Raw genomic sequence first — 57671 nt, 5'->3', positions numbered from 1 at the left:
TTAAGACCGTTTATAGGGTCATGACCTACTGCTAATATTACGGGTTCAATGAAGCTTAAGCCAGGTATTATTTCTAACTCTATAGACCCTCTTTTTTCAAGCTCCATAAGCATTGTAACTGTATTCTCAGCTACTAATGGATGACCAGGTACACAATAGGTAATACTTTTATATTCTTGGGACCTTTTTACTAAATCTTGAACTATAAACTCGTATACTTTTTCAAAGCTCTGTTGTTCTTCATATGCATAGTCATATGATATATATTCTATTCTTTTTTCATTTAGGTATTCAACTGTAGGATGCTTCTCTGTTCTTAAAAAAACCATATTTCCATTACTCATTTTTTCTATAGCGCCTAAAGTAAGTGAGCCTATATCTCCTGGTCCTAGTCCCACTACCACAATTTTACCCATAGTTTCCCTCCATATTTACTCTTATCATTGACAAATCCGGTTTTCTTTATACATGTGTATTTCTAGCTTTTTAAAAGTCCTTTAGATTTTAATTTTCTTGCAAGCTTTTCTCCCTTAGGTAGAAGTTCAAAATCTTCTGATGTTAAAGCACCACTTAGAAGTAAAGCAATAATATAGGCAATTCCACCAGTTCCTATGGAAAGCACAGTTGAAATCTTACTTCCTAATATTCCAAAAGTATATCTATAAGTAACCCAAACTACAGCTGTCATTAAAAGAGCTGATATTATAGGTTTTAAAGCTATATCCATAAATTTGAATTTAACTTTTGTGTATTTTTTAACTTCAATAAAATTAAGTATTGCAGCAACTAGATAAGTCATTACTGTACTAAAAGCTGCCCCTTTTACATTAATAGAAGGTATGCCTGTTAAAATGTAAGTTAAAATAACTTTTACTACTGCACCTATAGCTAAATTTCTAACAGGTATCATAATCTTTCCCAGCCCTTGAAGTATAGCCGTAAGAGATTGAATCAACGTTAAAAATATAAGACTTAATGATAAAATCTGAAGTATGGCTCCAGTACTTTGTTTTTCTGCTAAACTATAATTAAAATATAAAAGATCTATGATTGGTGTAGATAATATAAATAATCCTAATGCGGAAGGCAATCCAATAAGAAGAGTTACCCTAATACCAGATTTAGTTGTAGCCCTAATATCCTCATAATCTTTTCTAGCAAATGCACTTGATACTGCTGGGACTAAGCTCATGGCTATAGCCATGGATAGTACTTGTGGAAAATTAATTAAGGTTTGTGCGTTCCCTGTGAGCTGTCCATATAATCCATTTGCCTCTATTTCAGTAAAACCTATTTCCTGAAGCCTTCTCATAATAAGAGCAGCATCAATAGTATTTATTATTGGTAATATAGATGCTCCGATAGTAATAGGTATAGCTATAACTAAAATATCTTTTACTATTTTGCTTATACTTTCTGGTTCAGTAGCAGTACTACTCCTAATCTCCTCCGTTATTTTACCTTTTTCTTTTATATATATAATAACTATGAGAATTGTCCCTACAATAGCGCCTGCAGATGCACCAAATGAGGCTCCTCCTGCTGCTTCTGGAAGCCCAATGCCTACTAATTGATATGCTAAAAACAAACCTATGGAAACACGAAATAGCTGCTCAATTAATTGAGATATTGCAGTAGGTACCATAGTTTGTCTTCCTTGAAAATATCCTCTAAAAGCAGACATAATAGGAACAAAAAATAATGCAGGTGTCATAGCTATAAGAGAATAGTAAGCCTTACTGTTTCCCACTGCATCTACGATGGGACCAGCTGTAAAGAATACAAACAAGGATGTGATTATCCCTGCGGCTAAAAATCCAGCAAAGGATACTCTAAATACTCTATGAGCTCCCCTATAATCATATAATGCCCTTTTTTCAGCGACTATTTTAGCAATAGCAGTAGGAAAACCTGATGTTGATATTGCAACAAGTAATGTATAAAGTGGGTATGCTGTTTGATAGTATCCCATTCCTTCTGGTCCTATCATGTTTGAAAGAGGAATTCGATAAAATGCACCTAATATTTTTACTATTAAGCCTGCTAATCCTAGTATTGCAGCTCCCTTTAAAAAATTGTCTCTAGCCATAATGTCCTCCAATCTCGAAATTCTACAATTTAATACAGCTCACTAGGATTTTAATAAAATACTAAGCGAACATTTGCAGGATTCGACTATAATTCTTAGCGGAATGAGCTATAAATTAGTGTGTATTTTATTAAAATCCTAAACCATACAGTCTTAATTTGCAAATACTATTATATCAGAACTAGGCCAGATAATGAACAGAAATATTTAAGCCTACCAGTACTGGTAGGCTATGTAGAAATACTATTGTTCCATTTGTTTTGATAAGAATGCAGCTGCAGTTTCGGCAAGTTTAATTTCAATATCTCCCATTTTTACATTTGATTCTTTAGACGTTAATACTACTGCACCAATTGGATCCCCTTGAGTTACAATAGGTGCAATAATTTGGCTTTGATATTTCTCTGGATTTAACTCATCGGAAGCCAATCTTATTGGTTTACTTGTTCCTGTAGCTACGTAAACTTCTCTGCTTTCCATTATTTTTTCTAGTTCTGGGCTTACTCTTTTATCTAAATATTCTTTTTTAGAACCTCCTGAAATAGCAACTATAGTATCCCTATCGCATATAACTGAAGTGTGCCCAATACTTTCATATAATGACTCTGCATATTCAGTAGCAAATTCATTTAGCTCTCCAATAGGTGAGTATTTTTTTAATATTACTTCCCCTTCTCTGTCAGTAAATATTTCTAAAGGATCTCCTTCTCTTATCCTAAGTGTTCGTCTGATTTCCTTAGGTATTACTACTCTTCCTAAATCATCTATTCTTCTTACGATTCCAGTAGCTTTCACTTATTTCCCTCCTCAATAATAAATGTAAATATATAGCTTTCTGTTAACTTATTATTTTACTATTAAGATTATTTTATGCATATGTGGAAATTTTATAGCAAAGGTAAAAAAAAAGACTGCTTAAGCAGTCTTACTCTCCATCTTTATTCTCTGTTTTATCTTCTGTATTATCTTGTTCTTTATCCTTTTTTGTTTCAGTATTCACAAGAATTTCTATAGTTGCACTATCTTTTAAATCTTTAATTTTTTCATCAAACTTAGCAGATTCTTTGTTTTGCAAGTCAATTAATACATTATCTTTAAGTTGTTCAAATGTATCTTTTCTATCAGTTAGTTTTATTATGTGGTATCCAAAGTCAGTTTTTACTACATCACTTATTTCGCCTGGTTTAAGGTTGAAAGCAGCTTCAGAAAATTCTGGAACCATTTGTGCTTTTGTGAAATACCCTAAATCGCCTTTTCTTTCTTCTGCATTAGGTTCAGTAGATAGCTTAGTTAAGTCATCAAAACTTTTTCCCTCATTAAGTTGTTTTAATATATCCTTAGCTTCTTCTTCTGTTTTTACTAGTATATGACTAGCTCTTATAGAAATATATTGATCTTTATTCTCTTCAAATTGTTTTTTCACATCATCTTCAGAAATAATTGAGTTAAAGAAATTGTTTCTATACTTATCTATAATCATTTCTGTTCTCATTCTTTTTTTCATAAAATCTACTGTCATATTATTTTGTTCTAAAAACTCTTTTAACTCTTTTTCTCCACCTGCTGAAGCAGTAAATTGGTCTATGGCCTCTTTTACTTCTTCATCCTTTACTTCTATTTTTTCTTTTTCTGCATCTTGCAATACCAATTCCTCAGATATAAGATTATCTAATACAATTTGTCTTAACTCCTCTTCAAAGGTATTTCCATTTCCCATATCCTTTGACATAATATCTGATCCTAATTGGTTTTCATACATTTTTTTATTTATACCAAAGTTCATGTCATAATCAGATTTTGATATAGCTTTACCATTGACCATTGCAGCTGCATCTTTCTTTGATACCCCACACCCATTTAGTATCATTAATAATGTTAGTGCTATTACTGTAATAAAGATAAATTTTTTATTTATTTTAAATTGCAATTCTGACCCTCCTCACTTTAAGTCTACACATGTACTATTATATATTATTTGTGTCTATATTAAAACCACTAATTTTTTCAATTACTTTTTCTAGCTCATGCAATATGTTTTCCTGAGATTTGCCCATAAGTTTATATTTAAAATTCGGAGTTTTGGATAAATCAAAGGTCATTCTTCTTCCATAAGACAATACTAATGCATTTATTAAATCAGGAGTAATATATTCTGGTGATTTAAACTCTAGCTTAATAAGCTGATCATTCTGAGAAACAGATACAATTTTCGCCTTACTACAAAGCGATTTGATATATGATATTTTTAATAAATTAGTTACTTCATTTGGTATCTCACCAAACCTATCCATTATTTCTTCTAAAACATCGGAATAATCTTGTTTGCTCATAATAGATGAAATTCTCTTATATATTTCTACCTTTTGTTCCTCATTTTCGATATATTTCTTAGGTATATATCCGTCTACGTTAAGTTCTATAGTAGTGTCTACCGTTTCTTCTCGCTTCTCTCCTCTTAATTTCTTTATTGTTTCATCAAGGAATTTCACATATAAGTCATAGCCTATTGCTGCCATCTGACCATGTTGTTCTGAGCCTAACAAATTTCCAGCTCCTCTAATCTCTAGATCTCTCATGGCTATTTTAAATCCTGAGCCAAATTCAGTAAATTCTTTTATTGCCTTTAATCTCTTTTCTGCAACCTCTGTTAATACTTTGTTTTTTTCATAGGTAAAGTAAGCTGAAGCTACTCTATTTGAACGTCCAACTCTACCTCTTAATTGATATAATTGTGATAATCCCATTTTATCAGCATCATTGATGATTATCGTATTTACATTAGGAATATCAAGACCTGTTTCAATAATAGTTGTACATACTAAAATATCTGTATCTCTATTAAGGAAATCCATCATCACTCTTTCAAGTTCTCTCTCGCTCATCTGCCCATGTCCTATAGCTACCCTGCCATCAGGTACTAGTTTCTTAACTCTTGAAGCAAATTGCTGAATATTCTGGACTTTATTATAAAGATAATAAACCTGTCCTTCTCTACTAAGTTCTCTAGCAATAGCATCTTTAACTATCTGATCATTGTATTCTACAACATATGTCTGTACAGGATACCTTTCTTCTGGTGGCTCTTCAATAACACTCATATCTCTAATACCTATTAGTGACATATGGAGCGTTCTCGGAATAGGAGTTGCTGTTAAAGTGAGTACATCAACGGTCTCCTTGATTATTTTAATTGCTTCTTTATGCTTAACTCCAAACCTTTGCTCTTCGTCTATGATTAATAAACCTAAATCTTTAAATTTTACATCCTTTGATAAAAGTCTATGAGTCCCGACCACAATGTCAAGATTTCCGCTCTTTAAGTCATTTATTATTTTCTTTTGTTGTGTTGGCGTCCTAAATCTGCTTAGCATTTCAGCCTTTATAGGAAACTGATTGAATCTCTCAACTATTGTGTTATAATGCTGCTGGGCCAAAATAGTTGTAGGTACTAATAAAGCTACTTGCTTGCCATCCATTATGGCTTTAAATGCAGCCCTTAATGCTACTTCTGTCTTTCCATAACCTACATCACCACATAATAGTCTATCCATAGGTCTATCTTTTTCCATATCTCTTTTGATTTCCTCTATGCATCTAAGTTGATCCTCCGTTTCTTCATATGGAAAAGCATCTTCAAACTGTTTTTGCCATGGGGTATCTGGTGAAAATTGATATCCTTTAACAGTCTGTCTAGCAGCATAAAGTTTTATTAAATCTGACGCCATATCTTCTATGGCCTTTTTAACTCTAGTTTTAGTTTTTGCCCATTCACTGCTGCCAAGTTTGTTTATCTTAGGCTCTACAGTATCTGAACCAATATATTTTTGGATTAAATTCATTTGGTCTATTGGCACATAGAGCTTATCTTCACCTGAATACTTAACAGCTAGATAATCCTTCCGTACTCCCTGTACTGTTAATTGTTCTACTCCAATATATTTTCCGATACCATGAGTTTCATGTACTACATAATCACCTATATTTAAGTCTGTAAATGATGCTATCTTAGTAGTATCTTTTCTTGTTTTCGCTGGCCTTGTTTTTTTATATGTTCCAAATACTTCTTTATCACTTATAATTGCAAATTTTAGGTTTGAATACTCAAAACCTCTACTTATGCTTCCAGAAGTTATAAATACCTGTCCAGATTTTATTTCTCTTTGTGAGTCCTCTACATAGCTACATTCAATTTCTCTTTCTAGAAGATTTTTGGTTAATCTAACTCCTCTTTCCTTAGTACCACTAAGTATTATAGTCTTATAGCCTCTATATTTAAAATGCTTAAGTTCATCTGCTAGAATCTCAATTTTGTTATGGAATGACTGCATACTTTTAATACTAAAATTTATGATTGCCTTAGGTTTGAACCTAGGATTGTTCTTTAAAAGATTTGTAGTAGTGATGCATATCATATCTATAATATTTTCTATAATATAGTCATAATTTTGATAAATATCTTGATGTCTTGATAAAATCTCTCCTCTTTCAAATAAGTCAGTAAATCTATTTATAAAATCCTGTCTATGACCTTTGACACTTTCTTCTATTCTCTGAGGTTCATCTACTATGACTATAGCGTCACTTTTAAAATATTCAATTATACTAGAAAGCTCCTGTTGTAGATAAGGAATTAATAAGTCAATATTTCCTATACTCAATCCATTTGATAATCTGTCAATATAATATCTAAATTTTTCTGTTAATTTATCTGTTATTTCTGCTTCCCCTTTTTTCTGGAGCTTTTTAGTACATATACTTAAATCATTTTCAATACCATTAATGATATTGTCAACTTCTCCATCCAAAAGCAGTATTTCCTTAATAGGCGGAATATGAATTCGAAGTAAATTCTCAATTGATCTTTGAGTTTTTAAATCAAAAAGCCTTATGGAATCTATTTCATCATCAAATAATTCGATTCTAAAAGGATTATTTGAATTAACTGGGAAAAGGTCAATAATACCTCCTCTAATGCTAAACTGACCTATTCCTTCCACCATATCTACTCTTTCATATCCTTGTGTAACAAAAGTTTTAGATAACTTGTTTAAATCAATTGTATGGCCTAATTCAATGTCCATTGTATATTTCTTAGTAATAGCCTTAGTCATTATTTTATTCATAATAGAATGAATTGAAGATACAACTACTATATTTTCACCTTGAGCAAGTCTGTCCATAACCCTTACTCTATGATTTGATACTTCATGACTATGCGCATCAATATCATAGAGAACCACTTCCTTAGTAGGAAATAATTCGCTACTTTCTCTACTAAAAAAGCTTAAATCCTCCATTATTTTTTTAGCTCTTAAATCATCATAGGTTATTATCAGAATTTGTCTACCTAAATGCTGATTCAGCCCATATGATACATGAGCTATATTCTCCTCTGACAAGCCATGCAAAGCAATTGGGGAAGATTTTTTATTTATTTCATTTACTAATTGGTCATATGAAGACAGGTTTTTTAAACTGTCTATAAACATATTAAACTCCATAAAACCAGCTCCTTAGATAAACACCTATAGCCCAGGTTTTAATTACCTGGGCTCTCAATATTTATATTAAATTCATTCATTGCAGAATTTATACCATCTGTAATAATCTTTTCAACTGCTGCTGCAGCTTGTTCAATAGTCTTATCTATATATATCCTATCTTCCTTAGAAAATCCGCTAAGTACAAAATCAGCCAGGTCTTGATGTTCAATAGGTTTTCCTACACCAATCTTAACCCTTGGAAAGTTATCACTCTGAAGTAAGTATATGATAGATTTCATTCCATTATGAGTGCCTGCGCTTCCCTTTGTCCTAATTCTTAGAGAACCAAACTTTATATCAACATCATCTACTATAACAATTATATTTTCTAATGGCATCTTATAAAAGTTATATATATCTAAAACACTCTCTCCACTTTTATTCATATAGGTCTGTGGCTTGACAAGCAGTACCTTTTGTCCACCAATTTGTGCCTCTCCGTATACTGCCTTAAACTTAATCTTATTAATTTTTACATTATTCTTCTGAGCAATACAGTCTATTGTATCAAACCCTACATTATGTCTTGTTCCTTTGTATTTGTTGCCAGGGTTGCCCAGCCCTATTACTGCATACAAACAACCAACTCCTTTATGAGCTTAATCAAATATTCTGCTCACTGACTCATTCTTATATATTCTTCTTATTGCCTCAGCTATAATAGGTGCAACTGATACGACGTCTATTTTATCAATTTTCTTTTCTTCTGTTAATGGAATTGTATCTGTAACTACAAGCTTCTCTATAACGGAATTTTGTATTCTTTCAATAGCAGGACCTGACAATACAGCATGTGTACAGCAAGCAAAAACTCGCTTAGCTCCAAAGTCTTTTAAAACACTTGCAGCTTTAGTCATAGAACCAGCTGTGTCAATAATATCATCTACTATAACAGCATCTTTTCCTTCAATATCTCCTATTACATTCATTACTTCTGAAACATTAGCTTTTGGTCTTCTTTTTTCAATAATAGCAATAGGTAAGTCTAAAATACTAGCAAAATTTCTTGCTCTTTGAACACCACCAACATCAGGTGATACTATTACAGTATCACGAGCTAAATTTTTCTTGAAATATTGTGCTAATATTGGTCCTCCAAGTAGATGATCCACAGGTATATCAAAATATCCTTGTATCTGTGCAGCATGTAGGTCCATAGTTATTATTCTATCTGGTCCTGATACTTCAAGAATATCAGCAACAAGTTTCGCTGTTATTGGATCTCTTGCCTTTGCTTTTCTGTCCTGCCTTGCATATCCATAGTATGGAACTACAGCATTTATTCTGCCTGCAGATGCCCTTTTGAGTGCATCTACCATAATTAAAAGCTCCATTAAGCTTTCATTTACAGGTGGACACGTAGGTTGAATGACGAATACATCATAGCCTCTTACAGTTTCATTTATATTTACAGAGATCTCACCATCACTAAATTTGCCAACCTCACTATCTCCTAAAGTTTCTCCAAGCTCAGCGCATATTTTTTCTGCTAACTCTTTATTTGCATTACCTGCAAAAATTTTTAAATCTCTTCCACTAATGTTCATTTGCATTCCTCCTTAATTTTTAAGTTTTTATTTTCTTAACCCTTTATTTTTTTAAGCCTTTCTTCGCAACCCATCCTTCTTTATTTACTTGTTTAGCTCTTGCTATCGAAAGACTATCTTTTGGTACTTTATCAGTAATAGTAGAGCCAGCTGCAATATATGCTCCCTCTTCTACTTCTACAGGTGATATAAGATTAACATTACAGCCAATAAATGCATTATCCTGTACTGTTGTCTTATGCTTTTTCTTTCCATCATAATTTACAAATACTACTCCGCACCCAATATTAACACCTTTTCCTACATATGCATCCCCAATGTATGAAAGATGAGATGCTTTTGAATTATCATCTATTTTTGAGTTCTTAACCTCTACAAAATCGCCTACTTTTACATTTTTTCCAATTTCACTATTTGGTCTAAGGTATGCATAAGGTCCAATATGTGCATTATCATCTACTTTGCTTTCTAGAATTGTTGATATTTGAATATCTACTTTGTTACCTATGATACTGTCTACAATTCTACTATTTTGTCCTATGATACAGTCCTCTCCAATACTTGTCTTACCTTCTAAAATAGCACCGGGATATATTATTGTATCTCTTCCAATGGTTACATCATCATCAATATAAGTATTGTCAGGATTTAGCATAGTAATTCCATTATCCATATGTCTATTATTAATTCTTTTTCTCATTATTCTTTCTGCTTCAGAAAGCTGAAATCTTGAATTAATTCCTAGGATTTCTTCACTATCTTGGATTTTATATCCCCCAACTTTCAAACCTAAATCATTAAGTATTTTTATAGCATCAGTAATATAATATTCGTTTTGTGCATTATTATTGTTTAGTCTATCTAACGCCAATTTTAAGCTTTTACCATTAAAGCAATAAATACCTGAATTAATTTCCTTAATATCTCTTTCTTGTTCATTTGCATCTTTATGCTCCACTATAGCAAGTACATTTCCGTTTTGATCTCTTATTATTCTCCCATAACCAGTTGGGTCATCGAAATCAGCACTTAATACAGTAGCTTCATAATTTCCCTTCTTGTGGAACTCTATAATATTCTTTATTGTATTACTAGTAATTAGTGGAGTATCCCCATATAAGATTATAACATGACTATGGTCTTCTATATAATCTTTTGCCTGAATAACAGCAAAGCCCGTTCCATATGGCACTCCCTCTCCCATAGGCTGCTCCACAAAAAATACATCTTCTTTAATAGTGTCCATTACAGTATTTCCACCCTTGCCTATTACAACTATGTTTTTATCTATTCCAGAAGCTTTCGCAGTGTTTATTACATGGCTTAATAATGGCTTTCCACATATCTTGTGCATTACTTTAGGAAGCTTCGATTTCATTCTTGTTCCTTCTCCTGCGGCGAGTATAATAGAAAAAATCATTTTTCACACTCCTTACATTTCATATATAACACTAGTATTATTAGATAATACTTAGCTATTTTACGCCTTTTGTATATGCTAACCGATTTTGTTAATTATCCACCAATATTAATATACTCTTTTACGTTTAAAAATACAAGATAATATATGAAATATGTATACTGTATTATTATCTAACTTAAATAGCAATCCAGATTCCTCGCTAATGTTAAGTATAACAGAAAGGTTATCATACATTGACAAAAAAGTAAAAAGGGTCTTTAGACCCTTTAGTTTACTCATTCATTGCTTTTTCAAATTCAGCAAAAACCGCTTCTTGTATTGCATTTCTTGTCTCAGAATTAATTGGATGAGCTATATCTCTGAACTCTCCATCAGCCATTTTTCTACTAGGCATAGCAATAAACAGTCCATTCTGTCCTTCAATAATTTTAATGTCGTGTACTACAAATTCATCATCGAATGTAACTGATACTATAGCTTTCATCTTTCCTTCGTTGTTAACTTTTCTGACTCTTACGTCTGTTACTTTCATGAATTCACCACCTTCCCACGGGGTCTGCAATCTAACTTTGTAATTAATTCTTATATTCTCTATGTTTTTGGTAAATCCTTCTTTTTAAATAAAAAATATTGAAACTTTGTATCTTTATACCTTGTTTTTATTATTTAACTATTTATTTATTTTTTTCTTTCCTATTAATATGTTATATTTAATATTAATAAGAAGAAATTGTTTTTATCGATAGTTTTCAAGATATACCCTTTTTTCCACATTATACCTATTTAACATGAATATTATACCACTTTATTAATAGCTTTATTCACATAATCACTAAATATTTAATATTATAAATATATTCCTTTTTTTAAAGTACTTGATATGGTATAATCATCACTGTATCAAGTGGAATAACCATAGAATATGATAATAATAGTATAATTGTTGGCAATAATATGAATAATCATGTTATTCCTTGTCAGGAGGTAATATAATGTTTTCGTTCAATATACATACCCATAGCTTTTCTCATGTTCATTTTATCGGCATTGGTGGCATAAGCATGAGTGGATTAGCTGAAATACTTTTGGAAAATGGATATAGAGTTTCAGGTTCAGATATGAAACCTTCTACTATTTTAAAAAAGCTAGAAGGTAAAGGTGCTGTAGTAAATATTGGCCATAATAAAGATAATATAGGTGATGCAGATTTAATTGTTTATACTGATGCAATAAGCAAGGATAATCCTGAATTATTAGAGGCTTTTGAAAAAAATATAGTTACTGTGGATAGAGGGACTTTTTTAGGCCAATTAATGAAATTATATAAAAACTCGATTGCTGTGTCTGGTACTCATGGCAAGACTACAACTACTGGTATGATGTCTGTAATATTTAATGACTCCTCTTTAGATCCTACAATTCTATTAGGTGGAGAATTAGACCAAATTGGAGGAAATGTAAGAATAGGTAATGGTGAAGTACTTCTTACTGAAGCATGTGAGTATAAAGGTAATATATTAAAATTTTATGCCACAATAGGCGTTATATTAAACATAGATGAAGATCATCTGGATTATTATCAAGATCTAAATCATATAATAAACACTTTTTCAGACTTTGTTAAGTTATTACCCGAAAAAGGTTATCTCATAGTAAATAATGATGACAAAAATGTTATAGAAGCTATAAAAAATTCTAAATGTAATGTGATATCGTTTGGAATTAATAATGATGCTGACTATAAAGCTACTGACATTGTCTTCAATGAAAAAGGATTTCCTTCCTTTAAGCTAATAGTAAATAATAAAGAATCTTATAATATTTCATTAAGTGCAATGGGAATTCATAATGTATATAATGCATTAGCTGCAATAGCTACGTCTCACATTTCTGGAGTTCCAATGGAATCAATAATTAGTTCTATAGTCAAATATACAGGAACTCATAGAAGACTTGAATATAAAGGAAATTTAGAAGGAGCTATAATTATAGATGATTATGCACATCATCCAACTGAAGTTAAGGCTTCACTTTCTGCTTTAAGGAATTCTTCTTCTGGCAGAATATTGTGTACATTCCAACCCCATACTTATACAAGAACTAAAGCACTTTTAAAAGAATTTGCCAGCTCATTCTCAGATGCTGACAAGGTTTTAATCGCAGATATATACGCAGCTAGAGAAAAAGATACTGGGATAATTCACTCAAAGGACTTGGCTAATGAATTAGTTAAAAATGGAGTAGATGCTGAGTACTTAGGGACCTTTGAGGAAATAAGCAATTATATCAAAGATAATGCTTCAGAAGGCGATATAATAGTTACAATGGGAGCAGGAGATATATATATGGTTGGTGAAATGCTACTAAATAAAAAATAAAAATACTTTAAGGATATTAAAAGCCTGCAACTTGCAGGCTTTTTAAATGTCCTAATTACAGAAAATGATGTTGAATAAAAAAATCACGTCTAGTCATTTGTTTTATTTTCTACTGTAGTCTCCTCTTGTACATTATAAATCTCCATCATTAACTCTCTAATTTTTTCAGAATCATGAATAAAATAAGATGATTTAACTTTATTATATGTTCTATCTTCTGGTAATCCGGGCAACGTAGTCATTGATATGTCATCCATATCAAATCCAATCACACCTGCAGTATATCCTAATGCTTCTGATAATTTAATGTCTGTCTTTATATAATCAAAGCCTGTCCTTACTACGTTTACAAGCTTAAGGCTTAAAGATTTCTTTATGGCAGATTTCATAAACTGCTGTTGAGCTTTTATCCTTCCTAAATCTCCATCAGGATAGCCTACTGTCCTGTCATTGTTATGTCTAAATCTTAAAAACTTTACAGACTGCTCTCCATTTAATACTCGTTGTCCTTTTGGTATGTCTATACGTAAAGGTGGCTTATCTGTTGGGTCATAATAATCCATATGAAAAGGTACGTTTACTTCTACTCCACCAATTGATTCTACAATCTTCTCTACGCCCTTGTAATCTATAGTAATATAATGATGTACAGGTACTTGTCCCAATATTTCTTCTACTGCTTTTTTACTTCCTTCTGCCTTACTTCTCCCGTATACTGCATTTATTTTTCTAAGGTCAGCATTATCATAGCCCTTAGTGTAATAATAAGTATCTCTAGGAATAGAAATCATATCAACTTTCTTTGCTTTAGAATCATAGCTAGCAAAAATCATTGTATCAGATCTAGGGCCTTCCATACCCATAAGCAAAAAGTTCACTCTATTGCTAGAAGCTATTGCTTTTTGAAGAGGGTCTTTAGGTTCTTCATCTTTACCCTTATTTTCTTCATCTTCACCTTTATTGTCTTCGCCTAAATCACCAGGTTCTTCTTCTGAAGGCACATATATTTTAGAATATGTGTATACTCCTGCGCCTATTGCTAATAAAAAGCATATTAAAGCAATGGAAAAAACCTTAAAAAAATATTTCAATACTCACACACCTACCTTCAACTTTATGAAAAAACTAGATATAAAATGAAATCTATACTGTTTTTTTGAAAAACATAATAATTAACAATGGTTTACCAAAATTATAACATATTACGAAATATTAAAAAGTTAAGATTGTATTACAAAAACAAAAAAGCATAGTATAAATTCGAAAACTTATCTTAGTAGATAAAATATAATACATTAGACTTTTAAATAGTATCTTTTGTTCCAAAAAAATAAATATTCCTATAAAAATATCCACAGGTTTGAATGTTTTCCCTGTGGATATCCACAAAATTTACTATTTTACTATTGTTGTACACAATTATTTATTATAATCATAGAAGCCTTTTCCGTTCTTTCTACCTAAAAATCCTCCTCTGACCATTTTTCTTAGTAGAGGATGAGGTCTATACTTTGAATCTCCAAACTCATTGTACAGTACCTCCATAATAGCTAAGCAAACATCATTTCCTATTAAATCAGCCAAAGCTAAAGGACCTATTGGATGATTTGCACCTAGTTTCATTGCTTCGTCAATATCTTCTGCTTTTGCCACACCATCTGCCAATATACCTATTGCCTCATTTACCATAGGTATTAATATTCTATTGACTACAAACCCAGGAGCTTCTTCTACTTCTACTGGAGTCTTGCCTAGAGCTTTTGCTAATTCAACTATCTTTATCTTTGTTTCTTCTGATGTTGCAATACCCTTAATTACCTCAACTAGCTTCATTACTGGTACAGGATTGAAAAAGTGCATTCCTATAACTCTATCAGGTCTTTTGGTAGCACTACTTATTTCAGTAATTGACAAGGATGAAGTATTAGTTGATAGTATTGCTTCAGTTTTGCATATTCCGTCTAGTTCTCTAAAAATTTGTTTCTTAATATCCATGTTTTCAACAGCTGCTTCTACTACTAACTCTGCATCCTTAGCTAACTTAATATCTGTTGTAGTTGTTATTCTTGCTAATATTTTATCTTTTTCATCTTCAGTAAGCTTTCCTTTTTGCACATTTCTATCAAGATTTTTCTTTATAATGCTTAAGCCTCTTTCTAAGTAAGTTTCCTCAATATCTCTCATAATTACTTCGTATCCTACCCCCGCAAAAGCTTGAACTATTCCAGAGCCCATTGTACCTGCACCTAATACAAAAATCTTCACAGTAACCCCTCCCTATGATTATAATTCTATTATTTCTCTCTTTCCTATAATATTATTTTCTGTTCAGTGGTTAAAACTTTCAGTTAGATTTTTACATAAGCTTAAATTGTGGGCTTCTCTTTTCTACAAATGCATTCATACCTTCTTTCTGATCTTCTGTGGCAAAGCAAAGCCCGAATAAATCTCTCTCTATAGCCATTCCGGTTTCAATATCTGTCTCCAATCCTCTATTTATAGCTGCCTTTGAATACCTTACAGCAATTTGACCCTTAGATGCTATTTTTTTCGCCATTTCAATAGCTATGTCTAAAAGTTCTTCTTGGGATACTACTTTGTTTACTAATCCAATTTTCTCTGCTTCCTGAGCATTTATAATATCAGCAGTAAATATTAATTCTTTTGCTTTTGCCATGCCTACTAGTCTAGATAATCTTTGTGTGCCTGCAAACCCAGGTGTAATTCCAAGACCTACTTCAGGTTGCCCAAATTTAGCTTTTTCGCCTGCAATTCTAATATCGCAGCTCATAGCTAGCTCACAGCCACCACCTAGTGCAAAACCATTTACTGCAGCTATAACAGGCTTTTCCATAAGCTCAAGTTTTCTGAATACTTCAATCCCAAGCTTAGCAAAGGTTCTTGCCTCTTCTGCATTCTTGTCCTTCATCTCTACTATGTCTGCCCCTGCAACAAAGGATTTACCCTCTCCTGTTATTATCAATACATATATGTCCTGATCATTTTCAACTACTTCGATTGCGTCTCTTAATTCTTTTAGTACCTCAGTTGTTAGAGCATTTAATGCATTAGGTCTATTGATGCTTAACAAGCAAATATTCCCTTCTTTTCTTAGTAGAAGATTGCTGAAATTCATAATACAGCCTCCTTATAAGTTTTAAAGTTAATTTTACTAACAATAATGCCTTCAGTACTATGATTTTTATCTATTATTTAATATATTTTAATGAATGTCGTTTTTTAAATATCAACATAAACTTACAATACTTAACTCTCATTTTCTATAATTGATCTATCTTCTATCCTTTAGTAAATCTCTGATTTCAGTGAGTAAGACTTCTTCCTTAGTTGGTTCAGCAGGCTTTGGTTTTTCTTCTTCTTTTTTCTTAAATGAGTTTATAGCTTTAATAAAAAGAAATATTGAGAATGATATAATCAAAAAATCTAATACTGATTGAATAAATTGTCCATAGTTTAAGAAAACTGCTTCAGTTCCTTCTGTTGCTTCTTTTAGAGGCAGTTTTAAATCAGCAAAGTTCACACCTCCTACTATAAGTCCAAGCAATGGCATAACTACATCGTTTACAAGTGAGCCTACAATTTTCCCAAAGGCACCTCCTATAATAACTCCTACTGCTAAATCAACTACATTTCCTCGCATTGCAAATTTCTTAAATTCTTTAAGCATAATTTTACCTCCTATTTTTATTGATTAATTTGCTACTTCTATATTTTCTGCATATGCAGTTATTAAGAAGTTTAGTTCTACAGCTTGGACTTAACAATCCATCAGATTGATTTCTCAATTATATAGCCATTATTTTTACCTAATTATAACACTTTTTCTTTCAAAAAGAAAAGAGAGTTATTAACTCTCTTTCTCACCGTTAATTAATATTTTGACCTTATTTATTATTATTTTTTTTCTAGATCTTCTTACTGCTTCATTTACTGCCATAACAATTCCATTACAGCAGGGTACCTCCATGTGAGCTACTGTAATACCTGTTACATCATTGTTTTCAATAATATTTGTTAGTTTTTCAACATAGTAATTAATATCATCAAGCTTTGGACATCCTACTACTACCGATTTGTTCTTAAGTAAATCTAAATGATAATTTGGATAAGCAAAAGGAACACAGTCAGCAGTTACTAATAACTCTTTTCCATCAAAATATGAAGCTCTTTCTGGTACAAGCATTAACTGTACAGGCCATTGTGACAATTGTGGTTTTATCTTTATCTCAATATCACCTATAGATGCAGAGTTTGAAACTCCCTTATCCTCACCTCTTTGAATAGCCATAGCTCTAGTACCTGGACATCCACCTCCATTACTATGAGGCTGATGAGTTTGCCCTTTGTTTAAGGCTTGTAAATGTTTTTCTACTATTTCTTCATCAAACTCATCAGCCTCTCTTTCAATGATTTCTATAGCATCTTGTGGACAATGTCCTAAACAATTTCCTAAGCCATCACATAGATTATCTGCTAATAGTCTTGCCTTTCCGTCAATTATTTTTATGGCTCCTTCTGCACATCCTGGCACACATAAGCCGCATCCATTACATTTCTCTTCATCTATTTTAACTATTTTTCTAATTGCCATTTTTATACCCCTTTCATCATTTAATATTCTAATTATATCTAAACATCTTTAATAATACATGAAAAGGCGCACAAAAATCTGTGATGTTTGTCACCATTAGCAAATTTAAGTATCAAAAATAGGATTGTAATATATAAGTTCACATTTGAAATCAGTTTCTTTCCCAGTAATATAAGAAATATTAGGGAAAGCTTTTTTTAGGCTTTTTATATGGCTTTTACCCTCCAAATAATCAATAGTAGCTCTTATCATTTCTAAGCTTTCTTTTACTGCAGCGTCATATATATCATAAAAGCTTTCAAAATAGCCTTCATCTTTATTACATGGATGATTCCAAGGACTGCGTTTAGTGTTCATATAGTCATATTTTTTGTCAATTTTCCTTGGATATATAAGAGTGTTATATTCTATATCATCTTTTATTATTCTATCAATAGTTTTCATTAAATTCTTCTTTATACCTGATGGATCATATGCCAGCTTAAGAACAGTTTTCATGTCTTTATATGAATCATTTATGAAATTTATTATTATCTTAGGACCATATGTTCTATTTAATGAGTAAACATAATAGTCTACAATGCTCTTAGGAAGTGATGTTCCTACATCAATTTCTTCATATACAGGATGTCTATGTATTTCTAGTACTCTTCTTTCTTTTGTCAATATAGTATCTATAATTAACTCAAATCTTTTATGATAACCACCATATTTACGTGTTTCAGGTTTATTTTTTTCATGTTTTCCTGAATAATAATATATATATGGATGGGCTTTTCTATCTAATCCAAAATGACATATGAGTCCACTTATATAAGTAAATAATAAATCAAAGTCATCTTTAGTTGTAATTTTTTCTCTAATATAATTTATACTTTCTATTAAAAAATCTCCTGTTTTTTCCCTATGCATCATTCTACCAACCTTAGGTCCTCTTTTTATTTTTTTATAAGGCATGAAATCATTATAAAAGAACATATCTGGTCCTTGACAGCCTAAATTAAAGAGCTTCTCTTTTTTTAATATAGTTTCCCTCCAGCTTTTATCCAAGTCCTGTATTGTATCATGCCCACATAATATATGTGTAAATACATCTGGCATATATAATCACTCCTAGTGAAATCCTTCTATATTTTCTAGTATATTTTAAACTTATTATATTGTTATTATTAGAAAAATAACAAAAGCCTCAATTGAAGCCTTTTAAGCAAGGAACTTTATACTTGCCTACGAGTTAAAAAAGCAGGTTCTACCTGCTTAAATCAATGCCTTCTACTGTAATCTCTTTATTTGGTAAATCAGAAGCGTAATCAGACATCTTTATTATAATTCTATCCCCAGCTTTTACTTCTTTAAATAAAAATATTTTAATATTATCCTCATCATAAAATCTATAATCCTCAGGAGCCTCCGGCTCTCTAGTCCTTACAAAAATTTCAGGCCTAGGACTTCAACAACTACCCACTATTTCTGTATATATAGTAATAGTATTTTTACCTAAAGTCCTAAGATATTGCTTTACATTATTATCTATGATAATTTCCATAATATAACCTCCCAAATAAATAAATGTTATCTTCAGCTAACGCTTTCTAGCCTAAATGGATTAGATAAAGTCTTATTTGCTTCCAGTATTTTCATCAATTAATATACCCAAACATTTTATGAAATATCTTAATATGTTAAAGATTCATTAATAAACAATTTCATTATTGACTCAAAAAGGTTATTATATTATTATACTAGTAACTACTAGGAGGAATAAATTTGAAGAATATAAAAGGTATTTTGGCTATTTTTCTAATTTGTGTACTATTAGGTATTATACTTTCTATGCAATTTAAGACTACTCAGAATATTACAGGAGGTACCAATCCTGCTACTGAAGCAAAAGCTCTACTAGCAGAACTTAATAAATTAGAAAGTGAAAAGGCACAAGTTAAAAAAGAATTGTCTGAAATCGAAAATAAAATTAAAAAGCTTGAAGAAGATGAAGCTAAAAAGAATTATTACCTACAAACCCTTTATGATGAACTGGAAAAGTATAAAATATTTTTAGGTTATGAAGATATAGAAGGTCCAGGTATTCAAATAGAAATTAACGAACCAGAAATGGAAGCTATTTTTGACGATGGTTCTAGCATTGTAGCAGAAAACTATGATACTCTTATGCAGATTATTACTGCTTTAAACGCTGCTAATGCCGAAGCTATGTCTATAAACGATATAAGATACACTTCTTATTCAACCTTTGAGAAAGAAAATAACTCAATATTATTTGATGACCATGTAATCAGTGCTCCAATCATAATAAAGGCTATAGGGGACCCTAAAGAATTAGAGTCAAATTTAACTTTCAGAGGAGGAATATTAGATTACATGCAAAGGGGATTGCAGCTTAAAATAAATGTTTCTAAAAAAGATAAATTAGTAATCCCTAGTCTTCACAAGAAAACTGAATTAAAGTATATAAGACCTGTTGACAAATTAAATAATTGAAAGAAGAATATTCTTCTTTCAATTATTTAATTTTCTGTTTTCCAACTCTTTTTTTAGTTCTTCATATCCAGGTTTACCTAATAGTGCAAACATATTTTTCTTATATGCCTCAACTCCAGGTTGATTAAAGGGGTTTACTCCCAATAAGTACCCACTTATGGCACATGCTTTTTGAAAAAAATATATTAACTTTCCATAGTAGTATTCATTTATTTCTGGTAAATTTATTATTAGATTAGGAACTCCTCCATCTGTATGAGCTAAAACCGTTCCTTTAAATGCATTTTCATTTACATAGTGCATAGTTTTTCCCGCTAGATAATTAAGTCCATCAATGTCTGGACTCTCTCTTTCTATTTCTATTATTTTTGCTGTATTCCCAATATTAATAGTTGTTTCAAATAGAATTCTTCTACCCTCTTGTATGTACTGTCCTAAAGAGTGAAGATCTGTTGAAAACTCAACTGAAGCAGGAAATATCCCCTTTCCGTCCTTACCTTCACTTTCTCCATAAAGCTGCTTCCACCATTCTGCTGTATAATGCATAGAAGGCTCATAATTGGCCAATATCTCTATTGTTTTCCCATTTCTATAAAGTATATTTCTAAGGGCTGCATATAAATAACAGTGATTTTTTTCTATGTCTTTAAGACTATATTCTTCCCTAGCAGCACTTGCTCCCTCCATTATTGAATCAACATCTATACCTGAAACCGCAATTGGCAACATTCCCACTGGGGTGAAAATGGAAAACCTACCGCCAACATTATCAGGTATAATAAAGGTTTCATAGCCTTCATCGACTGCAAGCTTTCTCAGTGCCCCTTTTTCTTTATCAGTTGTCACATATATTCTTTTTGCTGCCTCTCCTTTCCCATATTTATTCTCCATGTACTTTTTCAATACTCTAAAGGCAATAGCAGGTTCTGTAGTAGTACCCGATTTTGATATGACATTAATACTTATGTGCTTCTCCTCGACAATATCTAATAAATCTGCTAAGTATTTACTACTGATGTTATTTCCAACAAAGTATATCTCCGGTGTCTTTCTCTTAATATGTGGAATCAAATTATAAAAAGAATGATTTAAAGCCTCAATTGCAGCTCTTGCTCCTAAATATGAACCTCCTATACCAATTATTAATAAGACTTGAGAATTGTTTTTTATTTTGAAAGCAGCCTTCTTTATCCTTTCAAACTCTTCTCTATCATATTCTACAGGGTAATCAACCCAGCCTAAAAACTCTTTCCCAAGACCTGATTTATTATGTATAGCATCATGCGCAATAAATACTTTTTCTTTAATATTCTCGATTTCTGTTTTTGATACCATTGAATTTGAATAGTCTAAAAAGATATTTTTCATCTTAATCCCCCTTTGGAAATTTAAAATTAAGGTGTAAATCATAGAAAAAAGCTGGTCGCCCAGCTTTCTATTTCATTAATTCAACAGTCAATAATGCGAAATCATCATCTATATCTTTGTACTTAAATTCATTGAGACTTTTTTCTATGGCATTTAAAAGATTATCTTTATTTTTATTTGATATGTCTATCAATCTATCAAAACCAAATAATTCTCCTTTTTCATTCCTAGTCTCGATTACTCCGTCTGTATAAAACAATAATTTATCTCCTTTTTGAAGCTTAACACATTTCTCCTCATATTTAATATTGTCAAACAAACAAGTAATAGGATAGCCTTTAGCCTCTAGGAAATCTACTCCATTATCATTAATATGTAAAGGAATACAATTATGTCCTCCATTAACATATTTAAAGCTATTATCTCTTTTATCTAAAATACCATAAAATATAGAAAAATATTTATCTGAGTCAAGATTTAAATCTAGAAATCTCTTGTGTAGCTCGCTAATTGCTTCACTTGGATCTAAATAATCATATTTTATTGATTTCATTGTCTGTCTAATAAACATTGTCATTATTGATGCAGTAATCCCATGCCCTACTACATCACTAATGTAAACACCAGTGAGATTTTCATTTATCCTGTTTATGTCAAAAATATCTCCACTTAACATTTCAGAAGGAAAATATAAATAATCTATTTTTAGCGAACCTAAAATACCCTTTTTAGGCAGTATTTTTTTCTGAATAGTTCTAGCAAAAGATAAATCGTTGCTCATCTTTTCATTCTTTTTAATTATCTCTTTCTCAAGCTTCCTTTCTCTTGTAACATCTCTAAACACCTCTACAGCAGCATAAATGTTACCATCTAAATCCTTAACTGGTGAACTCTTAACAGAAAATATCCTATCACCTATTATTTCCTCTTTCTCAACTATTTCTCCAGTATTTATTGTAGTTTCAGTAATACATCTTGCGCAAGCACAACCTTTTCCAAGAACAGAGTAGCATTTTTTTCCAACGATATCCTTACCTAATGATTCTTCCATTGATTTATTGGCATAAATAATAATTCCATTTCTATCAATAACACGTACCCAATCCACCATACCATCTAATGCTTCATAAGAAAGTCTCTCATCACTTTTAATTTTTTGGCTAATAAATATTCTCTTAGGTTCTTGTATCACATTCGTTCCCCCCTTTATTTACAATAAAATGCAAATAAATAAGACCTTTAACATACTAAAATATCTAAATAATTCATATCTTATACTATATTAAATAATCTATGCTAAAATTCACATGTTGCATGTAATTAAAATAATTATTTATTGTATTATATCATAATTATATTATTTTTCTATATACAGAAAATATATATGGTGAAAAAGGGGTTTATTTATTTTTTTGATATTTTCTGTAATTCAGTTTTTATTTGATATATGAGATATTGTTATATATAATCTAATTATAATCATATTATAATCATAAGGGAGGTGAATCTATTGGATAACTTAAATCAAACTACATACACTACTCCAGATAGAGGTTTTCTAGAGGCTTTGAGAAAATGGTCCGGATTTGTGGGTATTATGACTATTATTACTGGTGCACTTACATGTTTAGGTGCCATAGGTACATTTGGAATTTCTCTAATTCCTGGAATCATTCAAATTATACTAGGAGTAAAGCTTAGAAATGCTAAAACGTCAATTGATAGGTATTTAGAAGGAGATGCAAGAGAAATCAATGGAATTTTTGAAAGCTTAGGTTCTTATATGAAATTGCAAGGTATCTTAATTATAGTAGGACTTGTAATGGCAGTTATCGGTATAATTATCGCTGTTGTTGTCGGGATAGGTTTTATGACTCAATTTAATAGTTACTATTAATAAAAATGAGAATCTAGTTGATATGCTCTCTTTATGGCAGACAGCTGTAATAAAAAAACTGTTAACATGAAGGGAGCATATCCAATTATTATAGCTCTGCTTTTTTTATAACAAATAGGGAAGTTCTACTTTAGCATCCTATATAAAAGAACTTTCGTGAATGAGTTTCAAAAAAGGCTAATTTATAACGATTTCATAGAAGCCTTTTTTATTAGTTAAATTTTACTTCTTCAAATCCATCTTCTGTACATCTTGCAAGTATATATATTAAATCTGATAATCTATTTATATATTTAATTAAATGATAATTAACCTTTGCTCCCTTTGACAAAGTAATTATTCTTCTTTCAGCTCTTCTACAAACAGTTCTAGCTACATGTAGGAATGCTGAAGCTTTACCTGCACCTGGTATTATAAAATAATCAGGTTTTTTTATTCTTTCTGTATATTTATCTATCTTATTCTCTAAAAAGACTACATCCTCTTCTTTTATTGTGACTGGTTTTTTTAATTCATCTTCTGTTGCAAGTTCAGCCCCTATGTCGAATAACTTCCTTTGTATTTGATGTATAAGCTTGTATATGTCCTTGTCTTCTATATAGTTCTTTGACAGCCCTAGAAAAGTGTTTAGTTCATCTATTGTACCATAGCTTTCTACTCTTAAATCATCCTTATCTACTCTTTTATTGTCAAAAAGACTAGTTTGACCTTTGTCCCCTGTTTTGGTATATACACTCATAATGGCACCTCCTTTAATTGTAATTAAAATATACCCAATGAAGTCATCTTTATGCTTTTTTCGTGACATATATCACATTTTTATTTGATACCAATCACGGTTTTATCATTTGTTTTCTTTTATTATATATGTAGTAACCTTGGTTTAATATTATTTTCAAATATAAATATTACTTAATAAAGGGAGGATTTTTAATGAGTATGTTTTGTTATCAATGTCAAGAAACTTCTAAAGGAACTGGGTGTACACTTAGAGGAGTTTGTGGAAAAACAGCAGATGTAGCTAATCTGCAAGACTTGTTAATCTATTCACTAAAAGGTATTTCATTTTACAATAATAAAGCTAAAGAATTAGGGTTAAGTACAGAAAAAACTGACCGCTTTATAATCGAAAGTCTTTTCATGACTATAACTAATGCAAACTTTGATAAAGCTCGTTTTGTTGCTAAAATAAAAGAATCATTAAAACTTAGAGATGAAATTAAAGAATCAATAGTAAAAGCTGGAGGAAGCATTTCAGATATTAAACACGATTCTGCAACATGGTATTCTGATTCAGAAGAATTATTTGATGAAAAATCTAAATATGTAGGAATTTTATCAACAGAAAATGAAGATGTAAGATCCTTAAGAGAATTATTAACATATGGACTTAAAGGTATGGCTGCATATGCAGAACATGCTCTTAACCTAGGCTATGAAGATAATAATATATATGCATTTATAGGTAAAGCTTTAGTAGCTACTACTGATAATAGTCTAACAGCAGATGAACTAGTAGCACTTGTAATGGAGTGTGGGAAATTTGGTGTAGATGTAATGGCTTTATTAGACAAAGCTAACACTAACACTTATGGACATCCTGAAATAACTAAAGTAGATATAGGTGTAAGAAATAACCCTGCTATATTAGTAAGTGGACATGACTTAAAGGATTTTGAAGAAATATTAAAACAAACCGAAGGAACTGGAGTAGATGTATATACTCACGGTGAAATGTTGCCTGCTCACTATTACCCCGCATTTAAAAAACACTCTCATTTTGCAGGTAACTATGGAAATGCTTGGTGGAAGCAAGATAAAGAATTTGATAGCTTCAATGGTCCTATAATACTAACTACAAATTGTTTAGTTCCTCCAAAGGATTCATATAAAGATAGAGTTTATACTACTGGTTCCGTAGGTTTTGACGGATTAACACATATAACACCAGATGCTAATGGAAAAAAAGATTTCTCTCAAGTAATTGAACATGCTAAAAAATGTGCTTCTCCTACAGAAATAGAAACAGGTGAAATAGTTGGAGGATTTGCTCACAATACTGTACTAAGTCTTGCTGATAAGGTTGTAGACGCTGTTAAATCAGGAGCAATAAAAAGATTCTTCGTTATGGCAGGCTGTGACGGAAGAATGAAATCAAGAGATTATTATGCAGAATTTGCAGCAGCTTTACCAGAGGATACTGTAATCCTTACAGCTGGCTGTGCAAAATACAAATATAATAAGCTTGAGCTAGGAGATATTGGCGGAATTCCAAGAGTACTAGATGCAGGACAATGTAATGACTCTTATTCACTAGCTGTAATTGCACTAAAATTAAAAGAAGTATTTGAATTAAATGATGTAAATGAGCTTCCAATATCATATAACATTGCATGGTATGAGCAAAAAGCTGTAATCGTATTATTAGCTCTTCTATATCTAGGAGTTAAAAATATTCACTTAGGACCAACTCTACCAGCATTTCTATCACCAAATGTAGCTAAAGTATTAGTTGAAACATTTGGAATTGGTGGAATCACTAATGTAGAAGATGACATGAATATGTTCATGGGTGCATAAGTCACTTAAATAATGAGTCGTTCTATGTGGTTTTAAATAACCATATGGAACGGCTTTCTTAACTATGATAACATAAGATCCTTCTCTACGCTCAATATGACTATAAAATTCAGGATGACAGTTTATTTGTCATCCTGAATGAATGAAGGATCTCTCTTTTTTTATTTGTGTCCTTCTTCTGGCACTATGCAAATAAATTCAAATTTCTCATTTCCAACATTCGAAAACTGATGCTCCGTATCTGATGGAACATAGGCAAATGAGCCTGCTTCTACTTCTATATCCTTCCCATCTAGATGTAGTCTTCCTTTTCCACTGATAATATAGTTTATGTGTGGCCAAGGATGACTATGCTTTGGAGTATAACCTCCTACTCCAACTTCTAAAATACGCATTACATAACCTTCCCACCCTTCTGTGGGTGATACTAATACTTTCATTGCTGCATCTTTTGCTTGCGGGTTTTCAATTTTTATTGCTTTTACATCATTTTTGTGTGATACTATCACGGTAAAACCCCCTTTAATTTATATTCTTAGACAGGTCTAGGTCCATAATACTGATAATAATCTACCTTTATCCTGCCATTAAATAGCTTTCTTTTCTTATCTGCCTTTTTACCATAGAGTTTTTCAAATTCTTCATTTGATGTAATTACATAAATAGACCACGTATCTAATTTATTAAATACTTTACCCATTTTCCTATATAGTTCTTCGACTTCTTTTTTATCTCCCAATCTTTCTCCATAAGGAGGATTGCATATAATAACTCCATAGTTATTCTTAATGTCTATATCAGACATGTCCTTGACATCAAAAGTTATACAATCGTCTACTCCTGCTTCATAAGCATTTTCCTTAGCAGCCTCCACTGCTTTAGGATTAATGTCTGAGGCATAAATATTGATATCTAAATCTTGATTTATAGCCTTAAAAGCCTCTTTTCTTGCCTCTTTCCATAAAGTAGCTCCTATTCTTGGCCACTCTTCAGAAGCAAAACTTCTTTGCAAACCTGGAGCTATATTTTTACCGAGCATGACCGCTTCTATAGGTATAGTACCAGAGCCACAAAAAGGGTCTAATAATATTCTATTTGAATTCCAATAGCTTAAACTGACAATAGCAGCTGCTAATGTTTCCTTAATAGGAGCTTCTACATTTTCTACTCTATATCCTCTTTTATGTAATCCCTCTCCACTAGTATCTATTGTAAGCGTGGCTATGTCTTTGAGAATAGACACCTGAATAGTGTATTTTGGTCCATCTTCCTTAAACCATTCTGTTTTATATTTTTCTTTTAGCTTTTCAACTACTGCTTTCTTTACTATAGCCTGACAATCTGATACACTAAAAAGTTTAGAATTTACTGATTTTCCAGTGACAGTGAATTCGCCATCTTCTGTTATCCATTCATCCCAAGGAAGAGCCTTGGTGCCTTGAAAAAGCTCCTCAAAGGATAAAGCTTTAAATTCTCCCATTTTTAATAAAACTCTATCAGCAGTCCTTAGCCATAAGTTTGTTCTAGGTATCCCGGATTCATCACAACTAAAAGTAACCTTTCCATTTTCTACTGTTATTTTTTTATATCCCAGTTGCTCTACTTCTCTTTTTACTACTGCTTCCAATCCAAATGTTGATGTTGCAATTAGTTCTATATTTGCCATACTATCTCTCCTATGTAATGTCTTCATATATATTTTACCAAAAAGAAAAACTTTTTACTAACTATTAAATGTGTACTTTTTAACATTTTTTTGTTTTACTCAAAAATAGATGGGTATATTGTGAATAAATAATAAATATTAGATAAACATTGAGGAGGTAACAATAGTATGAAGTCATTAGGTCAATTTTTGCAATCCGGAGATTGGAAAGGTGAAAAACACGTTCCAGTAATACATATTCCTGAAAAAGTAAAAGCTGGAGAAGAGTTTGAAATAAAGGTTTTAGTCGGTGAGGAAATTTCTCATCCAAATACACAAGAACACTATATTTCTTGGATTAAAGTGTTTTTCTTACCTGAGGGTGCAAAATTCCCTGTAGAAGTAGGTAATTATAGCTTTACTGCTCATGGCGAAGGAGAAATATTTACTGAACCAACAGTAGTAAATAAAATAAAAGTGAATAAATCAGGTACAATCCATGCTGTAAGCTATTGCAACATTCATGGCTTATGGGAAAACTCTGCAGAATTAATAGTTGAATAATAAAGTTTATAAGTAAACAGAAATCATGCTTAAGAAAAGAATCCTTAGTAATTAAGGGTTCTTTTTTATTTTGACTCATATTGGGAATGCTATAAAGTAATAAATTTTTTATTTATTAAGAATATATTATTATAAACAGGAGGAATGTATATATGCAAAGCTTAGGTCAACTGTTACAAACAGGCGATTTCAAGAATGAAAAACATGTTCCAGTAATTCATCTTCCTAAGAAAATAAGTGAAGGAAAAGAATTTGAAATAAAAGTGTCTATTGGAGATGAAGTGAAACATCCAAACACTTTAGAGCACCATATTGAATGGATTAAGCTTTATTTTTTTAGTGAAGATGGTAAATTCCCTGTAGAGATTGCTAATTTTAATTTCTCTTCCCATGGTGAAGGTGGAGTATTTACAGAGCCAGTGGGACTAACTAATGTAATATTACATAAGTCAGGGTTTATTTATGCAATGGCATATTGTAATATTCATGGTTTATGGGAAAGCAAAGAAGAAGTAATATTCGAATAAATTTTTTATAAAATAACACTTGACAATAAATATAAAAAGAAATATCATATATGTCAAATCATATATTTATAGACTGTGAAGGAACTAGTAATATTTTATGGTTACATGTAGAGAGTAGGTTGGTTGGTGAAAAACCTTCAGTACATAAAATATGAATTACACTCTGGAGTCTCAATATGCAAATATTGCGTAGGTCATACGATATAATGACAAAGAGGCATCTTTTGATGCGAATTAAGGTGGTACCACGGGTTTTCTCGTCCTTACAAGGATGAGAAAGCCCTTTTTATTTTTAATAAATCAGTACAAATTAAATAGATATCCGGAATCTATTATTTTATTTTAATTACTTACACAAAAATAACCTTTAGTTAAGGAGGTAATCAAATGAATATATTTGATGTTTTACAAGAAAGAGGATATATTGCACAAACAACTCATGAACAAGAAATTAGGGAACTTTTAGGTAAAGAATCTGTTACATTTTATATAGGATTTGATCCTACTGCAGACAGCTTACATGTAGGACATTTTATAGCTATGATGTTTATGGCTCATATGCAAAAAGGCGGTCATAAACCTATAGCCTTGCTTGGCGGTGGTACTGCCATGGTTGGTGATCCTTCAGGAAGAACTGATATGAGACAAATGCTTACCAAGGAAAAAATAGAGCATAATGTAAATAGCATAAAGAAGCAATTAGAAAAATTAGTTGATTTTAGTGACGATAAAGCAATATTAGTAAATAATGCTGATTGGCTATTAGATTTAAACTATATTGATTTCTTGAGAGAAGTTGGTACTCATTTTTCAGTTAATAGAATGTTAACTGCTGAATGCTTTAAGCAAAGATTAGAAAAAGGATTATCCTTTTTAGAGTTTAACTATATGTTAATGCAAGGATATGATTTCTATGTATTAAATGAAAAATACGGATGCAAAATGCAATTAGGTGGAAATGATCAATGGTCTAACATGATTGCAGGTATGGAACTAGTAAGAAGAAAGTCTAATAAACAAGTATATGCCATGACATGCACTCTTCTTACAAATAGCGAAGGAAACAAAATGGGAAAAACTGCAAAAGGTGCATTATGGTTAGACCCAGAGAAAACATCTCCTTATGAATTTTATCAATACTGGAGAAATATTGATGATTCAGATGTTGACCAATGTTTGAGATTATTAACATTTGTACCAATGGATGAGGTTAGAAGACTTTCTGCTCTTGAAGGTGCTAAAATCAATGAGGCTAAAAAAGTATTAGCATTTGAAGTTACTAAACTTATTCACGGTGAAGAAGAAGCTAAAAAAGCTGAAGAAGCCTCAAAAGCGTTATTTGGTAGTGGTGGAGACTTAGATTCTATGCCTACTACTGAATTAGAAAAATCCTCATTTGAAGAAGGAATAGGAATCTTAAATCTTTTAACTCAAGTTGGACTAACAAAATCTAATGGAGAAGCTAGAAGATTAATAACTCAAGGTGGAATACATGTTGAAGATAAACAAATCAGCGATCCAAGTATAGTGATTACTTTAGAAAATTTTAATGATGATAGACTAATTATTAGAAAAGGTAAAAAAGTATACCACCAAATAAAATTAGTGTAAAAAAGAAGCTATTTAGCTTCTTTTTTACACTAATTATAGAAACAATAAATTATATAATATCTGTATTTGCTTCTTAGGATTTAAATACTTATTTACATTTTAATTTGAGAAATGTTCTGATTTAGCTCTTCAGCTAGCCTTGCTAAGTCATTACTAGCTGAAGCTATTTCCTCCATAGATGCAGTTTGCTGTTCTGTAGAAGCAGAAACGTTTTGAATTTGCTCAGACACTTCTTTGCTCATATTTTCTAGTTGAGTAGAAGAAGAAACTACGTTTTCACTTCCTTTAGCTACTTGATTTATAGATTCAGCTATTAGACTTATTTGAGCATTAACTTTATTTACTAAATCAGCAATTGTTTCAAAGGATTTTTCTGTGATATTAACTATGTCAATTCCCTTGTCAACATTAGCCATTCCTTCTTCCATAGCCGAATTAGTTCTATGTATGATTTCATCATTATTTAATATTAACTGCTGTATATCCTCTGTAGCCTTTTGAGACTCTTCTGCTAACTTTCTAATTTCTTCTGCAACTACTGCAAATCCTCTCCCTTGCTCACCAGCTCTTGCAGCTTCTATTGCTGCATTTAATGCTAGTAAGTTTGTTTGCTCTGCAACATTTTGAATCAAGTTAGTCATATCAGCCATCTTCTTTGAACTATTAGTAACCTCCGCTAAAGCTTCTTTAACTTGGTCCGTACTATTTGCTATCTTTTTCATTTGATTAATAACTTCTTTTATATCTCTCTTACCTACATTAGTATGTTCAAAAGCTTCATTACTTAAGCTGTTGATTTCTTCTGAGTTACTGTAAATTTCTTGAATGCTTGCAGATATTTGCTCCATTGAAGAAGTAATATCTAATATCTCTCTTAACTGTTTTTCTGAGCTTTGAGCTACATCTGTAGATGAAGCTGCAATATTTTCAGAGGCCATAGCTGATTGTTCAGAAGTTGCTGTCAATTCCTCAGAAGAAGCAGCAACCTGTTCTGCTAAATGCATAACATTACCAACAAAACCTCTAAAATTATCTAGTATAGTTTGGAAAGCTAATGAAATTACTCCTATTTCATCTTTTCTTTCTAAAAGCTTGTCTTCAACATTTCTACTAATATCTAAATTTGAAATTTCTTTTGCGCGTTTGGTTATTACCTCTATTGGTTTGGATATATATGTACTTATAATTAATGAAACTATCATAGCTATAATTGCTGATATAATAACAATAAGTATAGTAGAATATCTTAAGTTATTTAGTTCAGCTAGTATTTCATACTCAGGTGCAGTAACTGCAATAGACCAACCCGTATTTCCTATAGGAGCATACCCATTTAGCTTGTCTGTACCTTGAAACATATATGAAGCTTGTCCTGTTTCTCCAGCTATCATTTTTTCAAAGAGAGCTACTAAAGACTCATATCGGGGGTCATTCTTCATATTTTCGTATTTTAGCTCCTCTGACATAATTAGACTTTCATCTGGATGGGCTATGATATTACCTTCTTCATTTACAATAAAAGCATATCCAGTTTTTGCATATTTAATATCTTCTATTGCCTGATTTAGATTGCCTGTATTTTTTGAAAAAACAAGTTCTACATAATTTGCAGCACTTGTTGCTACTTGAACTAAATTGTCATTTGTATTTTTTATCAATGCTTCTTTTGCATTAATAAAGGCTATGGCACTCAGGCTAACACATAGAAGAAGTGTCAATATAGTTAATGATAGAGTCATTTTAATGCGCAGACTACTCAGCTTATATGATCTTTTGCTTTTGATTTTTTCTTGTTCCATATAAATTCCTCCTGTAGTTTTTCTAACTTTAATAAATAATACCCCTTTATAGTAAAGTTTAACAAACTAATTTAATTCTCACCAATAAAAAACACCTTTAGTAAAAGATTTCCTTATGTGTATTATTATTGATTAACAACTTGCTCGTTAATATTTACATAAATAACAAAACATTATATATAGTTTTGTTATTACATGCCTATGTTACCATATAAGTGTATGAAGTTCCACATATCGATGATAAAAAATAAACATCTATTGACATATAAGCAAAAAGTAATTAGAATTCTAATAGTAAGAATTCTAACTATTTCTCGAAGTGGGTGAAGATCATGAAAGAAAAAAAATTAAATGAGTTATATCCTCTTTTTCTTGAATTTTTACCATTATTTCATCAAAAAATAGGTTCTGAGCTTCGTAAGAATAATGATAAATATAAATGTAATAAAAATCAGCATAAGACAATAATGGTAATCGGAAACATGGGTAAAATAACTCCTACTGTACTTGGAAAATATTTAGATTTAAAAAAAGGCAGCTTAACCACCTTAATTGACTCCCTAGAAAAGATGAATCTTCTCGAAAGACATATTGACCCTAATGATAGAAGAAAAACTCTTCTTCAATTAACTAAAGAAGGTAAAAACTATTTTAAGTCTAGAAATGAAGAACTTGAAAAAAAATTACAAAATATATTTATGGTGCTAACGGAAGAAGAATTAGATGAATTTATGAGTAGCTTAAAAAATGTAGTTGAAACTTTAAAAACAGTATAGGAGGAAATATATGGACAGAGCAAAATTATTAGGTGAAGAAAAAATAAGTAAATTGCTACTTAAATTTTCTATTCCGGCAATTGTGGGCATGATAGTTAATGCCCTTTATAATATAGTAGATAGGATTTTTATAGGAAATTTCGTTGATTCTTTAGGCTTGGCAGGTATTACTATCGCATTTCCAATTATGATTATACTTATGGCTTTTGGAATGCTTGTCGGTATAGGAGCCACTTCATTAATATCTATAAGATTAGGCGAAGGGAAAAAGAAGGAAGCTGAACTGATATTGGGAAATGCAATGATTTTATTAATTGTTTTTTCTGCATCTATTTCCTTTATTGGTTTAATATTTTTGGACCCAATACTTAAGCTCTTTGGAGCAAGTCCACAGGTTTTACCTTATTCCAAGGCATATTTAAGTATTATATTACTTGGTGCAGTTTTTCAAACAATAGGATTTGGAATGAATAACTTTATACGTGCAGAAGGTAATCCTAAGAGGGCTATGTCTACAATGCTAATAGGTGCTATTCTTAATACAATACTTGATCCAATTTTCATAATAGTATTTGATATGGGAATTAGGGGAGCAGCTTTAGCTACTATTATTTCTCAGGCAGTATCTGCAGCATGGGTATTAAGCTACTTTTTTAGTGGAAAAAGCTCTCTTACAGTAAGGAAGGAAAACTTGAAGCTAAATTTCCCTATTGTAAAAGGAATCCTTTCCATTGGTTCTGCTCCCTTTGCAATGCAGGTTGCAGCTAGTGCAATAACTACATTATTAAACCATAGTCTGAAGACTTATGGTGGTGATTTGGCTATTTCTGCTTATGGAGCAATTAATAGTTTTTCAACTATACTACTTATGCCTATATTTGGAATTAATCAGGGTGCACAGCCAATCATAGGATTTAACTATGGAGCAAAAAAATACGATAGAGTTAAGAAAGCTTTATTACTTGCAATCACAGCTGCTACTTCATTTACTATCATTGGTTTTATTGTCACAAGGATTTTCCCTGAACAGCTAGTAGCTCTATTTAATAGTAAAGATAAAGAGCTAATAAAAATTGGAGCAAATGGCATGAAAATATTCTTTGCAATGCTTCCACTTATAGGATTCCAAATTGTAAGTTCAAACTACTTCCAAGCTACTGGAAAACCAAAGCAGGCAATGTTACTTAGCTTATCTAGACAGGTTTTAATGCTTATACCAGCTATATTGATACTACCTCGTTTCTTTGATTTAAATGGAGTATGGATGGCTGGACCAACTGCTGACTTTTTCGCTTCTTTACTTACAGGTGCCTTCATATTATATGAAATAAAGCATTTACAAGAAAAGCATGATGAAAATCAAGCATAGTTCCTTCGCTAACACTCAGGATGACGTTGCAAAAGTCATCCTGAACACAGTAAAGGATAACTTTTTCTTCTTAAATTTTAAGCTTAGTACTTAATAGAGGCTGGTCCTCTGTCACTATATTTAATATATCTATAAAATTTTTTATAAATCTTGCAGTCATACCCCATATTACATAGTCATCATAGACATAAAAATGTACGGCTTGCTTTTTCTTATGCCAGTTATAATCCTTACCATTCTGTATCATATGATATGGAAAATCTTCGTTAGTAGTAACTTCTAATTTTGTATAATGTATTTCTGGTTCTGTATTTATAAAAAAATCTAATGGTACTGTAAATATATGGTCTACCTCATCTTCACTATATTTTATGCTATCTATGTCTATGTCTTTAAGAAGCCCTGCAAAGCCATATACAGCACTATTTGTAGATACTATGTAATCTAGCTCTCCAAGTAATGTTATATTTTCATATTTAATATTTAGTTCTTCGCAGGTTTCTCTGATAGCTCCTTCACTAAAGCTTTCTCCTATTTCAACTTTTCCACCTGGAAATGATATTTCATTTGGTTGTCTATCTAACTTCTCTGAACGAACTTCAAATATAACATGCCATTCTTCATTTACAGTTACTAATGGCATTAAAACAGCATAATTATGTATTATTTCCATAGGTTTTCCTTGCCGCTTTTTAAATATTTGCTCAATATAAGAAATATCCAACTAAACCACCTCATTATGATTTTATCATATTTTTTATAACCTGTAGGGAAGTTTTCGCTTAATTTTGCTTTATATAAAAAACCTTCCTATAACATTAAGAAAAAATCAGACGCCCATTGGGCGTCTCTGGTATTAACGGCAAATAACCGTCCATTCATGTATTTTTTCTAAATTATAATAGTTCGTCCCCTTCATTCCAATCAATAGGGCACAATCCTCCAGTTTGTAGTGCTTTAAGTACTCTTATAGTTTCATCTACACTTCTGCCTATTCCAAGATCATGAACTACTGAGTATCTTACCATACCTTCTTGGTCAATAATGAAAAGTCCCCTTAATGCAATTCCTTCCTCTTCTATAAGAACCCCATAATCTTTTGAAGCAGTCCTTGCTCTATCTGAAGCTAGAGGGAATTTCAGCTTTCCTAAGTCTCCCTTTATCCAAGCTCTATGAGAATGCTCACTATCTGTACTTATGGCTAAAACTTCTGCTCCTGCTTTTTTAAACTCCTCGTACCTATCACTGTAGGCTCTTATCTCCGTCGGTCAAACGAAGGTGAAATCAAGAGGATAAAAGAACATTACTAGCCATTTTCCCTTATAATCACTAAATTTAACTTCTCCGAAATCTTCACCATTAGGCATAACTGCATTTAGTCTAAAGTCTAGTGCTGGTTTCCCAACTATTCTTTCCATTTAGTTTCCTCCTTATGTTAAAAAATAATACTCATCGGTATATTTATTCCCTAATGATAATATTTTAAACATAAGTCATATTTGGCATATAGCTTATTTCCTAAGTCTAAGTATATTACGATAGCTCTTTATTGGTTATTCTCTTTATTTAAATCTTCAATTCTCTTTTTAACTCTATAATAAATTCTCTCATTTCTTTTTTTCATATTCTTAAAATAATTATTCATATTACCATCAAAAGAAAGTGTTTCTCCAAATGCTATAGTCTCTAGTGCCAATCTCACTTTATTTACTACATAATTTTCGCCCATATTATTATCAAAATTCATTAAGTGAGATATAGTTAGAGCTAAAGCTTCAATCACTTTCCCCTGTTCAAAATTCTTTACATTATGTTTAGGAAGTTCTTCCCATTCAGAAGGTAAAATATATATACCGTCTTCTGTAGCAGATTTCAATGCCCTTTTTGTAAATCCAACAAGACATTTGCTACCCGAACATGTACCGCATTGAGATTCTCCAAGGCATATATTATCTACTGCCTTCTTAATTTCATTTGCTTGAATATAGAGAGTGGCTGCAGCCTCCTGCATAGGAAGTCTTCTGCCTAATCTTTTTGCTTTAAAGATTGGTCTCAGCAGTAAGTAAACAAAAATAGACAGTGCGATAAAATAAAGTATAATGTTAATTTCTGATAAATAACTTTTAGGTACTGTCTGAAATAACTTTAAAGTACCAAAGAATAGAAAAATTCCAGAAGAAACTATTTTTATTGCAAGCTCAGGTACTTTCTCACCTATTATGCTTCCTACAAATATTCCCAAGCTACTTGTAGCTATCATTCCTAGTACTGTTCCAAATAATATGAAAATAGGGTGATTTGCATCTGTAGCCAAGGTCATTGCAGCAAGCTGAGTTTTATCACCTAGCTCTCCAACAAAAAAAGCAAAAGCTACAGTTAAAACTGGTCCATAGCTTTTCCTTGTTTCTTTTTCTTCCTCTTCATCATGATTTCTTAAAGTCCATAGACCAAATACAATAAACATTATTCCTGCTGCCATTTGTATCTTATCTAAAGGTATTATGTTTGATAGATAAGAACCTAGGGCTATGGCTATACCATGATTTAAGGCCGAGCCAATTAGGACTCCTAATAAAACTTTTTGCACCCTATATTGTGTTGCAAATGTCATGGCTAATATTTGGGTCTTGTCTCCCATTTCTGCTGCAAAAATAAAGAAAAATGCCTTTAATAATTCGTTTAGCATATGTATCCCTCCACCACTTAGAAAATAATTATATAAAACGAGAGTATTTATGCACTCTCGTTCTTTTTTGCCAAAAGTTCTTCGATTTTTTCTGCTGAGACTGGTGGACTATAATAATATCCTTGAATAATGTTTCCACCATTAGTTGTAATAAAGTTCAGCTGTTCTTTTGTTTCAACTCCTTCAGCTACTGAATTTATTTTAAGTTCACGGGAAAGATTTAATATTACTTTGGCAATAGCTCCATTATCCTTTTCTGGATAATCTTTAATAAACTCTCTATCGATTTTTATATAATCAAATTTTAATTTCCTAAGATACCCTAATGACGAATATCCAGTACCAAAATCGTCTATAGATATTGGAATACCCATATCTTTTAATAGAGAAAGCTTTTTATTTACATCATTTATATTTTCAGCTAATGTACTTTCTGTAATCTCAATGCCTAAATATTTTCCTTCTAATTCGCAATTATTTAATATTTCTTTTACTTCATGGATAAAACTTTCATTCTTAAACTGAATAGGAGATAAATTTACTGAAATAGGGATTTTAGGTAACCCTTTTTCTTGCCAATTTTTATTTTGTTTGCAAGCCTCTGTAATAACCCACTTTCCTATATCATTTATAACACCTATTTTTTCTGCAATAGGTATAAATATAAAAGGTAAAACTTGCCCAAGTTCACCATTATCCCACCTTACTAAAGCTTCTGCTCCTATTATTTCATTAGTTTTGGAATCAATTTGCGGCTGATATAATAGACTTAATTCTTTATTGTCAATTGCAGCCCTTAACAGTGCTTCTATTTTCACTTCTCTTTGCAGTTTTTCTCTTATACCTTCACTATAGAACACGTAATTTTTATCATTGCTCTTTTCTGCCAAATTAGTTGATAAATTTATATCTTCAATAATTTTACTGATATTATTATGTTTGTTTGTTATAGGTAATATTCCCATTGCAATATTTATAAAAATTATTTCACTATCACTACTAAACCCAATATCAATAGCATTATTTAAATCTTCAATAATGGATTCAATATTATGTATTCCTTTACAAATACTTCCTAGTATTATAAAGTTTTCTTTGCCAGTTCTAAATAATATTCCTATGCCATTAAAAACTAGTCCTATCCTCTTACTCATGTTCACTATAACTTCATCCATTAATCTATAGCCATAGCTTGCAACTACTTCATCATAGTTTGTTATTCTAATTGATAGTAAAAATTGCTTTTCATCTTTTGTTCTCTCTAAGTCTATCTCTTTAGCTAATATTCCTTCTAAGTACTTTTCATTTGGAAGACCTGTAAGTAGGTCGTATTTGTCCAGTCTACGGAACTGGTCTTCTTTTGCTTTAATATCTACTACATCTTGATATATACCTAAATAATTTACACTTTTCCCCCTATGTCTTTCTGCCTCTGTTATAGTCAAATATCTAGAAAATATTTCTCCATTTTTTTTTCTATTCCACACTTCACCTTCCCATACTACCCCTTTCATGAGATTTTCTTTCATTTCAAGTGAAAAATCTTTGTCTTGAATCCCAGCATTAAGAAAGTTTGGATGTTTATTTAGTACCTCTTTCATAGTAAATCCAGTAAGCTCTTCAAAACTTTTGTTTACATAAATAATCTTTTTTTCACTATCAGTAATTATTATAGGGTTTTTTAGGTTTTCAAACAGTTTCTCTCCAGCTATAATCTCAATATTATCTTTCCTTTTATTGTGACAAAATAATAAAACAGATATAAATATTATAATTATAATTGGCATTTGAATAGCTTTAAAATCTATTGTATTTATAGCATTCATAAGATTATGGATCATTATGTCTCACTTCCTTTGGAAAATAAGCTAAGACTTCACTAAAATGAAGTCTTAGCTATGTACATTTTACTACAAAGTGCATTTGATTTCTACAAAAAAAGAATCCTTTTTAATATAAGGACTCCCTTTAATCTCATATTTAATCATGAACAATTAACACGTTTAATTCGCATAAAATCATCTTAAAAAAGCTTCTATTATTTCTACATGTCTTTTTTCTTCATAAATAATTCTTGTTAGTACCTTATAGCTAATGCTCTCAATATCTTCAGATTTCCGTACTAATAACCCCTGTATCCTTACAACAAGAGCAAGATGTTTTTGTTTAAAATCTAAAGCATCTATCAATATTTCTCTAACCTCATAAACTTCTTTATAAATAAGCTCATTTTTAAATGCAGAGATAATCTTAGAAATAGTGTCATAAATATCAAAATCTATCTGTGCCTCCTCTATATTTGATATTTCTTCTTTTATCTTTTTATAGGTATTTATATGTCTTTCTTCCTCTCTTATAAATACACCTGCCACTAGTCTTGCATGATCACTTATTGTGAGATTTCTCTGAAGCAATTTATAAAGTTCAACTGATTTTTCATCGATTTCAATTATTTTGTCTATTATGTCTACTACTGTATACATTAATCCGATTCCCTTTCTATAATCAAATATAATCTATTGTTTGATTATAGCACAAATTTTCAACATTTTTCAACAAAGTTAAATTTTTGCCAAGGTCTTATATGGTTTGAAAGGTGCAGTTTTTCCCCAAACTCAAATACTATATAGGTATACTTTCCTAAATTTATACATTGATATTTATATAATTTTCTGGAAGAATTGATTATAGAACAAATATAAGGAGAATTCGAATGAAAATAAAAATACTTTTTCAAGATAAAAGCATAATAGTGGTTGAAAAGCCCCCTAAAATGCCTTGCCAAAGCGATAAAACTCAGGATGAGGATTTAATGGGTGTATTAGCTAAACAGCTAATGGAGAATGGAGTTAAAAAACCATATCTAGGTCTTGTTCATAGGCTTGATCGTCCTGTAGGTGGAGTATTGGTTCTTGCAAAATCTAAAGAAGCTAATAGGATTTTATCAAAGCAAATATCTGAACAAGGCTTTACTAAGGAATACCTTACAGTGGTCTGTGGTAAACCTGCTATTCCATGTAATGAGTTAAAGGATTACTTGAAAAAGCTTGTGACAATTAATATGAGTAAGGTGGTGCCTAAAGACACAAAAAATGCTAAAGAAGCTATTTTGAAATATAGTCTCATAAACACAACAAACACTGATGAATATGGTGATGTTAGTTTGCTTAAAATTGGTTTAAAAACAGGACGACATCATCAAATAAGAGTTCAACTTTCTAATGCAGGTCTACCTATATGGGGGGACAACAAGTACAATAAAATTTTTGTCAAAAAAAAGGAATGGACTCAAATATCTCTTTGGGCACATAAAGTGGCTTTTAAGCATCCTATGACTAATGCTTTGGTTAACTTTTCTAGTTTGCCTTATGATGAGTATCCATGGAATCTTTTTACGATTAATAAGTAAAAAAGCAAAAGCCCCTTCTAGGCATTAATTTCTGCCTAGGATAAGGGCAATGACAAATTGGAATGCTTTTAAGCTAATATTAATTTAATCTGTATAACCCTATTTCAATAATTTTTCAAATTCATCTGGTGGCACAGGTTTACTGTAGTAAAACCCTTGAGCCTTGTTACATCTATTTTTTCTCAAAAACTCTAGCTGTTCTTTAGTTTCTACGCCTTCTGCCGTTACTTTTAAGTTTAACTGATGAGCAAGAAGTATAATGGCTCTTGTAATTTTCTCATTTTTTGTGTTTAAATTTATATCTTTTATAAAGGATCTATCTATTTTAAGTTCATCAACACTCATTTCTTTTAATTTATATAAACTAGAGTAGCCTGTTCCAAAGTCGTCTATAGAAATATTTATTCCTAGTGACTTTAATTTTTTTAGCATTTCAACAGTATACTCTATATCCATAATTGCTATTGACTCTGTGATTTCTAAAACTAGACAACCAGGACTAATACCTGTTTCGTTGATTATCCTTAATACTGTTTCCGCAAAATTTGGCTGTTGAAATTGTTTTGCAGAAATATTAACAGAAACCTTTCTAGGCTCGTACCCTTTATTTATCCAAGCTTTGTTTTGCAAACAAGCAGTTCTTATTACCCACTCACCTATTGAAACTATAAGCCCTGTTTCTTCAGCTAAGGGGATAAATCTTGCTGGATTAACAAGTCCTTCTTTTGGCTTTTCCCATCTTACAAGAGCCTCCATTCCAGTTATAGTTCCTGTACTTAAATCTATTATTGGTTGGTAGAATAATCTTAATTCATTGTTTTTCTCAGCTTGTCTCAGTTGATTTATCAAAATTAAATTATCCATTTCCTTTTCACTTAGCTCTTTTGTGTATATATAGTAACCATTTCCTCCATTACTCTTGGCTTTGTACATTGATATGTCAGCATTTTTCATTAATGCTTGAATTGTTTTCCCTGCTTCTGGATAAATAGCTATGCCAATGCTTGTAGTTAAAAATAATTCGTATGCATATATGACAAAAGGGTTCTTAAAATCTTCTATAATTTTTTTTGCTAGTTGCACTGCTTCATTTTCATTTTTTATGTCGTCAATTAAAATAAGAAACTCGTCTCCACCAATTCGAGATAAAACATCAGATTTTCTAATAAATTGATTTGCTCTCTTTCCAACTAAATCTAACACCTTATCACCAATGTCGTGTCCCAGAGTATCATTAATGTGTTTAAATCTATCTAAATCAAAGTAAAGCAACGCAAATCTACTTTTCTCTTTAGCTGCCTTGGTAATACACCTGCTTAAAGTTTCTATAAAAAAAAGCCTATTAGGTAAGGATGTAACACTATCATAATACGCAAGATTGTGGATTTTCTTTTGATGCATAAGCAAATCCTTATTGGCAGCATGCAGTTCTCTTGTCCTCTTATAGACTTCTGCTTTTAATCTTTTATTCCATATGATAAAAAGTAAAATCACTGAAAATATTAAACCTACTACTACTAAAACTTCTTTGGTATATATCTTAAGAATATCTTGTTTGTTTAGAATATCTTGTCCGAACCATTTCCTATATATTTTATCATAAGTCCCATTTTTCATTAAATTTCCTAGTCCCTGCTCTAGTGTATTAACTAGATTTTCATTACCTGGATAACTTGCAGGACCATATTCAGTTGTTCTCATTGGTTCACCAACAATTTTAACTAAATGTGTTTGTTTTGCTCTTTGGAGATAATACAAACCAGTAAGCTTATTTCCTACACAAGCGTCAGCTTCTCCATTCAGTAAAGCATCCATAGCTTGTTTTTGGTCCTTCTTTGGAATCAAAATAACTTCAGGCACATTCATTATAATCTCATGATTGATATCTCCTTCTTGGAATGCTACTTTTAACCCAGATAAGTCTTCTAATTCTGTAATAATGCTTGTCTCCTTCATGACAAAAATAACTTGTGAATTAATTACAGTAGGACTCGTAAATAAAAATTTCTTTTCTCTATCCTTTGTCTTGGAAATTCCTTGTATAGCATCTACTTCTTCTCTTTCTAGTGCACCCAGGGCTTCGCTCCATTCCATAGGCATAAGTTTAATGTCTATTCCCAACTCAATTGATAAGGCGTTCATTATATCGACATTAAACCCTTTATAGATTCCATTTTCATCTATATATTCATAGGGAGGATGATTATTGTCTCCTGCCACATGTAAAGTAATTGTATCATCAGTAAGTGCGTTTTGGTGAGTTCTATTTATTCTAAACATAAATACTGTGGCAATTATTAAGAGGCAAATAAATATTTTCTTTCTCACTCTAATAGTCTCCTCTCTTAAAACTATTTTTTAATGTCTTCTACATATTTTTACAAACTCCTTCATAATATTTCATTTACATTATGATAATATCTATTTTAGGAAAAAAGTATTATATAGAAGCTTTTTTTGAGCCACTGCATAAGCGACTTGCTGCTTAAAACTCATTGACGGAAAGTTCTCTAAATAACAATGCTAAAGTAGAACTTTTCTATTCGTTATAAAAAATAATAGAAATTCATACTAGTTCAATTTTGAATTAGATGAATTTCTATTATTTTGAGACTTTGTTTTATTATAAGTACTTCTAAATATTTTTTTATATCTTTTGATTACTTGCTTCTCTACGAGATAATAAAGTAAAAAGTCCTCCAAACAATATATTAAAATAGAAGGTTATAATCCTCCATATTAACACAGCTATTCCAATGATACTTTTACCAAAAAATAAGCTAAAGAACATATAAAAGCTTCCTTCTGCTCCACCACTTGCTCCAGGTATAGGAATAAAAGATGTAATCATAACTACAAAAGCCTCAGCAGCTATCATATTACCTATAAATTTGCCATTTAATCCAAAGGCTCTATAGATAAAATATGGTATTATAAAAAATGACAATAATTGGAGCATAGTGAGTAGAGAAGTTTTCAAAATTAGCAAAGGATTGCTTCTTATATTTACAAAGCTATCTCTAAATAGCTTTAATTGTGCTTGAATTTTTTCAACTAATTTATCTGCGTCTTTAATAATTCTAATTTTCTCTAAAAACTTACAAAGAAATACTACTATAAAATGAGCAAAGTTCATATATGATGAAAGTAATATTAAAAAAACTATTACTGCAGTATTTACAATAAAGCCTATTGTTGCAAGATGAGTAAAATTTGATAGTCTAGCTTTAAAAAAACCTAATTTAAATACAAGTATTATAAAAGAATAGAGAGTTAAAACTGATTGGTACACTATAAACTTTCCAGTTAAAATAGAGCTCCCTACTCCTAAGTTAATCCCATTTTTCGACAGCTCATAGGCTTGGGCAGGTTGTCCCCCTGTTGCAAAAGGAGTTATAGAGTTGAAAAACTGACCTGTCATAGTAACCTTAAAAGAATCTCTAAATCTTATCTTTGCCTTTAAAGAACTAGCAATCATATGAAGTACTTTAGCTTCTAAAATCCAGTAAATTACCATAGCAAAAATAGCAAGAATAATCCAATATGGATCCAGCATCAATAGTTGCTTCATTATTTTATCTAATCCATTAGCTAAAATAATATAAGTAAATACTCCTATGCTAAATAGTAATCCTAATATTAATTTAATTATCTTATTTTTCATATCTTCTGCTCCAAAACCGTCTCATCTTTAAATCCTTGCTTATATCATCATAAAATTTCTTCCATAGTTTCAATACATGTTCTTTTGAATAATATGCGCTTCCTCTTATTGAACTCTCTTTTGCATTTTTATAAAGATTCTTATCGTGTTTTAGTTTGTACAATATTCCTTCAAATTCCTTATTTTCATCTGCTCTTAAATAATAATCAAACAATATATTCTTATATATGTCAATATCTCTTAGAACAATTGGTATATGACAATTCATAGCTTCTAAAATAGACATAGGAAATAATTCATTATACGATGGTAAAAAGAAAACATCTGACATATTGTATACTGAGTTCATATCCTTACGCTCTATAATTCCGATAAATTTCACATTTTCAGGTGGGGAATCTACTATTTCCTTTAGTTCTTTATACCCACATGTAATTTTCCCAAAGGAAAAACCTCCTGCCCATACAAATTGAACTTCAGGCATAGACTTTGCAATTCTCGCAAAATCAAGGACTCCCTTTCTAGTTTGCACTTGCCCTACTCCTAATACAACAAATGCTTCAGAATCTATGTTATATCTTTTTCTTACCTCTTTCTTTTTAGTTATATCATATGGATAAAAATCTTTAGACGAAACGAAATTAGGTATATATGTTATCTTGTTTCTATCTATTCCATATTCACAAAGCTTATCTATAAAGCATGGATTTACAGTAACTAAATAATCCATTTTATTATAAAATGTAATAATGTATTTATAAAATGCCTTTTTAAAAAGTGAGGGCATTTCTAAGCTCTCTTCTACAGTTTCAGGAAGAAAGTGAACATAGCCAACTGTTTTTCCTGAAACCTTAGTAAAAGGCAAACTCAAAAAATGCTTAAAATCCACAGTATGATAATGGGTAATATCTGAAAGTTTGAATTTATTTATTTCTATATTATACTCATCCGATAAACTATTTTTTACGAGATTCACTTGTTCTATATAAGCAGAAGCTACTCCTTGACCTTTTATTTTTTCAGCAGATGATAACATGTTAATTGTTGTCATAAATATCACTCCAATAATACCTTTATAGAATTTTAGTCATCCAGTTTTTAAAAAATACTTCAAATCAATTCATTAAAACATTTAAGAACTTATGTATTATGATTATATCCCATAAATATTAAATTTTGCATAACACATATATTAATAATTTCTTAACAAAATAAAAAATCAGAGATTCTTTACACATTCTCTGATTTTTTTCTTTAATACTATTTATCTACTTAAGCTTTCAAAGTTACTATTATTATTTTGAATAGAGCTCAATAATATAAGAGTCTACTACTTCTATTGGCACATCCTCCCTATTAGGAACAGACACTAGTTTTCCTGAAAAACCCTCAAGATTTTTTTCCAAATAATTCAACTTTAATTCCTGAGCTAGGAAATTTTCTTTAAACATCTCATTTTTTCTTGATTTTTCTTTTAGTGAAACTACATCTCCAACCTCTAATTTATATGAAGGCTTATCAACTTTCTTGCCATTTACAAGTATATGACCATGGACTACTATTTGTCTAGCTTGTCTTAATGTGGAACCAAAGCCTAATCTATAAACAATATTGTCTAAACGACATTCCAATCTTTGGACTAGCTTTTCTCCAGGGTTTCCTTTTGAAGAAAGAGCCTCATTCACATATATTTTAAACTGTTTCTCTAGCATTCCATAATATGCTTTTAACTTTTGTTTCTCCATAAGCTGCTTTCCATAATCAGATTGCTTACTTAATATTTTAGCTCCTCTCTTAAGAGCTTTTGGGTGATTAAATACATTAACTCCAAGGCGTCTCGCTGTCTTAAATCTTGGACCCATTGGTCTTGCCAAATTAAATTCCTCCTCTAAATAATTATATAAATTAATCCAGCAACCAATGACATTATACTATTTTTGATAATTATTCGCAAGTGATATTTGTTCTCAAATATTGCTATAATAGCTTTACTCCATTTTTAGTAACTTCAATTTTCTTATCTTTTAATAATCTTCCTATAACTTTTTTATATGCGCTTTTGCTCATATTAAGTTGATTTTTTATTTCTTCTGGAGAACTATTATCATTTAGCATTAATACTCCGCCATTCTTAATCATCTTTGTTAAAACATGTATCACGTCTTCGTCTGTTTGTATTTGACCTTTTTCTCTTAGGCTTAAGGCTAGCTTGCCATCTTCTCTTACTTTAGTTACTCTTGCTTCAATTTTATCGCCAATTCTATAAGTCCAATAAAGTTCCTTTTTAGGTATCATTGCATCATATTTGTTATCTACTGCAACAAATGCTCCCATATCTTTGTTTATTCTATAAATTATTCCCTGAACTCTATCATCTACTTTATAAGGTGAATGGCTTGATAAAATTCTATTAGTTTTCATAGTTGCACAAAGCCTATTGCTTTTATCTACATATAATCCTACCAAATACTCTCTACCTCTCTCTACTTTACCTTTTTGTTCTTTAAAAGGCAGCAATAAATCCTTTTCTAAACCCCAATCTAGAAAAGCACCTATTCTAGTGGTTTCTACTACTCTAAGTACTCCAATCTCACCGACTACAAGCTTAGGTTTTTTCGTTGTTGCTATTATCCTATCTTTTGAATCCCTATATACAAATACCTCTATTTCATCTCCTATCTTAATACCTTCTGGTACTTGTTTGATGGGTAACAAAATATCATCATCTTTTCTTTCTTTTGTATTTAAATACAAACCAAATTCTGTTTTTCTAATAACCTCTAGCTTTTGAATTTTTCCTAACTCTATCATTAATATCCTCCTCGGTACATAAGTATATTCCTAATTATAATCTAATTTTATAGTAAACTCTACCTTTATTTTACACCTAATAATATATTGTATGTATAGGTAAACTAAAAGATAATTAAGCCTTTTATAAATTATAAAAAACGAACTATATTGATTATATCATTGTAGAGGATTGTTTGAACAACTTTCTTAGTTATAATACTATAAGAATTATAGTATTATACAAAAAAAATTATAAAAATAAAGCTTCTTTCTAGCAGTAATGATTACATAAGCTAGAGAGAAGCTTTTATTATATACATTAATAATTAGTTTTGAATACAGCAATTATTTTCTGCTAGGGCTGCTTAAAATACAGATTCTGGTGTCGTTGGATGTGGATGAATTATTTTTATTATTTGATTTACTGTAAGATTATTTGTTATTGCAATAGAAATCTCATTAATTAAATCTGTAGCGTTTGGTCAGATAATTGAAGCACCTATTACTTTTCTTCTTTTTTTGTTTATAATAATTTTTACATACCCTTCAGTTTAGCCTAATAATAGAAAAATAAATAAAATACTTTAAACTAGATAATATTATTTAGATAGTGGTATATATTAAAGAAGGAAGGTGATAAAGGTGAAAACTTTTAATGAATATAGTATTGGAGGTTTGAAACTAAAAAATCGGATAGTAATGCCCCCAATGTGCATGTACTCATCAGATGAATCTGGATGCGTTAAAGATTGGCATGTTACACATTACATGACTAGGGCTGTTGGTGGTGTTGGGCTTATTATTGTTGAAGCTACTGCCATAGCTCCAAATGGAAGAATATCAAGCAAAGATTTAGGTATTTGGAATGACAAGCAAATACTTGGCTTAAAATCAATAGTAGATGGCTGCAAAGAACATGGTGCTAAGATTGCAATACAATTAGCCCATGCAGGAAGAAAGTGTGGTGCTGAAGGCGAAACTACAGTAGCACCTACATCTTATAAGTTTAGTGACTCTTATAGGATTCCAAAGGAACTAGCTAGAGAAGAAATTAAAGAAATTGTAAATAATTTTAAATATGCTGCAAAAAGAGCCAATGATGCTGGTTTCGATGCAATTGAAATTCATGGAGCCCATGGTTACTTAATTCATGAATTTTTATCACCACGCTCTAACATGAGAAAGGATGAGTATGGAGGTAGTATTGAAAATAGAACGAGATTTTTACAAGAAATAATCTCTTCCATTAAAGAAGTATGGCCTAAGGAAAAAACTATACTACTCAGAATATCTGCAGATGATTATTTAGATAGAGGTCTTGACATTAATGAAATGGTTAAAATAATCAATATAGTAAAAAATGATATTGATATAGTTCATGTTAGTTCTGGAGGATTAGAAAATGTAAGTATCAAAACATATCCCGGATATCAAGTTAGATATTCTGAAGTTATAAGGAAGGAATGCAACATTCCAACAATAGCTGTGGGCTTAATAAAAGAATATGACCAAGTAGAAGAAATACTCTCTAATGACAGGGCTGATTTAATAGCTCTTGGTAGGGAACTATTAAGAAATCCATATTGGGTACTAAACAGTGCTCATAAAAATAGTTTTGATATAGATTATCCAAAACAATATGAAAGAGGATTTTAGAAGATTAGGCTTGCCTAGTCTTCTAAATATTGCAAATGTTTTACAATCCTTTTTGCCCTTTGGATTAAATAAGAAAGTCAAAGCTGTAATACATATCTATTTTAATGCTAATAATACTTATGATACTCTTGATCAATATTATGAATTTAAAGAATTCAATCTTGAGACTTGATTATAGAAAGGATTGTGAATTATGGATATAAATAAATATTTAGTATGTCCTGAATGCAAGGGAGTACATTTTGAAATGAAAAGAGAAGCCACCTTTTTGTATACCTATAAGCTAGATACACCACTCACAGATAAATGGAGCGAAAAAGATGACAGACTGCCTTTTTTATTTGACTATAGAAAGATTATGAATAGCAAGGAATATCTTGAATGTAAAACCTGCGGAACTAAATATTCTCATAATCTTGAAAATGGAAATCCTAAAATTCATCTTACAATTCTTCAAAAGGCAGTACGTTCTGATTATAAAAAAAATCCAGAATTTTTAGGATAGCATATACTTTCCACTGTAACTTATATTTCTTTAATGGTAATAAATTTTCAGTCTAGATATTTTTTGATATACTATAATTAATATACTCAATAAATATATTAGGGAGGGAAAAATGAATAATCTTAATTTTATCTATAAAAGACATAGTGTTAGAAAATTTAAAGACAATGATGTTCCTTTGCAAGATATTAGTAAGATAATTGAAGCTGCTACATATGCGCCATCAGGGAAAAACCTACAGAACTGGCACTTCGTCGTTGTTAGAAATAGAGAAAAGATTGATGGTATGGTTAATGTTATTGAAAAAAAGGCATATGAAATAGTAGAATCTGTTAATGATGAAGAACTAAAAAAAGGATTTCTCAGATATTTAAAATATGCAACCATATTTAAAAATGCTCCTGTAACTATACTTATTTTTGCTGGTCCATATCCTACTACAGGGCTTGATGTGTTCAAGGCAAAAGGAGCAACTGATGAAGAAATAGAAAATTTACTTAGGCCAACACCGGGAATACAAAATATTGGTGCAACAGTTGAAAATCTTATGCTTGCTGCTGCCAACATGGGATATGGAACCTGCTGGATGACAAGTCCAAACTTTGCAGGTAAGGAAATAAGCAATTTTATAGGATTTATGAAAGAAGGATATTATCTTGCTGCTATTACTCCTTTGGGGATTCCAGAGGAGTCTGAGCTAACTAGTCCTCCTAGAAAACCTGTAGATGAGGTTATGACTATTATTGAGTAAAGCTAATATTTGAAGGTAAGTAAAATAGTCACTCTAAACGTAGAGAAGTATTTCTTTGTGCAATTCTTCTCTACGTTCAGGTAATGTTTTTTCTCTGATAGGTTGTTATTAATATTAAAGATTTTCATACAGCTAGCCCTCTAAATACGCCTTCTTAACCTTTTCATTTTGTAGCAGTTCTTTCGCATTTCCCTCTATTTCGATTTCTCCGTTTCTTATAATATAGGCCCTATCCGCAGTACTAAGTGCCATATGTGCATTTTGCTCAACAAGTAATACAGTTGTTCCTGCTTTATTTATACTATTTATAATTGAGAAGATTTCCTTTACTACAATTGGTGCAAGACCCATGGAAGGCTCATCTAGTAGAATAAGCTTAGGTCTGGACATAAGAGCACGCCCTATAGCGAGCATTTGCTGTTCTCCTCCAGATAAAGTTCCTGCCATTTGCCCCTTTCTTTCACTGAGTCTTGGAAACAAAGAAAATATCTTTTCAAAATCTTTATTAACTTCTACTTTATCTGTTCTTGTGAAAGCTCCCATTTCAAGATTTTCCATAACATTCATTTTCGAAAAAATTCTTCTCCCTTCGGGAACATGAGATATGCCTAATTTAACAATGTCGGGTGCAATTAAAGAATTAATCTTTTTCCCACTAAACTTTATCTCTCCACTGCTTGGCTTCTTCAGTCCAGATATAGCTTTTAAGGTAGTGCTTTTCCCTGCTCCATTAGCTCCGATAAGTGTAACTATTTCTCCATCCATCACTTTAAGGCTTATATCCTTTAAGGCATGAATCCCCCCATAAAATACATTTACATTTATAAGCTCTAACATTATTATTCCTCCTCACCTAGATAAGCCTTAATTACCCTCTCGTTTCTTTGAATCTCCTCCGGTACACCGCTAGCAATTAGCGTTCCATAATCAAAAACAAAAATTCTTTCACACACTTCCATAACTAATGACATGTCATGTTCTATAACTATAACAGTAAGGTCAAAGCATTCTCTAATCCATTTAATTAGCTCTTTAAGCTCCTTTGTCTCTTTTGGATTCATACCTGCAGCAGGTTCATCTAAAAGAAGAAGCTTTGGTTTTGCAGCTAAAGCCCTAGCTATTTCAAGTCTTCTCTGATCTCCATAGGATAGATTTTTTGAAAGCTCATCTTTTTTGTCTAATAAATCAAACTTAGCAAGAAGCTGAAGTGCATCTTCGTAAGTATTTTTTTCGCTTTTATAATATGAAGGTAGCCTAAATAAAGCTGATGCTACTCCATATTTTAACCCATGATGAAAACCAATAAGCACATTATCTATTACAGACATTTTTTGAAAAAGTCTTATGTTTTGAAATGTTCTCGCTATTCCAAAGTGTATTATTTTATGAGGTTTTAAGTCCTTAGTTGCAACTGTTTTGTTCAAATCATAGAAAATATCTCCTGAAGTAGGAGTATAAATTCCTGTTAACAAGTTGAAAAAGGTGGTTTTTCCTGCTCCATTTGGCCCAATCAACCCAATGATTTCTCCTTTTTCTACGCTTAAACTTACATCTGAAACTGCATTTATCCCGCCAAAGGATTTTGATAGTTTATCTACTTTCAATACTGCCATTAGGTTTAACCCCCTTTCCAAATAGTTTAAACTCTTGACTTCCCATAAGGCCTGTTGGTCTATAAACCATTATTCCAAAAAGAATTAGAGAATAAATCACCATTCTTAGTTCCGGTATGTTTTGAAGAAATAGTGAAATCACAGATAATACAATTGCCCCAACAATTGACCCTGTAATGCTTCCCATGCCTCCAAACACAACAATAACTAATATATCAATAGATTTCATAAAACCAAATGAGTCAGGCTTTATAAAATAAAAATAATTTGCATATAGTGCACCTGCAATTCCTGCAAAAAATGCTCCAATAGCAAAAGCTAATACCTTGTAATATGTTATATTTACTCCCATAGCCTCTGCTGCTATCTCATCTTCTCTAATAGAAATACAGGCTCTTCCGTGATAGGAATTAATAAATTGTCTAATTAGCACGACAGTAGCTACTGTTATAATAAAAATCCAAGTCCAATTTGTATATTGAGGAATATCATTAAATCCTATGGCTCCTCCTACGTAGTCTGTATTTAAAGCCACAATCCTTATGATTTCTCCAAATCCAAGTGTAGCTATAGCAAGATAGTCACCCTTTAATCTAAGAGTTGGAATACCAATGAAAACACCTGCTAATGCTGCAGTAATTCCTGCTACTAATATACCTATAATGAAAGGTAGACCAAGTTTAGCTGTAATAATTGCCGAAGTGTATGCTCCTATTGCCATAAAAGCTGCATGTCCTAATGAAAACTGACCTGTAAAGCCAGTAATGAGATTTAAGCTAACAGCTAATATAATATTGATTCCTACTAGGACAATATTTAATTGAATATATGAGTCAATGATTCCTATGTTTATTAAAAGCTGAACTAAAAAATAAGATAAAATCAATATGATAAAGCTAATAATGTTACTTTTGCTAAATCCTTTCATTTTCTCTGCACCTCCTACACCTTTTCTTTTGAATTTTTACCTAAAAGCCCATTAGGTCTTACTAACAAGACTAAAATAAGGATTGCAAAAGCAACTGCATCTTTGAATACTGAACCCCCATAAGCACTTACTATGGTTTCTGTCATTCCAAGAAAAAAACCTCCAAATACAGCTCCAGGAATTACACCTATTCCACCTAATACAGCTGCAATAAATGCCTTTAATCCAGGAGTTGCTCCCATTAATGGATTTATAGTATTATAATAAACTCCTACAAGAACTCCCGCAGCACCTGCTAATGCAGAGCCTATAGCAAAAGTATATGATATTATTTTATTTGCATTGATTCCCATAAGCTCTGCAGCCTCTTTGTCAAGAGAAACTGCCCTCATGGCTTTACCTACTTTAGTATTATGAATAATATATTGAAGTGCAATCATCAATATTATTGTAATGGCAACTATATAAATGTTTTTTGCATCAAGTATTACATTACCATTAAAGAATGTCAATTTTTTACTTTTTAGAACTTCTGGAAAAGTTCTTGTCTGTGGTCCAACAAAATACATCATAAAATATTGTAAAAACAAAGATACGCTAATAGCAGTAATTAGTGCTGAAATTCTTGTTGAATTTCTAATCGGTTTATATGCAACCTTTTCAATAAGCATACCTAGCAAACTGCATACTACCATTGAAATGAGTAAGGAAGGTAAAAAACCTAATTTGAGAAAGGTTGTTAATGCGAACCCTACATATGCACCCACCATGTAGATTTCACCATGAGCAAAGTTTATTAGATTTATGATTCCATACACCATAGTATATCCAAGTGCTATTAATGCATATATACTTCCTAGTGATACTCCATTTATCAACTGTTGAAATAATTGTTCCATTGCTTTCACTTCCTATCTAAGTCCTTCGTAAGTAATGTTAATTCTGCCCTTCCTAGGGTGACAATTGTAGAACAGTAGTTAAACGATAGTTGAACAGTAGTCAAGCAGTAGTTAAATAATCGTTAAACTACCACTAAACCACCGAACCCATAGTTACACCATCGCTGAACTTTCTGGCACTTAATTTCTAATTACAAAATTATAAAAGCCTGACCCCTTCATTTACTTCATTTATTTTTGCGGGTCTAATTTCTTTAAAAATGTTGGCTCCCCATCTTTCATCTCTATGATTGTTACTGATTTTACAGGATTATGTTTTTCATCTATTGACAAGGTTCCTGTTACACCATTAAAATCTTTAGCTGAAGCAAGAGCATCTCTTATTTTTTCTGCATTAGCTTCCCCAGCTCTATTTATTGCATCTGCTAAAAAATAAGCTAAATCATATCCTAATGCATTAAAAGCATCTGGAGCCTTGCCATATTTTTCATTAAAGTTTTCTTTGAATTTTACAACTACATCTGAGTCATCCAGTGGAGAATAATGGCTTGAATAAAATACATCATTTAAAGTATCTTTACCTGCTATCTCTACAAGCTTTGGAGATTCGTACCCATCTCCACCAAGAATAGGTACATTTAATCCTAATTCTCTTGCCTGTCTAATAATTAGCCCTACTTCTTCATAATATCCTGGAACAAATAATACTTCTGGATTTGTACCCTTAATATTTGTTAAAACAGCTTTAAAATCTGTGTCTTTCGCTTGATATGCTTCTTCAGTTAGGACTTCCCCACCTAGTTCTGTAAATGTTTCATTAAAACTTTTTGAAAGCCCTTGTGCATAGTCACTAGTAGTATCTGCTAAAATTGCTGCATTCTTGAAACCTAAATCATTGTAAGCAAATTCTGCCATCATAATCCCTTGGAAAGAGTCATTAAAGCAAGTCTTAAATACATAATCTTTTACATTGCCATTACTATCAACTGTAACATCATCAGCAGTTGCAGAACCTGAAATTAGAGGAACCTTGCTTTGCATTGCCGCAGGAATTGCCGCCTTTGTATTACCTGATGTATCTGAGCCTAATATAGCAACAACTTTTTCTCTAGTAGCTAACTTTGTAGAGGCACTAGCTGATTCCGTAGCATCTGATTTATTATCAATTTTTACAGGCTCTAATTGTTTTCCAAGCACTCCACCATTTTTATTAATCTCTTCTATAGCTAATTCAATACCCTCTGTAAGTCCTTGACCATATGTTGCTGCTCCGCCTGAATATGCATAATTTAAACCTACTCTAATTTTATCTGAACTCTCTGACTTACTATTAACTGCTCCGGAAGAACATCCTGTAAATAAACTTAATGCAAGAACTAATGAAACTAATAATGATAATTTTTTATTCATTTAAACCACCCCTACAATTATATTTTTTATAATAAAAATCCTTTGCGTATAATACCATCCTCATCTTGATTCATTTGATATTCCCCCTTTATGAAAAAATGTATAATAAAAGCCTCTACACGTATACAAATACATGTAGAGGCTTTCCATGCGGTACCACTCTACTTTATAATTATCTCACGATAATTAACTCAATAGGTTCAATCTAAACCTTAGCCTTCTAACGGGGCTTACCGCCATAGCTTACTGTTTTCAGCCATATAACTCCGAAGTGATGTTCCCTATGAAATCAATGCTAGTTCTCAGCTCCTCTAGCTCTCTGTAAAAGATTTTTATATAGTTCGCTCTTCATCATAGTTTTTATATATAATTTTTTATTTCTTTCTGACTTTTCTTTGTAATAATGAATAATATAACACGATAAAAAAAAGTTGTCAACACAATTTTTGCAATATTCTTAAACTTGTAATTCAAAATAAAAACTATTTAAAAGATTGATATTATTCGAGAATATATTGTCAAATATACAATAGCATAATTTCCACGTTATAAAGTCAATTGTTACATGTTTTTCATATTAGGCAAACCTTTTCCTTTGATACCATTGCAATAATTATTGTTTTGTGTTGCAATTTTCTTACAATTTTGTGCTTTCCCTTATACACTGTCAGCCTTGTTAAGAGTTTAACCTTTTTCTTGCACATATAAAAAAAGGATTCCTAAATATTTAGGAATCCTTTTTTGTATTATTGTTTTATTTTGAATATATTGTCATATCACCTTTTGTATTAAAGTATGTTAGTTCCTCAGGTAAAACTTCAATAGTAATTCTTTCTCCAGCATCATTAACTAGAGTATTTTCATTTAATTTAATGTAAACTTGTTCCCCAGAATTTATCCAGTTAATGAGTTTCCTTTGTGCGTCCGAATTGTTGTTAAGGAAGTCCATATCATAGGCTTCTCCATCAATTATTACTGCATTTACTGGAAGGTTTTCCATTTCTCCTATTACCGTAACTCTTCCCTCTGCTATTTCTGATAATCTAGTGCCATCTGTGCCTATAAGCAATACTTCAACTTGTAAGTTTGTTGCCACTAATCCTTCTGGCACTTCCCATGTTCCCCTATAAAATCCTGGAGACTCTTCAACCATTAATATTCCAAGCTCATTATTTGATATTTCAAATGGAAGCAATAACCTAAAGTATCCTGAATATCCTTCTGGAGCATAAAAGCTTACTTCTAATATATTTCCTGCTCTAAGTTCTAAATCTTCTGATGGCTCTATGTTAGTAATAGACGGTTCTTCTGGTTCCTCCGGTTCTTCATCTGATATTATTGTTATTTTTCCATCTGCTATTCTTGTTATCTCAAATCCAGATTCACTAATATATACAACTTCAATTTGTACAGTAGCTGCTTCCATTTCTTCTGGTACTATCCAGGTTCCTGTATATAGTCCGTCTTCTTCAGTCATTGGAATTCCTATTTCATTGTTTGAAACTCCAAATGGAAGCATTAGTCTAAAGTAACCTTCTCCACCTGTTGGTGCATTGAAACTAACAGTTAACACATCTCCTGCTCTAAGTTCTAAATCTTCTGATGGCTCTATGTTTGTGATTTCTGGTGCTTCTAGCTCTACTGTTACTGTTCTTGTGATAATTGTTTCATTTCCTGCTCCATCAAGTGCTTTTACTGTAATTTCATTTTCACCTGCATTTACCATTAATCTTTCATGGAAGTTTCCTTCTTCGTCTATTGCTATTTCTTTTTCATTTATTTGTAGTTTTGCTAGTTCAATATCATCTGTAACATTACCTACTACATGAACTACTTCTACATTGATCTTGGCATTATCTAGTGGCTCTTCTACTACTAAGACTGGTGCTACTTTGTCTTTTATTACTCTTACTGCTGGTGATGGTTCTGTTTGAACTCCGTCTAATTCTGCGGTTACCATGATTTCATTTTCGTCTAGTGGTAAGTTTACTTCTACTGCAAATGCTTTGTTTTCACTGTCTGCAGAACCTGCTATTACATTGTTAACGTATACATTTACCTTACATTCTGCTTCTACTGTTCCTTCTACAATTATAGTATCTTGATTTGTATATGTTAGTTCTCCAAGATTTGTTATCACTGGTGTTGATACAGAGTTTTCTACTATTGCTCTTATCATCAATCCACCTTCGATGTTTTCGGAACTGATTAATTGGAATTCTCCATCTAGGTTCATATAGGATCTGTCTCCGTGTGGTGAAGATTCATCTATTCCTGTTCCTGGACAATTTGTTCCTGCTCTGTCTTGGATAGTTGAAATATAGAAGTCTCTATCTGTTGAAAATCCAAAGCTTGATAGGTCTATTCTATTCCAAGCTCCTCTTTCAATATCCATGAATATAGGTTCTCCAACTTTATATGGTGTACCATTTTCATCTGTTCCATAGATTGTGAAGCCTATTCTGTTTCCTCCTGGAGTTGGCCAATCAGTTCCCCAGAAATATATCTTGGCGCCTACTACTTTACCAAATTGCTCTGGTGTAAATCTTACTGCTAATCCGTTAGGTGTGTTGTTTAGTACTAGTGCATTTTCTGCTGTTCCGTCATCATAGATTATCTCGTCTTCATAACCTACGAATCTCTTTAGTCCTAGTTCAACTTCTGTTACTTCGTCTGCATTTACTGTTACAGTAAATTCTCCTGGTTCAAATCCATCTGCTACTACCTTTAATGTGTAAGTTCCTACAAGAATATCAGGAATTTCGAAGTATCCGTTTTCGTCAGCTACAACTGGTGCTACCTTTGGATCTTCTACAACTCTGATAAGGGCATTAGCTGCAGGGTCACCATAGTATCTATCTTCTACTGTACCAACAATAGTTCCACGTGGTTTAGCTTCTAGCATAAATGATTGTCTTGTGGTTTCATTTTCAACTACAGCAACTTCTGCTTCTGATGGATAATATCCATATGCTTCTGCTCTTAAAGTGTAATCTCCCATTGGAACTCGAATGTTAAACTTACCTGTAATAGGATCTACTTTAACGCTTCTCCCTGTTTCTAATACTGTAACTACAGCATCTGCTACTGGAACTCCACCTATTATCATAGGTGTGTTTTGTACTTCTTT

The 57671-nt window shown here is 31.5% G+C and carries 50 protein-coding genes, 1 pseudogene and 2 other annotated features (1 of these 53 running past the window's edge); of the genes and pseudogenes, 13 read left to right on the top strand and 38 right to left on the bottom strand.

The genetic code is table 11. From position 1 onward, the window contains the following. From yabN to spoVG, 9 genes are all read right to left on the bottom strand, one after another. Positions 1-416, bottom strand: the start of a protein-coding gene (yabN, locus tag ABV008_RS02045) for a bifunctional methyltransferase/pyrophosphohydrolase YabN (RefSeq protein ID WP_352418149.1). 1063 nt of this gene lie to the left of the window's left edge; the window shows 416 of its 1479 coding nt (coding positions 1-416); its start codon is at positions 414-416; the stop codon falls past the left edge of the window. Positions 417-478: 62 nt separating this feature from the next. Beyond that, the gene (locus tag ABV008_RS02040) at positions 479-2089 is read right to left on the bottom strand and encodes a putative polysaccharide biosynthesis protein (RefSeq protein ID WP_352418148.1); all 1611 of its coding nucleotides are present in this window, start codon (positions 2087-2089) and stop codon (positions 479-481) included. A 243-nt stretch (positions 2090-2332) separates the two neighbouring features. Next, entirely contained in the window at positions 2333-2884 is a 552-nt protein-coding gene (gene spoVT / locus ABV008_RS02035) for a stage V sporulation protein T (RefSeq protein ID WP_352418147.1), read from the bottom strand. A gap of 130 nt (positions 2885-3014) precedes the next feature. After that, positions 3015-4016, bottom strand: a complete 1002-nt coding sequence (locus ABV008_RS02030; protein WP_352418146.1) for a peptidylprolyl isomerase — start codon at positions 4014-4016, stop codon at positions 3015-3017. A gap of 37 nt (positions 4017-4053) precedes the next feature. Then, the gene (mfd, locus tag ABV008_RS02025; protein WP_352418145.1) at positions 4054-7590 is read right to left on the bottom strand and encodes a transcription-repair coupling factor; all 3537 of its coding nucleotides are present in this window, start codon (positions 7588-7590) and stop codon (positions 4054-4056) included. Positions 7591-7628: 38 nt separating this feature from the next. Then, a complete protein-coding gene (pth, locus tag ABV008_RS02020; protein ID WP_352418144.1) occupies positions 7629-8210 on the bottom strand; it encodes an aminoacyl-tRNA hydrolase in 582 nt (193 codons plus the stop codon). Positions 8211-8231: 21 nt separating this feature from the next. Further along, positions 8232-9179 carry a ribose-phosphate diphosphokinase gene (locus ABV008_RS02015; RefSeq protein ID WP_352418143.1) on the bottom strand — a complete coding sequence of 316 codons (948 nt, stop codon included), beginning with the start codon at positions 9177-9179 and terminating at the stop codon, positions 8232-8234. Between the two features lie 43 nt (positions 9180-9222). Further along, positions 9223-10599 carry a bifunctional UDP-N-acetylglucosamine diphosphorylase/glucosamine-1-phosphate N-acetyltransferase GlmU gene (gene glmU / locus ABV008_RS02010; protein ID WP_352418142.1) on the bottom strand — a complete coding sequence of 459 codons (1377 nt, stop codon included), beginning with the start codon at positions 10597-10599 and terminating at the stop codon, positions 9223-9225. A 274-nt stretch (positions 10600-10873) separates the two neighbouring features. After that, the gene (gene spoVG / locus ABV008_RS02005) at positions 10874-11134 is read right to left on the bottom strand and encodes a septation regulator SpoVG (protein ID WP_352418141.1); all 261 of its coding nucleotides are present in this window, start codon (positions 11132-11134) and stop codon (positions 10874-10876) included. Between the two features lie 460 nt (positions 11135-11594). Here spoVG and murC point away from each other — a divergent pair, with 460 nt between their 5' ends. Further along, on the top strand, positions 11595-12980 hold the full coding sequence (gene murC, locus ABV008_RS02000) for a UDP-N-acetylmuramate--L-alanine ligase (protein ID WP_352418140.1): 1386 nt from the start codon (positions 11595-11597) through the stop codon (positions 12978-12980). An 89-nt stretch (positions 12981-13069) separates the two neighbouring features. Here the strand turns inward: murC and ABV008_RS01995 are convergent, their stop codons facing one another. The 6 genes from ABV008_RS01995 to ABV008_RS01970 form a co-directional block, all read right to left on the bottom strand. Further along, positions 13070-14071 (bottom strand): LCP family protein, encoded by a 1002-nt coding sequence (locus tag ABV008_RS01995; protein WP_352418139.1) that lies wholly within the window; start codon positions 14069-14071, stop codon positions 13070-13072. A 328-nt stretch (positions 14072-14399) separates the two neighbouring features. Further along, a complete protein-coding gene (locus ABV008_RS01990) occupies positions 14400-15245 on the bottom strand; it encodes a 3-hydroxybutyryl-CoA dehydrogenase (protein WP_352418138.1) in 846 nt (281 codons plus the stop codon). A 91-nt stretch (positions 15246-15336) separates the two neighbouring features. Beyond that, on the bottom strand, positions 15337-16116 hold the full coding sequence (locus ABV008_RS01985) for a short-chain-enoyl-CoA hydratase (protein ID WP_352418137.1): 780 nt from the start codon (positions 16114-16116) through the stop codon (positions 15337-15339). A gap of 156 nt (positions 16117-16272) precedes the next feature. Continuing rightward, positions 16273-16668 (bottom strand): large-conductance mechanosensitive channel protein MscL, encoded by a 396-nt coding sequence (gene mscL / locus ABV008_RS01980; protein WP_352418136.1) that lies wholly within the window; start codon positions 16666-16668, stop codon positions 16273-16275. Positions 16669-16848: 180 nt separating this feature from the next. Next, on the bottom strand, positions 16849-17592 hold the full coding sequence (locus ABV008_RS01975; RefSeq protein WP_352418135.1) for an ATP-binding protein: 744 nt from the start codon (positions 17590-17592) through the stop codon (positions 16849-16851). A gap of 105 nt (positions 17593-17697) precedes the next feature. Next, positions 17698-18693, bottom strand: coding sequence for a zinc dependent phospholipase C family protein (locus ABV008_RS01970; RefSeq protein WP_352418134.1), 996 nt, complete (start codon positions 18691-18693; stop codon positions 17698-17700). Positions 18694-19359: 666 nt separating this feature from the next. Between ABV008_RS01970 and ABV008_RS01965 the strand changes: the two genes are divergently transcribed. Continuing rightward, the gene (locus tag ABV008_RS01965) at positions 19360-20091 is read left to right on the top strand and encodes a DUF881 domain-containing protein (protein ID WP_352418133.1); all 732 of its coding nucleotides are present in this window, start codon (positions 19360-19362) and stop codon (positions 20089-20091) included. 18 nt (positions 20092-20109) lie between these two features. On the opposite strand, the gene ABV008_RS01960 is transcribed toward ABV008_RS01965, so the two are convergent. Beyond that, positions 20110-21459 carry a glucose-6-phosphate isomerase gene (locus ABV008_RS01960; RefSeq protein ID WP_352418132.1) on the bottom strand — a complete coding sequence of 450 codons (1350 nt, stop codon included), beginning with the start codon at positions 21457-21459 and terminating at the stop codon, positions 20110-20112. A 67-nt stretch (positions 21460-21526) separates the two neighbouring features. Next, a complete protein-coding gene (locus tag ABV008_RS01955; RefSeq protein WP_352418131.1) occupies positions 21527-22651 on the bottom strand; it encodes a SpoIIE family protein phosphatase in 1125 nt (374 codons plus the stop codon). A 318-nt stretch (positions 22652-22969) separates the two neighbouring features. On the opposite strand from ABV008_RS01955, the gene ABV008_RS01950 reads away from it, so the two are divergent. Then, a complete protein-coding gene (locus tag ABV008_RS01950) occupies positions 22970-23356 on the top strand; it encodes a DUF5362 family protein (RefSeq protein WP_352418130.1) in 387 nt (128 codons plus the stop codon). Between the two features lie 211 nt (positions 23357-23567). On the opposite strand, the gene ABV008_RS01945 is transcribed toward ABV008_RS01950, so the two are convergent. Next, on the bottom strand, positions 23568-24095 hold the full coding sequence (locus tag ABV008_RS01945) for a cob(I)yrinic acid a,c-diamide adenosyltransferase (RefSeq protein ID WP_352418129.1): 528 nt from the start codon (positions 24093-24095) through the stop codon (positions 23568-23570). 194 nt (positions 24096-24289) lie between these two features. Here ABV008_RS01945 and hcp point away from each other — a divergent pair, with 194 nt between their 5' ends. Continuing rightward, a complete protein-coding gene (gene hcp / locus ABV008_RS01940) occupies positions 24290-25936 on the top strand; it encodes a hydroxylamine reductase (protein WP_352418128.1) in 1647 nt (548 codons plus the stop codon). A gap of 161 nt (positions 25937-26097) precedes the next feature. Here the strand turns inward: hcp and ABV008_RS01935 are convergent, their stop codons facing one another. Then, positions 26098-26445 carry a cupin domain-containing protein gene (locus tag ABV008_RS01935; RefSeq protein WP_352418127.1) on the bottom strand — a complete coding sequence of 116 codons (348 nt, stop codon included), beginning with the start codon at positions 26443-26445 and terminating at the stop codon, positions 26098-26100. Positions 26446-26471: 26 nt separating this feature from the next. Continuing rightward, positions 26472-27602 (bottom strand): THUMP domain-containing class I SAM-dependent RNA methyltransferase, encoded by a 1131-nt coding sequence (locus tag ABV008_RS01930; protein ID WP_352418126.1) that lies wholly within the window; start codon positions 27600-27602, stop codon positions 26472-26474. A gap of 168 nt (positions 27603-27770) precedes the next feature. On the opposite strand from ABV008_RS01930, the gene ABV008_RS01925 reads away from it, so the two are divergent. From ABV008_RS01925 to tyrS, 3 genes are all read left to right on the top strand, one after another. Next, on the top strand, positions 27771-28145 hold the full coding sequence (locus ABV008_RS01925) for a class II SORL domain-containing protein (protein WP_352418125.1): 375 nt from the start codon (positions 27771-27773) through the stop codon (positions 28143-28145). Between the two features lie 152 nt (positions 28146-28297). Beyond that, positions 28298-28672, top strand: a complete 375-nt coding sequence (locus ABV008_RS01920; protein ID WP_352418124.1) for a class II SORL domain-containing protein — start codon at positions 28298-28300, stop codon at positions 28670-28672. 66 nt (positions 28673-28738) lie between these two features. Continuing rightward, positions 28739-28940 (top strand) — a binding site (T-box leader). A gap of 119 nt (positions 28941-29059) precedes the next feature. Continuing rightward, positions 29060-30283 carry a tyrosine--tRNA ligase gene (gene tyrS / locus ABV008_RS01915; protein WP_352418123.1) on the top strand — a complete coding sequence of 408 codons (1224 nt, stop codon included), beginning with the start codon at positions 29060-29062 and terminating at the stop codon, positions 30281-30283. Between the two features lie 92 nt (positions 30284-30375). Here tyrS and ABV008_RS01910 read toward each other — a convergent pair whose 3' ends face one another. Next, positions 30376-32082 carry a methyl-accepting chemotaxis protein gene (locus ABV008_RS01910; RefSeq protein ID WP_352418122.1) on the bottom strand — a complete coding sequence of 569 codons (1707 nt, stop codon included), beginning with the start codon at positions 32080-32082 and terminating at the stop codon, positions 30376-30378. Positions 32083-32414: 332 nt separating this feature from the next. Here ABV008_RS01910 and ABV008_RS01905 point away from each other — a divergent pair, with 332 nt between their 5' ends. Together ABV008_RS01905 and ABV008_RS01900 are read left to right on the top strand one after the other, a co-directional pair. Then, complete coding sequence (locus ABV008_RS01905) at positions 32415-32858, top strand: MarR family winged helix-turn-helix transcriptional regulator (RefSeq protein WP_352418121.1); 444 nt, start codon at positions 32415-32417, stop codon at positions 32856-32858. 10 nt (positions 32859-32868) lie between these two features. Then, the gene (locus ABV008_RS01900; protein ID WP_352418120.1) at positions 32869-34227 is read left to right on the top strand and encodes an MATE family efflux transporter; all 1359 of its coding nucleotides are present in this window, start codon (positions 32869-32871) and stop codon (positions 34225-34227) included. 70 nt (positions 34228-34297) lie between these two features. Here the strand turns inward: ABV008_RS01900 and ABV008_RS01895 are convergent, their stop codons facing one another. From ABV008_RS01895 to ABV008_RS01875, 5 genes are all read right to left on the bottom strand, one after another. Then, positions 34298-34951, bottom strand: coding sequence for an NUDIX hydrolase (locus ABV008_RS01895; protein ID WP_352418119.1), 654 nt, complete (start codon positions 34949-34951; stop codon positions 34298-34300). Between the two features lie 172 nt (positions 34952-35123). After that, entirely contained in the window at positions 35124-35645 is a 522-nt protein-coding gene (locus ABV008_RS01890; protein ID WP_352418118.1) for a peroxiredoxin, read from the bottom strand. Positions 35646-35773: 128 nt separating this feature from the next. Then, positions 35774-36913: a TMEM165/GDT1 family protein gene (locus ABV008_RS01885; protein ID WP_352418117.1), complete on the bottom strand. Its 1140-nt coding sequence runs from the start codon at positions 36911-36913 to the stop codon at positions 35774-35776. Between the two features lie 47 nt (positions 36914-36960). After that, positions 36961-38739: a sensor domain-containing protein gene (locus tag ABV008_RS01880; RefSeq protein WP_352418116.1), complete on the bottom strand. Its 1779-nt coding sequence runs from the start codon at positions 38737-38739 to the stop codon at positions 36961-36963. A gap of 192 nt (positions 38740-38931) precedes the next feature. Beyond that, positions 38932-39396, bottom strand: a complete 465-nt coding sequence (locus tag ABV008_RS01875) for a hypothetical protein (protein WP_352418115.1) — start codon at positions 39394-39396, stop codon at positions 38932-38934. Positions 39397-39626: 230 nt separating this feature from the next. Here ABV008_RS01875 and ABV008_RS01870 point away from each other — a divergent pair, with 230 nt between their 5' ends. Then, the gene (locus tag ABV008_RS01870; RefSeq protein WP_352418114.1) at positions 39627-40322 is read left to right on the top strand and encodes an RluA family pseudouridine synthase; all 696 of its coding nucleotides are present in this window, start codon (positions 39627-39629) and stop codon (positions 40320-40322) included. 99 nt (positions 40323-40421) lie between these two features. On the opposite strand, the gene ABV008_RS01865 is transcribed toward ABV008_RS01870, so the two are convergent. The 6 genes and pseudogenes from ABV008_RS01865 to ABV008_RS01840 all read right to left on the bottom strand — a co-directional run. Continuing rightward, positions 40422-42650, bottom strand: a complete 2229-nt coding sequence (locus ABV008_RS01865) for an EAL domain-containing protein (protein WP_352418113.1) — start codon at positions 42648-42650, stop codon at positions 40422-40424. 319 nt (positions 42651-42969) lie between these two features. Then, positions 42970-43986 (bottom strand): lysylphosphatidylglycerol synthase transmembrane domain-containing protein, encoded by a 1017-nt coding sequence (locus ABV008_RS01860; protein ID WP_352418112.1) that lies wholly within the window; start codon positions 43984-43986, stop codon positions 42970-42972. Next, positions 43976-45037, bottom strand: a complete 1062-nt coding sequence (locus ABV008_RS01855; protein WP_352418111.1) for a glycosyltransferase family 4 protein — start codon at positions 45035-45037, stop codon at positions 43976-43978. Before ABV008_RS01855 ends, ABV008_RS01860 begins: the two co-directional genes overlap by 11 nt. A gap of 244 nt (positions 45038-45281) precedes the next feature. After that, a complete protein-coding gene (gene rpsD / locus ABV008_RS01850) occupies positions 45282-45860 on the bottom strand; it encodes a 30S ribosomal protein S4 (protein ID WP_352418110.1) in 579 nt (192 codons plus the stop codon). Between the two features lie 103 nt (positions 45861-45963). Beyond that, positions 45964-46797, bottom strand: coding sequence for a CvfB family protein (locus ABV008_RS01845; protein WP_352418109.1), 834 nt, complete (start codon positions 46795-46797; stop codon positions 45964-45966). 347 nt (positions 46798-47144) lie between these two features. Next, a pseudogene (locus ABV008_RS01840) lies at positions 47145-47249 on the bottom strand (oxidoreductase dimerization domain-containing protein); the annotation flags it as partial. Positions 47250-47421: 172 nt separating this feature from the next. On the opposite strand from ABV008_RS01840, the gene namA reads away from it, so the two are divergent. The 3 genes from namA (at position 47422) to ABV008_RS01825 (ending at position 49691) form a co-directional block, all read left to right on the top strand. After that, positions 47422-48435 (top strand): NADPH dehydrogenase NamA, encoded by a 1014-nt coding sequence (gene namA / locus ABV008_RS01835; RefSeq protein WP_352418108.1) that lies wholly within the window; start codon positions 47422-47424, stop codon positions 48433-48435. A 193-nt stretch (positions 48436-48628) separates the two neighbouring features. Beyond that, positions 48629-48940, top strand: a complete 312-nt coding sequence (locus ABV008_RS01830) for a hypothetical protein (RefSeq protein WP_352418107.1) — start codon at positions 48629-48631, stop codon at positions 48938-48940. A gap of 112 nt (positions 48941-49052) precedes the next feature. Then, the gene (locus ABV008_RS01825) at positions 49053-49691 is read left to right on the top strand and encodes a nitroreductase family protein (protein ID WP_352418106.1); all 639 of its coding nucleotides are present in this window, start codon (positions 49053-49055) and stop codon (positions 49689-49691) included. Between the two features lie 132 nt (positions 49692-49823). Here the strand turns inward: ABV008_RS01825 and ABV008_RS01820 are convergent, their stop codons facing one another. The 6 genes from ABV008_RS01820 to ABV008_RS01795 form a co-directional block, all read right to left on the bottom strand. Then, positions 49824-50528: an ABC transporter ATP-binding protein gene (locus tag ABV008_RS01820; protein ID WP_352418105.1), complete on the bottom strand. Its 705-nt coding sequence runs from the start codon at positions 50526-50528 to the stop codon at positions 49824-49826. A 2-nt stretch (positions 50529-50530) separates the two neighbouring features. After that, positions 50531-51304 carry an ABC transporter ATP-binding protein gene (locus ABV008_RS01815; protein ID WP_352418104.1) on the bottom strand — a complete coding sequence of 258 codons (774 nt, stop codon included), beginning with the start codon at positions 51302-51304 and terminating at the stop codon, positions 50531-50533. Beyond that, a complete protein-coding gene (locus ABV008_RS01810; RefSeq protein WP_352418103.1) occupies positions 51282-52232 on the bottom strand; it encodes a branched-chain amino acid ABC transporter permease in 951 nt (316 codons plus the stop codon). The genes ABV008_RS01815 and ABV008_RS01810 overlap by 23 nt, the downstream gene beginning before the upstream one ends. 14 nt (positions 52233-52246) lie before the next feature. Further along, a complete protein-coding gene (locus ABV008_RS01805; protein WP_352418102.1) occupies positions 52247-53131 on the bottom strand; it encodes a branched-chain amino acid ABC transporter permease in 885 nt (294 codons plus the stop codon). 231 nt (positions 53132-53362) lie between these two features. After that, positions 53363-54541, bottom strand: a complete 1179-nt coding sequence (locus tag ABV008_RS01800; RefSeq protein WP_352418101.1) for an ABC transporter substrate-binding protein — start codon at positions 54539-54541, stop codon at positions 53363-53365. A 134-nt stretch (positions 54542-54675) separates the two neighbouring features. Continuing rightward, positions 54676-54905, bottom strand: a binding site (T-box leader). Between the two features lie 390 nt (positions 54906-55295). Further along, on the bottom strand, positions 55296-57671 hold a 2376-nt coding region (locus ABV008_RS01795; protein WP_352418100.1), incomplete at its 5' end, for a carboxypeptidase regulatory-like domain-containing protein.

The sequence above is a fragment of the Proteiniborus sp. genome (assembly GCF_040308045.1).
Classification (GTDB): domain Bacteria; phylum Bacillota; class Clostridia; order Tissierellales; family Proteiniboraceae; genus Proteiniborus.
The sequence above is the reverse complement of the archived record's forward strand: the minus strand, read 5'-3'. Positions and strand labels throughout refer to the sequence as shown.

Excerpts from the sequence above, each read along its gene's own strand:
- ABV008_RS02040 (WP_352418148.1), bottom strand. The coding sequence starts at position 2,089 with ATGGCTAGAGACAATTTTTTAAAGGGAGCTGCAATACTAGGATTAGCA.
- mfd (WP_352418145.1), bottom strand. The coding sequence starts at position 7,590 with ATGGAGTTTAATATGTTTATAGACAGTTTAAAAAACCTGTCTTCATAT.
- ABV008_RS02015 (WP_352418143.1), bottom strand. The coding sequence starts at position 9,179 with ATGAACATTAGTGGAAGAGATTTAAAAATTTTTGCAGGTAATGCAAAT.
- glmU (WP_352418142.1), bottom strand. The coding sequence starts at position 10,599 with ATGATTTTTTCTATTATACTCGCCGCAGGAGAAGGAACAAGAATGAAA.
- spoVG (WP_352418141.1), bottom strand. The coding sequence starts at position 11,134 with ATGAAAGTAACAGACGTAAGAGTCAGAAAAGTTAACAACGAAGGAAAG.
- murC (WP_352418140.1), top strand. The coding sequence starts at position 11,595 with ATGTTTTCGTTCAATATACATACCCATAGCTTTTCTCATGTTCATTTT.
- ABV008_RS01985 (WP_352418137.1), bottom strand. The coding sequence starts at position 16,116 with ATGAATTTCAGCAATCTTCTACTAAGAAAAGAAGGGAATATTTGCTTG.
- mscL (WP_352418136.1), bottom strand. The coding sequence starts at position 16,668 with ATGCTTAAAGAATTTAAGAAATTTGCAATGCGAGGAAATGTAGTTGAT.
- ABV008_RS01975 (WP_352418135.1), bottom strand. The coding sequence starts at position 17,592 with ATGGCAATTAGAAAAATAGTTAAAATAGATGAAGAGAAATGTAATGGA.
- ABV008_RS01970 (WP_352418134.1), bottom strand. The coding sequence starts at position 18,693 with ATGCCAGATGTATTTACACATATATTATGTGGGCATGATACAATACAG.
- ABV008_RS01960 (WP_352418132.1), bottom strand. The coding sequence starts at position 21,459 with ATGAAAAATATCTTTTTAGACTATTCAAATTCAATGGTATCAAAAACA.
- ABV008_RS01945 (WP_352418129.1), bottom strand. The coding sequence starts at position 24,095 with ATGAGTGTATATACCAAAACAGGGGACAAAGGTCAAACTAGTCTTTTT.
- hcp (WP_352418128.1), top strand. The coding sequence starts at position 24,290 with ATGAGTATGTTTTGTTATCAATGTCAAGAAACTTCTAAAGGAACTGGG.
- ABV008_RS01930 (WP_352418126.1), bottom strand. The coding sequence starts at position 27,602 with ATGGCAAATATAGAACTAATTGCAACATCAACATTTGGATTGGAAGCA.
- ABV008_RS01925 (WP_352418125.1), top strand. The coding sequence starts at position 27,771 with ATGAAGTCATTAGGTCAATTTTTGCAATCCGGAGATTGGAAAGGTGAA.
- ABV008_RS01920 (WP_352418124.1), top strand. The coding sequence starts at position 28,298 with ATGCAAAGCTTAGGTCAACTGTTACAAACAGGCGATTTCAAGAATGAA.
- tyrS (WP_352418123.1), top strand. The coding sequence starts at position 29,060 with ATGAATATATTTGATGTTTTACAAGAAAGAGGATATATTGCACAAACA.
- ABV008_RS01910 (WP_352418122.1), bottom strand. The coding sequence starts at position 32,082 with ATGGAACAAGAAAAAATCAAAAGCAAAAGATCATATAAGCTGAGTAGT.
- ABV008_RS01905 (WP_352418121.1), top strand. The coding sequence starts at position 32,415 with ATGAAAGAAAAAAAATTAAATGAGTTATATCCTCTTTTTCTTGAATTT.
- ABV008_RS01900 (WP_352418120.1), top strand. The coding sequence starts at position 32,869 with ATGGACAGAGCAAAATTATTAGGTGAAGAAAAAATAAGTAAATTGCTA.
- ABV008_RS01885 (WP_352418117.1), bottom strand. The coding sequence starts at position 36,913 with ATGCTAAACGAATTATTAAAGGCATTTTTCTTTATTTTTGCAGCAGAA.
- ABV008_RS01880 (WP_352418116.1), bottom strand. The coding sequence starts at position 38,739 with ATGAATGCTATAAATACAATAGATTTTAAAGCTATTCAAATGCCAATT.
- ABV008_RS01875 (WP_352418115.1), bottom strand. The coding sequence starts at position 39,396 with ATGTATACAGTAGTAGACATAATAGACAAAATAATTGAAATCGATGAA.
- ABV008_RS01870 (WP_352418114.1), top strand. The coding sequence starts at position 39,627 with ATGAAAATAAAAATACTTTTTCAAGATAAAAGCATAATAGTGGTTGAA.
- ABV008_RS01860 (WP_352418112.1), bottom strand. The coding sequence starts at position 43,986 with ATGAAAAATAAGATAATTAAATTAATATTAGGATTACTATTTAGCATA.
- ABV008_RS01855 (WP_352418111.1), bottom strand. The coding sequence starts at position 45,037 with ATGACAACAATTAACATGTTATCATCTGCTGAAAAAATAAAAGGTCAA.
- ABV008_RS01845 (WP_352418109.1), bottom strand. The coding sequence starts at position 46,797 with ATGATAGAGTTAGGAAAAATTCAAAAGCTAGAGGTTATTAGAAAAACA.
- ABV008_RS01830 (WP_352418107.1), top strand. The coding sequence starts at position 48,629 with ATGGATATAAATAAATATTTAGTATGTCCTGAATGCAAGGGAGTACAT.
- ABV008_RS01825 (WP_352418106.1), top strand. The coding sequence starts at position 49,053 with ATGAATAATCTTAATTTTATCTATAAAAGACATAGTGTTAGAAAATTT.
- ABV008_RS01820 (WP_352418105.1), bottom strand. The coding sequence starts at position 50,528 with ATGTTAGAGCTTATAAATGTAAATGTATTTTATGGGGGGATTCATGCC.
- ABV008_RS01815 (WP_352418104.1), bottom strand. The coding sequence starts at position 51,304 with ATGGCAGTATTGAAAGTAGATAAACTATCAAAATCCTTTGGCGGGATA.
- ABV008_RS01810 (WP_352418103.1), bottom strand. The coding sequence starts at position 52,232 with ATGAAAGGATTTAGCAAAAGTAACATTATTAGCTTTATCATATTGATT.
- ABV008_RS01805 (WP_352418102.1), bottom strand. The coding sequence starts at position 53,131 with ATGGAACAATTATTTCAACAGTTGATAAATGGAGTATCACTAGGAAGT.
- ABV008_RS01800 (WP_352418101.1), bottom strand. The coding sequence starts at position 54,541 with ATGAATAAAAAATTATCATTATTAGTTTCATTAGTTCTTGCATTAAGT.